The organism is Stenotrophomonas sp. TWI1149 (assembly GCF_039673155.1).
Lineage (GTDB): Bacteria > Pseudomonadota > Gammaproteobacteria > Xanthomonadales > Xanthomonadaceae > Stenotrophomonas > Stenotrophomonas maltophilia_AA.
The window spans coordinates 56767-114437 of the sequence record NZ_JBDJLB010000008.1; the positions used below are offsets into that span (position 1 = coordinate 56767).

The 57671-nt window shown below is 66.9% G+C and carries 47 protein-coding genes and 1 pseudogene (2 of these 48 only partly in view); 33 read left to right on the forward strand and 15 right to left on the reverse strand.

Translation table 11 applies throughout. The annotated features are described in order from the left end of the window. The 16 genes from dnaN to ABE424_RS10770 form a co-directional block, all read left to right on the forward strand. Window positions 1-173 carry the end of a DNA polymerase III subunit beta gene (gene dnaN / locus ABE424_RS10695; RefSeq protein ID WP_019184048.1) on the forward strand. It extends 928 nt beyond the left edge of the window, so 173 of the gene's 1101 nt are visible here — the last part of the coding sequence; its start codon lies beyond the left edge, outside the window; its stop codon occupies window positions 171-173. Between the two features lie 1133 nt (window positions 174-1306). Next, window positions 1307-2404 carry a DNA replication/repair protein RecF gene (recF, locus tag ABE424_RS10700; protein WP_346491416.1) on the forward strand — a complete coding sequence of 366 codons (1098 nt, stop codon included), beginning with the start codon at window positions 1307-1309 and terminating at the stop codon, window positions 2402-2404. Window positions 2405-2518: 114 nt separating this feature from the next. Beyond that, window positions 2519-4978, forward strand: coding sequence for a DNA topoisomerase (ATP-hydrolyzing) subunit B (gyrB, locus tag ABE424_RS10705; protein ID WP_346491417.1), 2460 nt, complete (start codon window positions 2519-2521; stop codon window positions 4976-4978). Between the two features lie 73 nt (window positions 4979-5051). Continuing rightward, entirely contained in the window at window positions 5052-5903 is an 852-nt protein-coding gene (locus ABE424_RS10710; protein WP_346491418.1) for a CPBP family intramembrane glutamic endopeptidase, read from the forward strand. Between the two features lie 71 nt (window positions 5904-5974). Next, entirely contained in the window at window positions 5975-6781 is an 807-nt protein-coding gene (locus ABE424_RS10715; RefSeq protein WP_346491419.1) for a M48 family metallopeptidase, read from the forward strand. A 142-nt stretch (window positions 6782-6923) separates the two neighbouring features. Next, window positions 6924-8120, forward strand: coding sequence for a tetratricopeptide repeat protein (locus ABE424_RS10720; RefSeq protein ID WP_319214325.1), 1197 nt, complete (start codon window positions 6924-6926; stop codon window positions 8118-8120). A gap of 257 nt (window positions 8121-8377) precedes the next feature. Beyond that, on the forward strand, window positions 8378-8935 hold the full coding sequence (locus ABE424_RS10725) for an energy transducer TonB (RefSeq protein WP_172407616.1): 558 nt from the start codon (window positions 8378-8380) through the stop codon (window positions 8933-8935). An 86-nt stretch (window positions 8936-9021) separates the two neighbouring features. Next, window positions 9022-9780 carry a TonB-system energizer ExbB gene (gene exbB / locus ABE424_RS10730; protein WP_176990752.1) on the forward strand — a complete coding sequence of 253 codons (759 nt, stop codon included), beginning with the start codon at window positions 9022-9024 and terminating at the stop codon, window positions 9778-9780. 57 nt (window positions 9781-9837) lie between these two features. Beyond that, window positions 9838-10263: a biopolymer transporter ExbD gene (locus ABE424_RS10735; protein ID WP_176990753.1), complete on the forward strand. Its 426-nt coding sequence runs from the start codon at window positions 9838-9840 to the stop codon at window positions 10261-10263. A gap of 3 nt (window positions 10264-10266) precedes the next feature. Continuing rightward, the gene (locus tag ABE424_RS10740; protein WP_176990754.1) at window positions 10267-10680 is read left to right on the forward strand and encodes a biopolymer transporter ExbD; all 414 of its coding nucleotides are present in this window, start codon (window positions 10267-10269) and stop codon (window positions 10678-10680) included. 115 nt (window positions 10681-10795) lie between these two features. Continuing rightward, complete coding sequence (gene cls / locus ABE424_RS10745) at window positions 10796-12256, forward strand: cardiolipin synthase (protein WP_176990755.1); 1461 nt, start codon at window positions 10796-10798, stop codon at window positions 12254-12256. Window positions 12257-12324: 68 nt separating this feature from the next. Then, window positions 12325-12585 carry a hypothetical protein gene (locus ABE424_RS10750; protein WP_019184059.1) on the forward strand — a complete coding sequence of 87 codons (261 nt, stop codon included), beginning with the start codon at window positions 12325-12327 and terminating at the stop codon, window positions 12583-12585. 4 nt (window positions 12586-12589) lie between these two features. After that, the gene (locus ABE424_RS10755; protein ID WP_346491420.1) at window positions 12590-13333 is read left to right on the forward strand and encodes a pyridoxine 5'-phosphate synthase; all 744 of its coding nucleotides are present in this window, start codon (window positions 12590-12592) and stop codon (window positions 13331-13333) included. Between the two features lie 286 nt (window positions 13334-13619). Next, on the forward strand, window positions 13620-14711 hold the full coding sequence (locus tag ABE424_RS10760; RefSeq protein WP_176990757.1) for a PA0069 family radical SAM protein: 1092 nt from the start codon (window positions 13620-13622) through the stop codon (window positions 14709-14711). 101 nt (window positions 14712-14812) lie between these two features. After that, a complete protein-coding gene (locus ABE424_RS10765) occupies window positions 14813-15175 on the forward strand; it encodes a hypothetical protein (protein ID WP_346491421.1) in 363 nt (120 codons plus the stop codon). A 363-nt stretch (window positions 15176-15538) separates the two neighbouring features. Beyond that, window positions 15539-15736 carry a hypothetical protein gene (locus ABE424_RS10770; protein WP_346491422.1) on the forward strand — a complete coding sequence of 66 codons (198 nt, stop codon included), beginning with the start codon at window positions 15539-15541 and terminating at the stop codon, window positions 15734-15736. Between the two features lie 32 nt (window positions 15737-15768). On the opposite strand, the gene ABE424_RS10775 is transcribed toward ABE424_RS10770, so the two are convergent. From ABE424_RS10775 to ABE424_RS10785, 3 genes are all read right to left on the reverse strand, one after another. Beyond that, window positions 15769-16479, reverse strand: a complete 711-nt coding sequence (locus tag ABE424_RS10775) for a 2OG-Fe(II) oxygenase (RefSeq protein ID WP_346491423.1) — start codon at window positions 16477-16479, stop codon at window positions 15769-15771. 109 nt (window positions 16480-16588) lie between these two features. After that, window positions 16589-17605, reverse strand: a complete 1017-nt coding sequence (locus ABE424_RS10780) for a class 1 fructose-bisphosphatase (RefSeq protein ID WP_346491424.1) — start codon at window positions 17603-17605, stop codon at window positions 16589-16591. 131 nt (window positions 17606-17736) lie between these two features. Beyond that, window positions 17737-18939: an amino acid aminotransferase gene (locus ABE424_RS10785; RefSeq protein ID WP_346478976.1), complete on the reverse strand. Its 1203-nt coding sequence runs from the start codon at window positions 18937-18939 to the stop codon at window positions 17737-17739. A gap of 176 nt (window positions 18940-19115) precedes the next feature. Here ABE424_RS10785 and ABE424_RS10790 point away from each other — a divergent pair, with 176 nt between their 5' ends. After that, a complete protein-coding gene (locus ABE424_RS10790) occupies window positions 19116-21242 on the forward strand; it encodes a TonB-dependent receptor (protein ID WP_346491425.1) in 2127 nt (708 codons plus the stop codon). Between the two features lies 1 nt (window position 21243). Here the strand turns inward: ABE424_RS10790 and ABE424_RS10795 are convergent, their stop codons facing one another. Further along, window positions 21244-21585 carry a hypothetical protein gene (locus tag ABE424_RS10795; protein WP_179460643.1) on the reverse strand — a complete coding sequence of 114 codons (342 nt, stop codon included), beginning with the start codon at window positions 21583-21585 and terminating at the stop codon, window positions 21244-21246. Window positions 21586-21729: 144 nt separating this feature from the next. On the opposite strand from ABE424_RS10795, the gene ABE424_RS10800 reads away from it, so the two are divergent. The 3 genes from ABE424_RS10800 (at window position 21730) to ligD (ending at window position 25730) form a co-directional block, all read left to right on the forward strand. Next, window positions 21730-22125 carry a hypothetical protein gene (locus tag ABE424_RS10800; RefSeq protein WP_176990764.1) on the forward strand — a complete coding sequence of 132 codons (396 nt, stop codon included), beginning with the start codon at window positions 21730-21732 and terminating at the stop codon, window positions 22123-22125. Between the two features lie 95 nt (window positions 22126-22220). Beyond that, complete coding sequence (locus tag ABE424_RS10805) at window positions 22221-23162, forward strand: Ku protein (protein WP_176990765.1); 942 nt, start codon at window positions 22221-22223, stop codon at window positions 23160-23162. 6 nt (window positions 23163-23168) lie between these two features. Then, a complete protein-coding gene (ligD, locus tag ABE424_RS10810; protein ID WP_346491426.1) occupies window positions 23169-25730 on the forward strand; it encodes a DNA ligase D in 2562 nt (853 codons plus the stop codon). Here ligD and ABE424_RS10815 read toward each other — a convergent pair whose 3' ends face one another. The 4 genes and pseudogenes from ABE424_RS10815 to adh form a co-directional block, all read right to left on the reverse strand. Continuing rightward, window positions 25731-26126, reverse strand: a complete 396-nt coding sequence (locus ABE424_RS10815) for a hypothetical protein (protein ID WP_346491427.1) — start codon at window positions 26124-26126, stop codon at window positions 25731-25733. A 56-nt stretch (window positions 26127-26182) separates the two neighbouring features. Beyond that, a complete protein-coding gene (locus ABE424_RS10820) occupies window positions 26183-26560 on the reverse strand; it encodes a DUF779 domain-containing protein (protein ID WP_176990768.1) in 378 nt (125 codons plus the stop codon). 112 nt (window positions 26561-26672) lie between these two features. After that, window positions 26673-27701 (reverse strand): alcohol dehydrogenase AdhP, encoded by a 1029-nt coding sequence (adhP, locus tag ABE424_RS10825; protein ID WP_176990769.1) that lies wholly within the window; start codon window positions 27699-27701, stop codon window positions 26673-26675. A gap of 82 nt (window positions 27702-27783) precedes the next feature. Then, window positions 27784-29312: pseudogene (adh, locus tag ABE424_RS10830) on the reverse strand (aldehyde dehydrogenase). Between the two features lie 239 nt (window positions 29313-29551). Here adh and ABE424_RS10835 point away from each other — a divergent pair. Then, the gene (locus ABE424_RS10835; protein WP_346491428.1) at window positions 29552-31435 is read left to right on the forward strand and encodes a sigma-54-dependent Fis family transcriptional regulator; all 1884 of its coding nucleotides are present in this window, start codon (window positions 29552-29554) and stop codon (window positions 31433-31435) included. 19 nt (window positions 31436-31454) lie between these two features. Here the strand turns inward: ABE424_RS10835 and eda are convergent, their stop codons facing one another. Both eda and ABE424_RS10845 read right to left on the reverse strand, forming a co-directional pair. Then, a complete protein-coding gene (gene eda / locus ABE424_RS10840; RefSeq protein WP_176990772.1) occupies window positions 31455-32093 on the reverse strand; it encodes a bifunctional 4-hydroxy-2-oxoglutarate aldolase/2-dehydro-3-deoxy-phosphogluconate aldolase in 639 nt (212 codons plus the stop codon). Further along, on the reverse strand, window positions 32080-33096 hold the full coding sequence (locus ABE424_RS10845; protein ID WP_346491429.1) for a sugar kinase: 1017 nt from the start codon (window positions 33094-33096) through the stop codon (window positions 32080-32082). The genes eda and ABE424_RS10845 overlap by 14 nt, the downstream gene beginning before the upstream one ends. A gap of 271 nt (window positions 33097-33367) precedes the next feature. Between ABE424_RS10845 and ABE424_RS10850 the strand changes: the two genes are divergently transcribed. The 3 genes from ABE424_RS10850 to ABE424_RS10860 all read left to right on the forward strand — a co-directional run bounded on the left by ABE424_RS10850 (window position 33368) and on the right by ABE424_RS10860 (window position 43541). Next, window positions 33368-36127 carry a TonB-dependent receptor gene (locus ABE424_RS10850; protein WP_176990774.1) on the forward strand — a complete coding sequence of 920 codons (2760 nt, stop codon included), beginning with the start codon at window positions 33368-33370 and terminating at the stop codon, window positions 36125-36127. A gap of 264 nt (window positions 36128-36391) precedes the next feature. Next, complete coding sequence (locus ABE424_RS10855; RefSeq protein WP_346491430.1) at window positions 36392-39571, forward strand: TonB-dependent receptor; 3180 nt, start codon at window positions 36392-36394, stop codon at window positions 39569-39571. Window positions 39572-39722: 151 nt separating this feature from the next. Then, the gene (locus ABE424_RS10860) at window positions 39723-43541 is read left to right on the forward strand and encodes a LamG-like jellyroll fold domain-containing protein (RefSeq protein WP_346491431.1); all 3819 of its coding nucleotides are present in this window, start codon (window positions 39723-39725) and stop codon (window positions 43539-43541) included. Between the two features lie 27 nt (window positions 43542-43568). Here the strand turns inward: ABE424_RS10860 and ABE424_RS10865 are convergent, their stop codons facing one another. From ABE424_RS10865 to ABE424_RS10885, 5 genes are all read right to left on the reverse strand, one after another. Further along, window positions 43569-44408 carry a PhzF family phenazine biosynthesis protein gene (locus tag ABE424_RS10865; RefSeq protein ID WP_346491432.1) on the reverse strand — a complete coding sequence of 280 codons (840 nt, stop codon included), beginning with the start codon at window positions 44406-44408 and terminating at the stop codon, window positions 43569-43571. A 68-nt stretch (window positions 44409-44476) separates the two neighbouring features. Beyond that, window positions 44477-45067 carry a cysteine dioxygenase family protein gene (locus ABE424_RS10870; RefSeq protein WP_176990778.1) on the reverse strand — a complete coding sequence of 197 codons (591 nt, stop codon included), beginning with the start codon at window positions 45065-45067 and terminating at the stop codon, window positions 44477-44479. A gap of 116 nt (window positions 45068-45183) precedes the next feature. Further along, window positions 45184-46047, reverse strand: coding sequence for a rhamnogalacturonan acetylesterase (locus ABE424_RS10875; RefSeq protein ID WP_346491433.1), 864 nt, complete (start codon window positions 46045-46047; stop codon window positions 45184-45186). After that, complete coding sequence (locus ABE424_RS10880; protein ID WP_346491434.1) at window positions 46047-47669, reverse strand: carboxylesterase/lipase family protein; 1623 nt, start codon at window positions 47667-47669, stop codon at window positions 46047-46049. Before ABE424_RS10880 ends, ABE424_RS10875 begins: the two co-directional genes overlap by 1 nt. After that, a complete protein-coding gene (locus tag ABE424_RS10885; protein ID WP_346491435.1) occupies window positions 47662-48654 on the reverse strand; it encodes an alpha/beta hydrolase in 993 nt (330 codons plus the stop codon). The genes ABE424_RS10880 and ABE424_RS10885 overlap by 8 nt, the downstream gene beginning before the upstream one ends. A 152-nt stretch (window positions 48655-48806) precedes the next feature. Between ABE424_RS10885 and ABE424_RS10890 the strand changes: the two genes are divergently transcribed. The 9 genes from ABE424_RS10890 to kduD all read left to right on the forward strand — a co-directional run. Then, window positions 48807-49628 (forward strand): 2-keto-4-pentenoate hydratase, encoded by an 822-nt coding sequence (locus tag ABE424_RS10890; protein ID WP_176990782.1) that lies wholly within the window; start codon window positions 48807-48809, stop codon window positions 49626-49628. Between the two features lie 37 nt (window positions 49629-49665). Then, a complete protein-coding gene (locus ABE424_RS10895; protein ID WP_176990783.1) occupies window positions 49666-50670 on the forward strand; it encodes a TRAP transporter substrate-binding protein in 1005 nt (334 codons plus the stop codon). A gap of 12 nt (window positions 50671-50682) precedes the next feature. After that, window positions 50683-51213 carry a TRAP transporter small permease gene (locus ABE424_RS10900; protein ID WP_313219814.1) on the forward strand — a complete coding sequence of 177 codons (531 nt, stop codon included), beginning with the start codon at window positions 50683-50685 and terminating at the stop codon, window positions 51211-51213. Between the two features lie 3 nt (window positions 51214-51216). Then, a complete protein-coding gene (locus ABE424_RS10905; RefSeq protein WP_121043820.1) occupies window positions 51217-52500 on the forward strand; it encodes a TRAP transporter large permease in 1284 nt (427 codons plus the stop codon). Then, window positions 52473-53630, forward strand: coding sequence for a pectate lyase (gene pelA / locus ABE424_RS10910; RefSeq protein WP_346491436.1), 1158 nt, complete (start codon window positions 52473-52475; stop codon window positions 53628-53630). Before ABE424_RS10905 ends, pelA begins: the two co-directional genes overlap by 28 nt. A 38-nt stretch (window positions 53631-53668) precedes the next feature. Next, window positions 53669-55249, forward strand: a complete 1581-nt coding sequence (locus tag ABE424_RS10915) for a family 43 glycosylhydrolase (protein ID WP_346491437.1) — start codon at window positions 53669-53671, stop codon at window positions 55247-55249. Between the two features lie 43 nt (window positions 55250-55292). Next, window positions 55293-56351 carry a LacI family DNA-binding transcriptional regulator gene (locus tag ABE424_RS10920; RefSeq protein WP_121044030.1) on the forward strand — a complete coding sequence of 353 codons (1059 nt, stop codon included), beginning with the start codon at window positions 55293-55295 and terminating at the stop codon, window positions 56349-56351. A gap of 251 nt (window positions 56352-56602) precedes the next feature. Beyond that, window positions 56603-57451, forward strand: coding sequence for a 5-dehydro-4-deoxy-D-glucuronate isomerase (gene kduI / locus ABE424_RS10925; RefSeq protein WP_179460622.1), 849 nt, complete (start codon window positions 56603-56605; stop codon window positions 57449-57451). 66 nt (window positions 57452-57517) lie between these two features. Beyond that, window positions 57518-57671 carry the 5' end (the start) of a 2-dehydro-3-deoxy-D-gluconate 5-dehydrogenase KduD gene (gene kduD, locus ABE424_RS10930; RefSeq protein WP_128095343.1) on the forward strand. The gene runs 602 nt beyond the window's last position, so the window shows 154 of its 756 coding nt (coding positions 1-154); its start codon is at window positions 57518-57520; its stop codon lies beyond the right edge, outside the window.

Consider the following 57671-nt stretch of genomic DNA (forward strand, 5'->3'; position numbering starts at 1 on the left):
CCACGGTCAGCGATCTGGCCATCGGCTTCAACGTGAACTACCTGCTGGACGCGCTGTCGGCACTGCGCGATGAGCACGTCGTGATCCAGCTGCGCGATTCGAACTCCTCCGCCCTGGTCCGTGAGGCCAGCAGCGAGAAGTCGCGTCATGTGGTGATGCCGCTGCGTCTGTGACCTGAGACGCACAGGTTCCACGTGGAACCGAGTGGTTCAGAGAAGCCCGGCCATGCCGGGTTTCTTTTTGGGCGGAAGAAACGATGTTCCACGTGGAGCATTCACGGAGGTGCGGATATCGATACCGGTCTGCCGCCCGGTTAAACCTTCGAACCTCCAGCCAACGCCTTGCCGGCAGTTCCATCGGTCGAGCGGTCATGGGCAGCAGTGCGTCACCTGGCGCGACGCTCACACGCCAGCCTCTATCCAGCGCTGGCCATCGACCTGGAGGCGATCATCCGATCCAACCGATTGCCCGCTCCCGCCGTGGTCGATTCCCGAAGATCCAGCGTCGTGAACGAGCTGGATTTTCCTCCTGCCTTGGAGCGCGGCGGCGGCCTGCTTTTGAACGTCTGAATCACAGCTCTAAGCTTTTAAAAACTGTATATAAATCTAAAGCTAGGTGGTGGTGGTAGGGCCAGATTTGGTTGAAAAGTAGGTTAAGTGTTTGGTTTGAAAGGGAAATATGGCCTCGAAACCCCCGGTAAAACAGGGTCTAAGCCTGGGGGTGATCCTGTGGATATCTTTCAAGCCCCTACTAGGGGTGCTTTTTATCCACAGATTGCCCATGGGTTGTGCATAAGTCATACATGGGGGGTGTGGACAGTCTCGTTTGGGTCTGCGTGGAACCCGTTCGATTCTGGACAACCGTATCCACCTCCGTCTCTGAGACTTCAAAGAAATGGGCTGTTGGCTGAGATCGAACCGTCCTGACGCGTGGAAATCAGCGCGAATTTCTTGAAATCTGCAGGGCCTCCCTGCTGCGCACGCCTCAGATTTGGAGAAATTCAGCGGGTTTACGCGTCGTGATCACGCTCATCCAGTGACATGTTCCACGTGGCGCACCGCATATGCCCAACTCGGCCTGGGCGGCGGTACCGCAGCGACCGGTCTCTCGTGGTGGCTCGCGCCCTCGGATGGATGCCTTTGGGGGCCGGATGCCTTTTAGGCCCAGACGTCCTGCACGAAGAGTCGACATCTCCACCGCGGTCCACTCTGCCGCGGAGCGGTGTCCCACGAGGAACCAGGGCAATGCAGTAAGCTGATCGATTCCCCCTACCCGTCTGCCGCCCCGTGCGGCGTTGATCGTCCGCATGCACATTCGCCGTCTGTCCCTGCACCAGGTCCGCCGCTTCGACACCGTCGAACTGGCGCCGAAACCGGGCATCAATCTGATCACCGGTGACAATGGCGCCGGCAAGACCAGTGTCCTGGAGGCGCTGCATGTCATGGCGTATGGCCGCAGTTTCCGCGGACGGGTGCGGGATGGCCTGGTACGTCAGGGGCGGGAGGCGCTGGATGTGTTCGTCGAATGGGACGAGCAGCGCGAAGGCGCCGATACACCGACCCGTCGAAAGGCGGGGCTTCGCCACAGCGGCCAGGAGTGGAAAGGGCGGCTGGACGGGGAAGACGTCGCCCAGCTGGGCACGCTGTGTGCAGCACTGGCCGTGGTGACCTTCGAACCTGGCAGCCACGCCCTGGTCAGTGGCGGCGGTGAGCCCCGCCGGCGGTTCCTCGATTGGGGCTTGTTCCACGTGGAACCAGACTTCATGTGGCTGTGGCGGCGGTACTCACGGGCCCTGAAGCAGCGCAATGCCCTGCTCAAGCAGGGCGGGCACCCGCATGCCCTGGATGCATGGGATCGGGAGCTGGCCGAAGCGGGCGAGCCACTGACGACCCGCCGCCAGCACTACCTGGAGCGGCTGCAGGAGCGGACCGTGGAACTGGCCTCCGTACTGGCGCCCAATCTGGGCATCCAGTCGTTGAACCTCAGCCCTGGCTGGCGCAAACAGGAGTTGTCCCTTTCTGACGCCCTGCTCCTGGCCCGCGAGCGCGACCGGATGGCCGGCTACACCTCGGTGGGTCCGCACCGGGCCGACTGGAGCGTCGTGTTCGAGACCATCCCCGGGCGGGATGCGCTTTCGCGCGGACAGGCCAAACTGACCGCCCTCACCTGCCTGCTGGCCCAGGCCGAGGACTACGCGGAACAGCGCGGGGAATGGCCGGTCATCGCGCTGGACGATCTTTCTTCCGAACTGGATCGCCACCACCAGGCGCGGGTGCTGGAGCGGTTGAAGGCGGGCCCGGCGCAGATCTTCATCACCGCCACCGAAGTCCCGGCGGCCCTGGTGGACGCACCGGATATCACCCGGTTCCACGTGGAACATGGACAGGTCCAGCCTGTGCCATAGTGGTCCCCCCAGGGGCCACGGTGCCCGGCTGGTATAATTGCTGTTGCAACCCCTTATTACCCGGCGCCCCGCCTCACCGCGGCGGCCCGACCTGCGGAGCCTACGGCAAGCGCAATGACTGAAGAACAGAACATCCCCGCAAACAGCGGCAACTACGACGCCAACAGCATCACCGCCCTGGAAGGCCTCGAGGCTGTCCGCAAGCGTCCTGGTATGTACATCGGCGACGTCCATGACGGCACCGGTCTGCACCACATGGTGTTCGAGGTTGTCGACAACTCCATCGACGAAGCCTTGGCCGGTCACGCGGACAATGTCTCGGTCATCATCCATGCCGATGGCTCGGTCTCGGTGTCGGACAACGGCCGTGGCATCCCGACCGGCAAGCACGAGCAGATGAGCAAGAAGCTCGACCGCGAAGTCTCCGCGGCCGAAGTCGTGATGACGGTCCTGCATGCCGGCGGCAAGTTCGACGACAACAGCTACAAGGTTTCAGGCGGCCTGCACGGCGTCGGCGTCAGCGTGGTCAACGCGCTGTCCCAGAGGCTGCTGCTCGATATCTACCAGGGCGGCTTCCACTACCAGCAGGAATTCGCGGACGGTGCAGCGGTCAACTCGCTGAAGCAGGTCGAAGCCAGCAGCAAGCGCGGCACCACCCTGCGCTTCTGGCCGTCGGTGAAGGCGTTCCACGACAACGTGGAGTTCCACTACGACATCCTGGCCCGCCGCCTGCGCGAACTGTCCTTCCTCAATTCCGGCGTCAAGATCGTGCTGGTCGACGAGCGCGGCGATGGCCGCCGTGACGACTTCCATTACGAAGGCGGCATCCGCAGCTTCGTGGAGCATCTGGCGCAGTTGAAGACGCCGCTGCACCCGAACGTGATCTCGGTGACGGGCGAGTCCAACGGCATCGTCGTGGACGTGGCGCTGCAGTGGACCGATTCCTACCAGGAAACGATGTACTGCTTCACCAACAACATTCCGCAGAAGGACGGCGGTACCCACCTGGCCGGCTTCCGCGGTGCGCTGACCCGCGTGCTCAACAACTACATCGAGCAGAACGGCATCGCCAAGCAGGCCAAGATCAACCTGACCGGCGATGACATGCGCGAAGGCATGATCGCGGTCCTGTCGGTGAAGGTGCCGGACCCGAGCTTCTCCAGCCAGACCAAGGAAAAGCTGGTCAGCTCGGACGTGCGCCCGGCCGTGGAAAGTGCCTTCGGCCAGCGCCTGGAAGAGTTCCTGCAGGAAAACCCGAACGAAGCCAAGGCGATCGCCGGCAAGATCGTGGACGCCGCGCGTGCCCGTGAAGCGGCGCGCAAAGCGCGCGATCTGACCCGCCGCAAGGGCGCGCTGGATATCGCCGGCCTGCCGGGCAAGCTGGCTGACTGCCAGGAAAAGGATCCGGCGCTGTCCGAACTGTTCATCGTCGAGGGTGACTCGGCAGGTGGCTCGGCCAAGCAGGGCCGCAACCGCAAGAACCAGGCGGTGCTGCCGCTGCGCGGCAAGATCCTCAACGTGGAACGCGCGCGCTTCGACCGCATGCTGGCCTCGGATCAGGTCGGTACGCTGATCACCGCGCTGGGCACCGGCATCGGCCGGGACGAATACAACCCGGACAAGCTGCGCTACCACCGCATCATCATCATGACCGACGCCGACGTCGACGGCGCGCACATCCGTACGCTGCTGTTGACGTTCTTCTACCGTCAGATGCCGGAGCTGATCGAGCGCGGCCACATCTACATCGGCCTGCCGCCGCTGTACAAGATCAAGCAGGGCAAGCAGGAGCTGTACCTGAAGGACGACCCGGCACTGGACGCGTACCTGGCCAGCAGCGCGGTGGAAAACGCCTCGCTGATTCCGGCCGAAAGCGAACCGGGCATCGAAGGCGTGGCCCTGGAGAAGCTGCTGCTCTCCTATGCCTCGGCCCAGGAAACCATTGCGCGCAACGGCCATCGCTATGACCGCCAGGTGCTCGAAGCGCTCATCGATTTCACCCCGATGGATCTGGAACACCTGCGCAGGGCCGGTGCCGACGAAGGCCTGGCCGCGCTGGCGACCCGCCTCAACCAGGGCAGCCTCGGCTCGCCGCGCTACACGCTGGAACTGCAGGAACCCACCGACGAGCGTCCGGCCGCTGTGCTGGTCACGCGTCGCCACATGGGCGAACAGATGATCCAGGTGTTGCCGCTGGCCGCGTTCGAAACCGGCGAACTGCGTGCCCTGCACCAGTCCTCGCTGCTGCTGCATGGCCTGGTCCGCACCGGAGCCAAGATCAGCCGCGGCGCCAAGTCGGCCGAGGTGGCCAGCTTCGCGGAAGCGCGCAACTGGCTGCTGGACGAGGCGAAGAAGGGCCGCCAGATCCAGCGATTCAAGGGTCTGGGTGAAATGAATCCCGAGCAGCTGTGGGACACCACGGTCAATCCCGATACCCGTCGCCTGCTCCAGGTGCGCATCGAGGATGCCGTGGCTGCCGACCAGATCTTCAGCACGCTGATGGGCGACGTGGTCGAACCGCGCCGCGACTTCATCGAAGACAATGCGCTGAAGGTCGCCAACCTGGATATCTGACACAATCGGGGACGGGCCGGCCGGGTGCGACCTGCACCCTGGCCGGCCATCGCTCCCCGATGCCAGGAATCCGATGTCCGCAACCACCCCGGCGTCCATGACGCCTCCGCTGCCCCCCGTCGTCCCCTCTTCACCGCGCGCGCCAGGTTCTCCGCTCGCGGGGTTCTTCATCGATCTGGGCATCGGCGCAGCGGTCCTGCTGTCGCTGAGCCTGATCGGCGGGCTGATCTGGGGGTTGTATCGCGGCGCGATCGTGGGTTACCAAGCCGCCCGCGACGGCGCGGATGCGTCCGCCGTGGCGGATCTGGCCCAACAGCTGGGCCAACCGGGTGCACTTGCCCAGATCCTGATGGCACTGGGCGCCACCGGTGGCGCGGCGCTGGTGCTGTACTTCTTCCGTCGCCGGGCCACGCCCGCCGAACGTGCACTGTCCTTCCAGGCCGCGCGTCGCCCCTCGACATGGGGTTGGACGTTGCTGGTCGCCACCGCTGTGATCATCGGCAGCAACCTGATCGCCTGGCTGGCCAAACAGGCCGGCATCGAGCCGGTGCCCACCAATCTTGCGCTGATGGAACAGGCGGTCACGCGCTTCCCGTGGTTCCTCGCTCTGTTTGCCGTCGTACTCGCGCCGGCTTACGAAGAGCTGCTGTTCCGCCGTGTCCTGTTCGGTCGCCTGTGGCAGGCCGGCCGCCCGGTGCTGGGCATCGTCCTGAGCAGCCTGGCCTTCGCCCTCGTGCATGAAATCCCCGGCACCAGTGCCAACGGCCCGTGGGAAATCGCCCAGCTGTGGCTCGTCTACGGCAGCATGGGCGCGGCCTTCGCCTGGTTGTACCAGCGCACCGGTACCCTCTGGGCCCCGATCGCCGCACATGGGTTGAACAACGGCATCGCGCTGGTGGCGCTGATGTTCCTGGGCATCCAATGATCGATGCGCGGCTTGACGAAAATTTACGTCGCCGCGTTCCACACTGCGCACATGAACACGGGGGATCGCATATGAAACCAGTGCTGTTGGGAATTGCCATCGCCATGCTGGTGAGCGCGTGCGCCACCACGACGTCGCCGACCGGCCGCCGCCAGATGGTCGGCGGGGTGTCGCAGGCCGAACTGGACCAGCTCGGCGCGCAGGCGTTCACCGAAACCAAGTCCAAAGGCACGCTCAGCAAGGATCCGAAGCAGACGGCCTACGTGCAGTGCGTGGTGAACGCGCTGGTCGCCCAGCTGCCCCAACAGTACCGTGGCGTACGGTGGGAAACAGCGCTGATGGTCGACAAGGAACCCAATGCATTCGCCCTGCCCGGCGGCAAGGTCGGGGTCAACACCGGCATCTTCACCGTCGCCAGGAACCAGGATCAGCTGGCCGCGGTGATCGGCCACGAGATCGGGCACGTCATCTCGCGCCACCACGAAGAACGCATCACCCGGCAGATGGGCGCGCAGACCGGCCTGTCGGTGCTCGGTGCGCTCGCGGGCGCGGCGTACGGTGAGGGAGCGGCCAGCACGGTCAACCAGCTCGGCGGCGCTGGTGCCCAGGCAGCCTTCCTGCTGCCGGGGTCGCGCACCCAGGAAAGCGAGGCCGATATCGTCGGCCAGCGGCTGATGGCCGAGGCCGGTTTCAACCCGGCGCAGGCGGTCGATCTGTGGCAGAACATGATGGCGGCCAGTGGCGGCCGGTCACCGCAGTGGCTGTCCACCCACCCCGATCCGGCCAACCGCATCCGCGAATTGCAGCGAGACGCGCCGTCCCTGAGTGGTGTATACCAACAGGCCCAGGCGGCCGGACGGCGGCCGAAGTGCGGTTGACGCTCCCTTATACGACCAAAAGATGCTGTATTGCAGCATCGGAAACGATTTCTCACGCCATCAGTTTCTGATACGTTTGGCGGCTCAGATTTTTCTGACAGTCCGTTTTGATGCCGCTGCGGCGGTTCGATCGAGGTGAAAGATGATTTTCAGCAACCACAAGCAAGCCGTCCTTTCCGTCCTCATCGCGACCGCTGTAAGTGGCGCCATGATCACCGATGCCTTTGCCCAGGCCCGCTCGTCCGAGCGCGGTGCCCGCGGTGGGAAGAAGCAGGCCAAGGCCGAAGTGCTCTACCCGAACGCAACCCGCCAGGAGCCGGAGCAGAAGTCCTCGGCCAAGGTCGGCCCGAAGCTGCAGAAGCTGATTGACAGCTACAACGATCAGAAGTTCCCGGAAACCCGCGCGCAGGCCGAAGAAATCCTGGCCAACCCGGCCGCGAACAACTACGACAAGTCGCTCGCCGCGCAGCTGGCCTCGCAGGCCGCCTACCAGCTCGACGACAGCGCCGCCGCCAAGAAGTACCTCGAGCAGGTGCTGCAGCTCGGTGGGCTGGACAACAACGGCCACTACCAGTCGATGCTGATGCTCGGCCAGCTGCAGCTGCAGGACGACCAGACCAACGAAGGCCTGGCCACGCTGGACAAGTATTTCGCCGAGACCAAGTCGAACAAGCCCGAAGAGCTGATCGCCAAGGGCCAGGCACTGTACCAGGCCGAGCGTTACGCCGAGGCCATCCCGGTGCTGCAGCAGGCCATCGCCGGCTCGCCGGAGCCGAAGGACAGCTGGAACCAGCTGCTGATGGCTGCCATGGCCGAAGGCGGCCAGACCGGTGAAGCGGTCAAGCAGGCCGAGGCCCTCGCCGCCAAGAACCCGAACGACAAGAAAGCCCAGCTGAACCTGGCCAGCATGTACATGCAGGCCGACCAGATGGACAAGGCCGGCGCCGTGATGGGCAAGCTCTACAGCGCCGGCCAGCTGACCGACGAGCGCGAGTACAAGCAGCTGTACTCGATCTACGCCAACAGCGAGAACAAAGAAAAGGAACTCATTGCCGTTATCAATGATGGCCTGCAGAAAAACATCCTGAAGCCGGATTATCAGGTATACCTGGCACTGGCCCAGGCGTACTACTACTCCGACCCGCAGCAGACGGACAAGGCGATCGAGGCGTGGCAGAAGGCTGCCCCGCTTTCCAAGGACGGCGAGACCTACCTGAATCTGGCACGCGTGCTGCATTCGGAAGGTCGCATTCCGGAGGCCAAGCAGGCCGCCCAGCAAGCGCTGGCGAAGGGTGTGAAGAACCAGGCGGATGCCAAGAAAATCATCAACCTGAAGTAAGTAGGAATAACGCCTGAATGCCTGCAGAAGTGATGCGCAGGCGCTCAGGATTGGTATAAGCTTGGAGGTTCCTGCGGTGTCATGCACCGCTGATCATGGGCTACCTGTCCCCGGGTATCCCGGCCCCACTAATGAGCTCTTGGCGCATGACGGAACAACTAGTCGTTCACAGGTACGAACAACGCGATGACACCGGCCTCTCCTGGCCGCGTATCGTGGGTATCGCTTTTGTAATCGCACTGCATCTCGCCGCCTTCATGATGCTTCTGATCCCGGCTGTGGCTCCCAAGGCCGTGGCGGAGAAAGAACGCAACATCATGGTGACCCTGGTCGACGCTCCGCCGCCGCCCCCACCGCCGCCGCCGCCGCCGCCGCCGGATGACACCCCGCCGCCGCCGGTCAAGAACCTGTCGCCGCCGAAGCCGTCCCCGGTTCCGCCGCCGCCGCAGGCTCCTGTGGTCGATATCCCGGACCCGCGTCCGACCGACATCGTCACGCCGCCTTCGCCGCCGTCGCCGCCGCAGCCCCCGAGCACCATCGAGGCAAGCGTCGACATCTCGTCGAAGAACATGAACCCCCCGCGTTACCCGCCGGCAGCGTTCCGTGCTGGTATCCAGGGTGAAGTCATCCTGATCATTGACGTCGATGCCAATGGCAACGTCACCAATGTGTCGGTCGAGAAGTCCAGCCGTAACCGTGACCTCGATCGCGCCGCCATGGACGCAGCTCGCAAGTGGAGCTTCCGTTCCGCGGAATCGGGCGGGAAGAAGGTCGCAGGTCGCGTTCGCGTCCCGGTCAACTTTGCGCTGAACTGATAGTGGCCGGTGGCCCGCCGGCCACCGCCTCTAGCGGTTATTTCTAGCAATACCCTTTATCACCACACACAACAAAGGTAAGCGTCATGCTGCAGGAACTTTTCATCGCCGCTGCTGCCGGGGGCAACTCCAACGCCCTGTCGCAGATGGGCTTCGAGCACCTGATCCACGAGATGACCACCCAGCCGGGTGACTTCGCTGTCTCCTGGGTCGTGCTGCTGACCCTCATCATCATGTCGGCCATGTCCTGGTACTGGACCGTCATCAACATCTTCCGCGCTGCCCGTCTGAAGGCCGCCGCTGACAAGGTCACCAGCCTGTTCTGGGATACCCCGAACGCGCAGGACGCCATCCGTGCGATGGAAGAACAGCCGGCTTCGGAGCCCTTCTCCAAGATCGCTCTGGACGCTGCACAGGCTGCTGCGCACCACCAGCGTTCGGAAGGCGGCACCTCGGGTGGCCTGGGTGAAAACCTGAGCCGTTCGGAGTTCGTCGATCGCGCCCTGCGTCAGGCCGTGACCCGCGAAAGCAACAACCTGCAGTCGGGCATGACCCTGCTGGCCACCGTCGGCGCAACCGCTCCGTTCGTGGGTCTGCTCGGTACCGTGTGGGGCATCTACGGCGCGCTGATCAAGATCGGTGCCACCGGTTCCGCCTCGATCGACGCCGTTGCCGGCCCGGTGGGTGAAGCACTGATCATGACCGCCATCGGTCTGTTCGTGGCTATCCCGGCCGTGTTCGCCTTCAACTTCTTCAGCAAGATCAACAGCGCCACGATCAGCAAGTTCGATACGTTCGCTCACGACCTGCACGACTTCTTCGCCACCGGTTCGCGCGTTCGCTAATAGCGACGCGCGTCACCCAGCGAGAACGTAGTCAACACGATCTAGACGGAGCCCGTTATGGCTTTCAGTAGTGGTAACAGCGGCGGCCCCATGGCCGACATCAACGTTACGCCCCTCGTGGACGTGATGCTGGTGCTGCTGATCATCTTCATCATCACGGCGCCCCTGATGTCCCACAAGGTCAAGGTGGATCTGCCTGAGGCCAACCTGGTGCAGAATCCGGAAGACGCTGAAAAGCGGGCGAGCCCGATCACCTTGGCAGTCAAGGAAGACGGCTCGATCTACTGGAACGACGAGGAAATCGACAAGCAGACGCTCGAGTCTCGCTTGGCGACCGCCGCCCAGCAGACCCCGCAGCCGCCCCTCAACCTGCGTGGTGACCGCACCACCAAGATGCGCGTCATCAACGAGATGACGAAGATCGCGCAGGAACAGGGCATGCTCGACGTGGGCTTCGTCGCCACCAAAGAGAAGGGGCAGTAAGCCATGGCATTCAGTACTGGTGGTAGCCGCGGCCCCATGGCCGACATCAACGTCACGCCCCTCGTGGACGTGATGCTGGTGCTGCTGATCATCTTCATCGTCACCGCGCCGATCATGACGTACCCGATCGCCGTTGACCTGCCGCAGCGCGTGCTCAACCCACCGCCGGTGACTGTCGAACCGCCGCCGCCGATCGAGCTGAAGGTGGACGCCAGCAACCAGGTGTCGTGGAACAACAGCCCCGTGGCTGTGGGCGAACTGCAGCAGCGCATGGAGCAGGAAGTCCAGCGTGATCCGACCAACCAGCCGGAACTGCGCATCGATGCCAGCCCGGACTCCGAGTACGACGTGATGGCCAAGGTGTTGGCTGCCGCGAAGAATGCTCAGATGAAGAAGATCGGCTTCGTGCAGCAGTAATACGCAAGACGCAGTCATGACGCGACTGGAAAACGCCCCTGGAAACAGGGGCGTTTTTTTTGTGCCGCCGACCGTGGATACGCGCCAGCGGCACGCCGCCCGCTATCATCCGGCCATGCTCGCAACCTTCGACGTCTTCGGGGACTGGCTCGACGCCATCCCCCACCTGCGCCCCCTGATGGTGGCGGCCTACATTCTCTATCTGCTGTGGCTGATCGGTTGGATCATGCTGCAGAAACGCGAGCCGGTCGCCACGCTGAGCTGGATCCTCTCGCTGGCCGCCCTGCCCTATCTGGGCCTCTTCATCTATTACCTGCTCGGCCCGCAGAAGGTGAAACGGCAGCGCCTGCGCCGTGGCCGTTCGCGCTCGGGCATGGAGCACTACAGCAGCGTCTGCCCCCCCGATGCGGACTGCACGGAGCTGGCCAAGATCGCCCAGGCCACCACCGGTCTGTCGCCGAGCTCGGCCACCGAAGTGGAGTGGCTGGTCGATGGTGCGGCCACCTACAGCGCGCTGCTCGCCGCAGTGGCCACGGCCAAGGACCATCTGCATCTGGAGTACTACATCTTCAACCCGGACCACGCCGGCACCGCGCTGCGCGATGCGCTGACCGAGCGTGCGGCGGCCGGCGTACGCGTGCGCCTGCTGCTGGATGCGGTCGGCTCGTCGTCCCTCCGCAAGCGCTTCCTGCAGCCGCTGCTGGATGCCGGTGCCGAAGTGGTCTGGTTCCATCCGCGCCAGCTGCTCAAGCCGTTCAAGCGGCCGTGGTTGAATCTGCGCACGCACCGCAAGCTGGTGATCATCGACGGCCTGCAGGCGTTCACCGGTGGCATCAACATCACCGATGAGGAAGACGAGAGCGTCCGCGCGGATGCGTATCGCGACCTGCACATGCGGCTGCGGGGCCACGTGGTGCGCAGCCTGCAGCTGGTCTTCATCGAGGACTGGATCTACGCCACCGGCCAGGAGCCGGCGCGCTTCAACATCGCCCAGCTGTGGCCGGAGACGATGCCCAGCCGCAGCGAGGGCAGCATCAATGCGCAGGTGCTGGTGTCCGGTCCGGATTCGTCGTGGGAGACCATCCATCGCCTGCATGTCGCGGCGATCCACGAAGCGAAGGAGCGGGTCTGGCTGGTGACGCCCTACTTCGTCCCGGGCGAAGCCGCACGCATGGCACTGACCTCGGCCGCGCTCGGTGGGTTGGACGTGCGTCTGCTGGTGCCCAAGATGAGCGACTCCTGGTTCGTCACCCAGGCCGCGCGTTCCTACTTCGACGAGCTGCTGCAGGCAGGCGTCAAGATCTACGAGTATGGCCCGCGCATGCTGCACACGAAGGCGTTCATCGCCGATGACGACGTCTGCATCGTCGGCAGTGCCAACTTCGATCACCGCAGTTTCCGGCTCAACTTCGAGCTCTCGATGATGATCAGCGATACCGGCCGGGTAGCCGCGCTGGCCGAGATCCTGCTTGCCGAGTACAGCAGCGCGTCGCCGGTGCGCAACGACCGCCAGCGCTCGCTGTGGCGGCACCGCGTCCCGGAGGCGTTCGCGCGGCTGGCCTCGCCGCTGCTGTAGCCGCTGCTCCCCGTGGAACCGCACCGGGCGCCAGCGCTACACTGGCCCGGTCAATCGGGGAGAACGACATGTACTGGCTCTTTCTGCTGTTCGCGCTGGCCTGTTTCGGCATGGCGCTCAAGACCCCCCACATGGGGCTGATGGCGCTGTCGCTGCTGGGCACCCTGGTGTTCCTGCTGGCGTGGGTCCGCGGCCTCTACGTGGCCCGCTTCGGTGATGTGCAGCCCACCCGTGCGGCCATCACCGATCCCAACGAACTCCGTCGGCTGCGGGAGCTCGCCCTCCAGGCGCGCACCCCGACCGCTCAGGGTGAATCCGACCCCTCGTAGTGCCATGACCCAACTCAGCGTCAACGTGAACAAGATCGCCGTCCTGCGCAACTCGCGCGGCGGTGCGGACCCGGACGTGCTGCAGGCCGCCCGTGCCTGCCTGGACGCCGGCGCGCACGGCATCACCGTGCACCCGCGTCCGGACCGTCGCCACATCCACGCCGAGGACGTGCTGGCGCTGTCCGCGTTGACGACCGAGCGCGGCGTGGAGTTCAACATCGAGGGCAACCCGTTCGCGCCCCCGCGTGAGGGCTATCCCGGGCTGCTGCCGCTGTGCGCGCAGACCCGCCCCGCCCAGGCCACTCTGGTGCCCGATGGCGACGGCCAGCTCACTTCCGACCACGGCGTCGATTTCGGCCGTGATGCGCAGCGCCTGCGCCCGCTGATTGCCGAGTTGAAGACGTACGGCTGCCGGGTCAGCCTGTTCGTGGACGCCGGCAATCCCGACATCGCCCAGGCCGCGGTGATCGGTGCCGACCGCGTGGAGCTCTACACCGGCCCCTACGCCGAGGCGCATGCCGCCGGCGACGCCACGGCCATGCTGGCGCTGTTCGCGGATGCGGCCCGCCGCGCGCAGGCGGTCGGCCTGGGCGTCAACGCCGGGCACGACCTGTCGCAGGACAACCTGGCGGCGTTCCTGCAGGCGGTGCCCGACGTGCTGGAGGTCTCCATTGGCCACGCCCTGATCAGCGAAGCCCTGTACGCCGGGCTGGATGCCACGGTGAAGGGATATCTGCGGCTGCTCTGATGCGGCGCGCATCGCCGCCGCGTAAGGCGCCCCGCATCCGGTAGGAGCCGACCGTTGGTCGGCTCAGCCGCCTGGTGACATGGCACGCCAGCCACCCGCCCTGCCCCTGTGGATAATTTTGGGGATCAAATCGGTCCCCACCCCCGGCGACCCTTGCACGGCGCGGGTTTCACTTCCAATTGCCTCTGTGGTTAGTAATACTACTAACCATGGAAATCTCCTGTCTCCGCCGTTCCGACGCCACGACGTCTCATTCCCTGAGACCTCGCGGCGATAGCCTTTGACCATGGGTATTGCGATCAAAGGCCGGGGCTCCAGCACGCATCTGGCGGGCCGTTTCGAGGTCACCGTCAGCGAAGCGATGGACGACGGCTGGGCGCCGGACGAGAGCGAGGAGTTCGCCGCGCCGCGCCTGCGCACCGAAGTGCGCGCCGAAACCGCGCGCAGCATCATCAGCCGCAACAAGTCGCCGGATGTCGGCTTCAGCCAGTCGGTCAATCCCTATCGAGGCTGCGAGCATGGCTGTTCGTACTGCTTCGCCCGGCCCTCGCACGCCTATCTCAATCTGTCGCCCGGGCTGGACTTCGAGACCAAGCTGTTCGCCAAGACCAACGCGCCGCAGCTGCTGCGCAAGGAGTTCTCACGGCCCGGGTACGTGCCGCAGCCGATCGCGCTGGGCATCAATACCGATGCCTACCAGCCGATCGAGCGCAAGCTCAAACTGACCCGCCAGCTGATCGAGGTGATGCTGGAGACCCAGCACCCGTTCTCGCTGATCACCAAGAACGCGCTGGTCGAGCGTGACATCGACCTGCTCGCACCGCTGGCGGAAAAGCAGTTGGTCAGCGTGCATTTCTCGGTGACCTCGCTGGATCCGCACCTGTCCGCCCGGCTGGAACCGCGTGCGTCGGCCCCGCATGCACGGCTGCGCGCGATGCGTCGCCTGAGCGATGCCGGCATCCCGGTCGGGGTGATGGTCGCGCCGGTGATCCCGTGGATCAACGATGCCGAACTGGAAGCCGTGCTCGAGGCTGCCCGCGACGCCGGTGCGTCCACGGCCGGCTACGTGCTGCTGCGCCTGCCGCTGGAAGTGGCACCGTTGTTCCGCGATTGGCTCGACACCCACCATCCGGACCGCGCCACGCACGTGATGAGCACCATCAACCAGCTGCGCGGCGGCAAGGACTACAACAGCCAGTTCGGCACGCGCATGCGCGGTGAAGGCGTGTACGCGGATCTGCTGTCCAACCGCTTCAAGCTGGCCCGCAAGCGCCTGGGCTTCGACGCGCAGAACAGCCACTGGCCGAAACTGGACTGCACCCGCTTCCTGCGGCCGCTGCCGCCGCGGGTGGACTCACCCCAAGGCTCGCTGTTCTGACCCGCGCCCCGATGGACTTTGGGACGCGTCCGCCCAACAATCGGGCCAGGCACCGCGCCGCGGTGGTCTGACGTCCACATCGGACATTCAGGGGGAACCACATGTCATCGGCAGCCACCTCGGCCGCGTCCAACGCGGCCAGCATCGCGATCAATGCCGCCATCACCGCAGCGGTGCAGCAGCAGCGCGACGCGTTGATCGCACACTTCACCGGCCATCAGGCACTGTCTCCACAGAGCGCGATCGCGGCGGACAGCATCGACCATGCACTCCATGCGCCACTGAAGTACTACCGCGACAATGGCGTCATCCGCGACGCGGGCGCTGATCGTCTCTATCTGGATCTGGACGTGCTGGCCGGGTTGAAGGCGAAAGCGAAGCGCACCGGGCGCAATGTGCTGATCACGGTGATGGTATTGGCCGTGCTGGTTGCAGCCGTAGTGGTGGTGCTGGCGACGTGGTAGCGCATGGGTCGCCCGTGTCACGCGGTGCCTGTGACTGCAAGGAGATCGCGTCGGGATGAAATGGATTCATCGACTTGGGATCGCCTTCCTGTGGATGCTCCCAGTGAACTTCGTGGTACTTACGGGGCTGAAAATTGCCTACCGTGTTCCTCTAGGCGAACAGGAGCTGGTCGGGTTGTCGTTGGCGATCCTTGGAACCGTGGGAGCGACGGTTTCGACTCGCCGAGGCCGCGTGAGTCGTTCCGATACGGCCGCTGATCGATGACACGGGATAGAGCGAAACTTTGCTCAATCGGCAAGCATTTGAACGGATAGAGTGGAGGCGTTGATCGACACGTTGAACTCAAGCCAAGGAGGAGGCACATGCTGGACCATCACCGGAGGATGGTGAATCTCGTGGTATTCGTCCTGATCACGATTGGGACGGGAGTGAATGCTTTCTGCAGGATTGCAGACGGAAAATTTACCGGCGTGCACCAGTACGCGCTGGCTTTCTTTGGCGTGTTCACTCTATTCCTGAGTGTCGTCACCGTCATGACGATGCTGCGTAAAGATGATTGAACGCGGCAAGAGGCGAGCACCAGCCAGGGCGCTCAATTCCCGCCAAACAATTTCTGCGCACTCTGGAAAAGAATCCAGCTCGTCGCAATGAACTTGTCCCCACCCTGCGGCCGGTTGCCCCGATGCGTATGGGTGAACGCGGTCGGTGCGATCAACAGGCTGCCCGTGCGCGGCGCGACCTTGCGGCCCTGGAACAGGAACTCGGTTTCGCCGGCGTCGAAATCGTCGTTGAGGTAGAGCGTCCACAACAGGTGGCGGTGCAGCGTTTCGCCGGCCGGATCGCGCGGATACAGCTCGCAGTGCCAGTACGGATAGCCGCCCTCGCCCGCTGCATACCATTGCAGATTGATGGTACCCGGGCGCAGGCAGGTGCGGGCCAGATCGGACAACGCGGCGTCGTCCATGTCGGGGAAATCCTCGGCCGCCAACCGGCGCGGCTGGCCCTGGCTGTCCTGGATCTGCAACATCAACGGCGAGATCAGGGCCTGTGGATAACGGCGTAGATAAGTCAGCAAACCCTTGAAAACCGCCTGCTGCAGCACCGCTTCGGCCTGCCGCCATTCGGGGCGCCCGCTGATGCGAAGATCCTTGCTGTGCTTGAGTTCCGGGAACACGCCGCTGCCCACTTCGCCCGGCTGCAACTGCGCACTGGATCGCATCTGGGCCCGCAGGGCCGCGCAGACCTCGTTGGGGACGGCGTTGTGGATTACTTCGATGAAATCGAGCGGCGCGTCGGCAGTCATGGGGTCGTCCGTGGGCACGAGTGGCCGATGGTGACCGCTGCCGTGGCCGATGTCACGCCGTTCCCACGTAACAACAAGGCTGACCGATCGGCCAGCCCTGTGTAGGAAATCAACCCGCCGCGCTGTCGTGTTCGCGGTGGTAACGGGTGGCTTCTTCCACCTCGTTGCGCGAGCCGAGGAACACCGGCACGCGCTGGTGCAACTGGTCGGGCTGGATGTCGAGGATGCGCTCGCGGCCGGTGGTGGCGGCGCCGCCGGCCTGCTCGACCAGCAGGCCCATCGGGTTGGCTTCGTACATCAGGCGCAGCTTGCCGGCCTTGGATGGATCCTTCGTGTCCCACGGATAGATGAAGATGCCGCCGCGGGTCAGGATGCGGTGCACGTCGGCCACCATGCTGGCGATCCAGCGCATGTTGAAGTTCTTGCCGCGCGCGCCTTCCTTGCCGGCCAGCAGGTCCTGCACGTAGCCCTGCATCGGGGTTTCCCAATGCCGCTGGTTGGACATGTTGATCGCGAATTCCTGGGTGTCCGCCGGGATCTGCATGTCCGGCGTGGTCAGCACGAACTCGCCTTTCTCGCGGTCCAGGGTGAATGCATGCGTGCCGTGGCCGACGGTGAGCACCATCTGCGTGCTCGGCCCATAGATGCAGTAGCCAGCCGCGACCTGCGCGGTGCCCGGCTGCAGGAAGCTGGCATCGTCGGGCTGCTCGGTGCCCGGCGGGCAGCGCAGCACCGAGAAGATGGTGCCGACCGAGACGTTGACGTCGATGTTGGAGCTGCCATCGAGGGGATCGAACAGCAGCAGGAAGTCACCGCGCGGGTAGGTGTCGGGCACCGGCTGGCAGTGATCCATCTCTTCCGAGGCGCAGGCGGCCAGGTGGCCGCCCCAGGCGTTGGCTTCCAGCAGGATCTCGTTGCTGATCACGTCCAGCTTCTTCTGCGCCTCGCCCTGCACGTTGCCGGTACCGGCTTCGCCGAGCACACCGCCCAGCGCGCCCTTGCTGACCGCGATGGAGATGCTGGTGCAGGCGCGGGCGACGACAGCGATCAGCTGGCGCAGATCGGCGTTGATGCGGCCGGCATGTTGCTCTTCGATCAGATAGCGGGTCAGCGACGTCTGGGACATGGAATCATGCGGCCTTCAGAGGAGAAGCGCCTATTGTCGCCCTTCGCCGGAGCCATTACGAGGCGCGCGCGGCGCCACATGGCAGAACGGCCGCGCAGGGCGGCCGTTCTGCTTCACAGGGGCGATACTGCTCAGCCCTTGCTGACGGTCGCCACGGCCTTGGCCACGTACTCCAGGTTGCCCTGGTTGAGTGCGGCCACGCAGATGCGGCCGGTGCCGACGGCGTAGATCGCGAACTCGTCGCGCAGGCGATCCACCTGGGCGCGGCTCAGGCCCGAGTACGAGAACATGCCGGCCTGGTCGTTGATGAAGGCGTACTCCGGCGCGCCGGCGGCGACCAGGTTCTCCACCAGGCCATGGCGCAGGGCGTGGATGCGCTCACGCATCTCGGTCAGTTCCGCTTCCCACACCTGGCGCAGCTCGACGCTGTTGAGCACGCCGGACACCAGTGCCGCACCGTGGTTGGACGGGCTGGAGTAGATCGTGCGGATGATGCGCTTGACCTGCGACTGCACGGCCTTGGCCGCGTTCGCGTCCGGGGCGACCACCGACAGTGCGCCAATGCGCTCGCCATACAGCGAGAACGACTTGGAGTACGAGTTGGCGACCACGAAGCTGTCGATGCCGGCCTCGGCGATGATGCGCACGGCGGCGCCGTCTTCGCTGATGCCCTTGTCGAAGCCCTGGTAGGCCATGTCGATGAACGGGAACAGCTGGCGGTCCTTCAACAGCTCGGCCACCTGCTTCCACTGCGCGACGGTGAGGTCGGCACCGGTCGGGTTGTGGCAGCACGCGTGCAGCAGCACCACGGTGCCCGGCTGCAGCTTGCCGAGGTCGGCGAGCATGCCGTCGAAGTCCACGCCATGCGTGGCGGCATCGAAGTAGGTGTAATCGACCACGTCGAAGCCGGCCGCGCCGAACACCGCGCGATGGTTTTCCCAGCTCGGGTTGCTGATCGCGATGGTGGCGTGCGGCAGCAGCTTGTGCAGCAGGTCCGCGCCGACGCGCAGCGCACCGCTGCCGCCGATGGTCTGCGAGGTGGCCACGCGGCCGGCGGCCAGCAGCGGCGAATCCTTGCCGAAGACCAGCTCACGGGTGGCCTGGTTGTAGGCCGGCAGGCCGTCGATCGGCAGGTAGCCGCGCGGTTTGGCGTCATTGGCCAGCTGCTGTTCGATCGTGTTCACGGCGCGGAGCAGCGGGATGCGGCCGCTCTCGTCGTAATAGATGCCCACGCCCAGGTTGACCTTGATCGGGCGGCTGTCGGCGTTGTAAGCCTCGGTCAGGCCCAGGATCGGGTCGCCTGGGACCAGTTCCACATTTGCAAAGAAGGACACGGCGGTACTCATTCGGATGACGGAAGGGGGAGGGTGGCGCGACGCGGATTTGGCGGCAGAATCAGCCAAAACCGACCCATCGTAACAAAGCCCCGCCGAGGGCGCCGAGGCCGTCGTCACGTCCGCTTCCGTACCATGGCGTGCGGCACGCCCATTCACCGAGGATCCCGCCCCGCATGCTCCGTCTTACCCCGCTGGCCCGCCACTGTGCGCTGGCCTCGGCCGTGTTGCTGCCATCGCTGGCGCAGGCCCAGAACACCCCCGCCCCGCCCGCGCCGGTCGAGCGGCTGCCCACCGTGCAGGTCCAGGCCGCGCGCGTGGCACAGGTGGCCGATATAGACCTGCCGGCCTCGCTGACTACGGTCTGGGTGGACGAGGACCGTACCGGGCCGCTGGCCCAGCTCTCCGAGGCGCTCAACGGCATTCCCGGGGTGGTTGCCCGCGATCGTCAGAACTACGCGCAGGACACCCAGCTCTCGATCCGCGGCTTCGGCGCGCGCTCGACCTTCGGCGTGCGCGGCGTGCGGGTGCTGGTGGACGGTGTACCGGCCACCATGCCCGACGGCCAGGGCCAGCTCTCCCACGCCAGCCTGCTCTCGGCGCAGCGCGTGGAAGTGCTGCGCGGTCCGTTCTCGGCGCTGTACGGCAACTCCTCCGGCGGCGTGGTCCAGGTCTGGAGCGCGGACGGCGCCGAAGGCGACCCATGGCGCCTGCGGGTGGATACCGGCAGCGACAACACCGTGAGCGCCGGCGCCCAGCTGCGCGGCGTGCAGGGGCCGATCCGCTACAACGTGGCCGCCAACCACTTCCGCACCGATGGCTGGCGCGATCACAGCCAGGCCCGGCGCGAGTCGGTCAACGCCCGGCTCGGCACGGATGTCGGTGGCGGCCAGCTGGATCTGGTGCTGAACTACTTCGATGCGCCCGACGCGCAGGATCCGCTCGGCCTGACCCGCGCCCAGGTGCGCGAGAACCCGCGCCAGGCCACCGCGGTGGCCACCCAGTACAACACCCGCAAATCCGTGCGCCAGGCCCAGGCCGGGCTGGTGTTCACCCGAACGGAAGGCGCGCAGACGTTGCGTGCGATGGGCTATGCCGGTCAGCGCAGCGTGGAGCAATACCTGGCGATCCCGCCGGGGCCGCAGGCCAACCCGCTGCATGCCGGCGGGGTGATCGACCTGGACGGGGCCTACGGCGGTGTCGACGCGCGCTGGGCCTGGCGCGGCGACTGGGTCGGGCGCCCGCTGGACGTGGTGATCGGCGCCAATGCCGACCGTCAGCAGCAGGATCGCAACGGTTACGAGAACTTCGTGGGCGACCAGGTGGGCATCAAGGGCCGCCTGCGCCGTGACCAGAGCGACCGGGTCGAGAACGTGGACCAGTTCGCGCAGGCGTGGTGGCAGTGGGCGCCACGCTGGTCGTTGCTGCTCGGTGTGCGCCACAGCACGGTCCGCTTCCGTTCCAACGACCACTACATCACCGCCGGAAATCCGGACGACAGCGGCTCACGGCGTTACGAGGCGACCACACCGGTGGCCGGGGTAGTGTTCCGCGCCAGCGATGCGTGGCGGCTGTACGCCTCGGCAGGGCGTGGCTTCGAGACCCCCACCTTCAACGAGCTGGGTTATCGCGCCGATGGCCAGGCCGGGCTGGCGCTGGATCTCTCGGCGGCCCGCAGCCGCAACCTGGAAGTCGGCAGCAAATGGCATGGGCAGCGTGGCGCGCAGGTCGAGGCCGCGCTGTTCCGCGCCGATACCGATGACGAGCTGGCCGTGGCCAGCAACAGCGGCGGCCGCAGCACGTACCGCAACATCGGCCGCACCCGCCGCCAGGGCGCGGAGGCCAGTGTCGTGCAGCCGCTCGGCGCGCAGGCGGATCTGTCGCTGGCCTACACCTGGATCGAGGCCACCGTACGCGACCCGTATGCGCTGTGCGCGGCCACGGGCTGCAACACGGTGACGGCCGGCTCACGCCTGCCGGGCGTGCCCAGGCAGCAGTGGAACGCGCGGGTGCAGTACCGGCCGGGCCCGTGGCAGTGGGCGGCCGAGGTCGTGGCCTCCAGCGACACCGTGGTCAACGACCTGGCCACCGACAGCGCACCGGGCTACGCGCTGCTGAATCTGGAACTGTCGCGGCGCTGGACCACCGCGCAGGGCACGCTGCGGGCCTTCGCGCGGATCGACAATGCGCTGGACCAGCGTTACATCGGCTCGGTGATCGTCAACGACGGCAACCAGCGCTTCTTCGAACCGGGCCCGGACCGCCGCTACAACGTGGGGCTGCAGTGGCAGTGGGCGCCGTGACCTAACGGGGCGGCTTGGCCGGCACGAACGGTGAGGTCGGGTCGCTCGCCGGGAAGGTCTCTTCCAGCGCCTCGTCCTGGTTGTCGCTGGCGTGTTCCTTGCGCTGGCGGCGCTGGTATTCATCTTCGCGGCGGTGATGACCGGCCGGGCCCTTCTCACCGGCGGCCGAATCCTTGCGGTCGCGCGGGACGGGGTCCGGGGTGACCGCCACCGGCAGGTGATCGGGTGTGTCGTCGGGCACGGACATGCCGGCGCCGCGGTCTTCGGCGTCCTGGTTGTCATGTTTGGCGCGCTGCTCGCCGGGGACCGGGGCGGTGGCGTCGCGCAGGGGATCGCGTGGCATGGGAGTTCTCCAGTAACGGTGCGCTCCACTACAGCGCGCGGCGGGTGAAGTCGCCGCGAATCCCGTCGCAGCAACGAATCTGTCACGGCTGGATAACGGCGGCGGGTCTATTCCTGCCTGCCCCACCGCTGTCGGAGTCGTGTCATGCCCCGCCTGGACCGCCGTGCCGCACCCGCGTTGTTCAACGCCTACCTGCAGCCGGAACGGAGCGGGCGCCGTGCGCGCCGCGACCGCGCCGAGGACGCGCAGGCGATCGCACAGGACTACCTGCAGTACATGCGCAGCGACTACGAGCAGCGCCGCAGCCATGGCCGGCGTAGCTGGCGCGACCTCTACCCGGCCTATGCCTTCGCGCTGACCACGCATTACGCCGATTGGCCGCGCGGCGCCGACGACACCGATGGCGAGTTGGCCGAGCACTGGGAGCAGATGCGCGGCCAATCCCGGCTGGGCTGGCCGCAGGCGCGGGCGGTGGTCGAGGATGCCTGGCTGGCGCTGGACCACATGCCGGCGGCGGCGGTGCACGGCCTGCTGCAGTAGCAGTGCCGTGCAGCCGGCCTGCACAGGCCGGACACGGGCGTTTCACGTGCCGCGCGGTACAGCTGCCCTCCCTGTAGTGTTGGAGTGGCGCCACCATGGCCCGACCGATCTGGACCGGCACGCTGTCATTCGGGCTGCTCAATGTCCCGGTGTCGCTGATGTCCGGCGAACGCAACGTCGATCTGCACTTCCGGATGCTCGATTCGCGCGACCGCAAACCGATCCGCTTCGAGCGCGTCAACGCCGACACCGGCGAGGAAGTGCCGTGGAAGGACATCGTCAAAGCCTACGAGTACGACAAGGGCAGCTACGTCGTGCTGGAAGAAGACGATATCCGCTCGGCCGCGCCGGAAAGCCATGAGGCGGTCGAGGTGGAGACCTTCGTCGATGCCGGCACGATCGATCCGCGCTACTACGAGAAGCCCTACCTGCTGGTGCCCGCCAAGAAAGCCGAGAAAGGCTACGTGCTGCTGCGTGAGACGCTGCGCAGTACCGGCAAGGTCGGCATCGCGCGGGTGGTGGTGCGTACGCGCGAGTATCTGTGCGCGGTGATGCCGCACGGCGATGCGCTGGTGCTGATGATCCTGCGCTATCCGCAGGAACTGGTGGACCCGGAAGACTACAAGCTGCCCAGTGGGAGCCTGTCCGAGTACCGCATCAACAGCAAGGAAACCGCCATGGCCGAGCAGCTGATCGAGTCGATGTCCGGCGAATGGAAGCCGGACGAGTACCACGATGAGTTCCGCGAGCGCCTGCACACGCTGCTGAAGAAGCGGATCAAGGCCAAGGGCGGCACCACCAAGGTCGAAGAAGAGCCGGTTCCGCGCGAGGATGATGCGACCAACGTGGTCGACTTCATGTCGCTGCTGCAGAAGAGCCTGGATGCCAAGAAGCGCACGCCGGCGGCCAGGAAGACGCCGGCGAAGAAGGCCACGGCCAAGGTCGCCAAACCCACTGCCGCGAAGAAGGCGACCAAGACAGCGGGCAAGGCAGCCAAAAAGACAACCAAGCGCGCGCCCGCGCGCAAAGCCGGGTAAGCGCGCATGTCCCTGCAGGAGTACCGCCGCAAACGCCGCTTCGACGGCACCCCCGAGCCGGACGCCGAGCGTCGCGGTGCACCGGCGCGGCGACCGATCTTCGTCGTGCAGCTGCACCATGCCAGCTCGCGCCATTACGACTTCCGGCTGGAAGCCGACGGCGTGCTGAAGAGCTGGGCGGTGCCGAAGGGCCCCTCGCTGCGCGTGGGCGAGAAGCGGCTCGCGGTGGAGGTGGAGGACCATCCGCTGTCGTATGCGACGTTCGCCGGCGATATCCCCAGCGGTCACTATGGCGCTGGCCATGTGGACGTCTATGACCACGGCACCTGGGCCTGCGATGGCGATCCGCTGGAGGCGATCGCGGCCGGGAAGGTGGACTTCGTGCTGCACGGCGAGCGGCTGAAAGGCGGCTGGAAGCTGGTGCGCACCGCGATGAAGGGCAAGCAGCACCAGTGGCTGCTGATCAAACGCGATGACGATGAGGCGAGGGATATGGAGGCCGATGATCTGCTGGAGGCGCCGCCGACAGCGGCCAAGCGCGCGGGCACCAAGAAGGCTGCCGCGGCCAACACGAAGAAGGCGACCCCGGCAAAGAAGACCGCACCCGCCAAGCCAGTGAGGAACGGCGCCGCACGCAAGGCCGACGCGCGCTGGTCCAAACGCGCGCTCGCGCTTGAAAGCGCACGCGAGAGGCCCTACCCGCACGATTTCAAGCCGCAGCTGACCGACCACCGTGCCACCGCGCCGGATGGCGAGCAGTGGCTGCACGAGATCAAATGGGACGGCTACCGCCTGCTGGCCGACGTGCGCGAGGGCGTGGTTGCGCTGCGCTCGCGCGGCGGGTTGAACTGGACCGACGATTTTCCCGAGGTGGTGCAGGCGATCGAGCGGCTGCCGGTGCGCGATCTGCGCCTGGACGGTGAGCTGGTGGTCCTGGATGCGCAGGGCCGCAGTGATTTCACCGCGTTGCAGAAGGTCATCGACGGCACCGCGAAGCAGCCGCTGCGCTACGTGGTGTTCGACATGCCCGGCATCGCCGGGGTGGATGTCAGCCGCGTCCCCCTGCTGGAGCGCAAGGCGCTGCTCAAGGACCTGCTGGGCAGCAAGCCGGACACCCTGGCCTACAGCGACCATGTGCGCGACCACGGCCCGGCGGTGTTCGCCGCCAGTGGCGAAGCCGGCTTCGAAGGCATCATCAGCAAGCGGATCGACGCGCCCTACGTCAACGCGCGCTCGCGCGACTGGATCAAGATCAAGCACGAGAACACCGATGAGTTCCTCATTGTCGGCTACACCGAGCCCAAGGGATCGCGCAGTGGCTTCGGCTCGCTGCTGATGGCCACGCCGGACAAGGGCGGGCTGCGCTATGTCGGCCGCGTCGGCACGGGTTTCGATGATGCGGCGCTGCGCGCGCTGACGAAGCAACTGACGCCGCTGACCGTGAAGGACGCGGTGGTCGAACTGCCCTCGCACGTGCCGTTCACCGCGCGCAGCGTGCACTGGGTGAAGCCGGTGCTGGTCGCGGAAGTCGCCTTCCGAGGCTGGGCGAAGGAAGGCCTGCTGCGCCAGGCCAGCTTCAAGCGCCTGCGCGAAGACAAACAGCCGAAGGATCTGGGCGCGGCAGCCAACGTCACGACCGCCGCTGCGTCCGCCTCCGCCCCGGCGGCGAAAACCAGCGGCCGGAAGCAGGCCGCAGTTGCGAAGGAAGAGAGCACCGTGACGATCAGCCACCCCGAACGCGTGGTGTTCGCCAAGGCGAAGATCACCAAGGGCGAGGTGGCCGACTACTACCGCCGCATGGCGCGCTGGATCCTGCCCGAGGTCGCGCATCGTCCGCTGTCGGTGCTGCGCTGCCCGGACGGCGTGGACAAGCCCTGCTTCTTCCAGAAACACCATGGCACCGGCCTGGGCGGTGCGGTCAAGGCGATCCCGCTGGAACAGAAAAGCGGGCGGGAGGATTACCTCTACATCGAGGATGTGGAGGGGCTGCTGCAGCTGGTGCAGATGAACACCCTGGAGCTGCATCCCTGGGGCGCCACCGTCGATGACCCCGAACATCCGGACCGGCTGGTGTTCGATCTGGATCCGGGTGAAGGCGTGAACTGGGCCCAGATCAAGGCCGCCGCACGCGACGTGCGCGCGCGCCTGCAGGAAGCCGGGCTGGAGAGCTTCGTCCGGCTCTCCGGCGGCAAGGGCGTGCACGTGGTGGTGCCGCTGCAGCCCAAGGCCGACTGGGCGCAGGCCAAGGACTTCTGCGAGGCCTTCGCGCAGGCCATGGCCACGCAGGCACCGGACCGCTATGTGGCGACGATGAGCAAGGCCAAGCGCGACGGGGTGATCTTCATCGACTGGCTGCGCAATGCGCGCGGCGCCACCAGTGTGAGCTCGTGGTCGCTGCGGGCGCGGCCGGGTGCCGGCGTGGCGGTGCCGCTGCGCTGGGAAGAGCTGGGCCGCATCGCGGCGCCGGACGCCTTCCCGCTGGCGAAGGCGCTGCAGCGCGCGGAGCGGTTGAAGCAGGATCCGTGGGAGGGCATCGAGCAGGTGAAGCAGGTACTGCCCGGCAGCTGATCAGGCGCGCCCTGGCCGGAACCGCGTGCCCAGCCACAGGCCCACGAATGCCTGCACCGGCAGCGAAACCAGCAGGATCACCACGAACCAGAACGGGAAATCGCTGCCGAAATCCCACGCGGTGTAGATCGATGCGGCCGCGATCACCGCCCACACCACGCCGCCGTGCACACGCGGCCAATTGGGCGCATAACGGCTGGCGAAGGCGATCGCAGCGATGCCGCTGAGGATCGTCCAGGCCAGGTCCCAGGCCAGCTGGGTTTCTCCGCCGGGCGGAATGCGCAGCAACGGCACCAGCCAGGAACCGACGCTGTTGACCAGCACCATCACCGCGAACGCGAACACGACGGCGAGCACGGACAGCAACGGGTTCTTCAGGGCGGACCACACAGGCATGGCGGCGACATCACGGCGGGAGAGGCACCATTATGGACGGGTTGCCGCGGCGAGTTTCAGACCCGGCCGGCCGCCTTGAGCTGGGCGAACTCGTCATCACTGAACAGCCGCGAGCGGACCAGGAAGCGCACGCCCTCGCCGTTCTCCAGCGAGAACATGCCGCCGCGGCCCGGCACCACGTCGATGATCAGCTGGGTGTGCTTCCAGTACTCGAACTGCGAAGGGCTGATGTAGAACGGTGCCCCGCCGATTTCGCCCATGCGCACGTCACGGTCGCCGACGATGAAATCGCCCTGGGCGAAACACATCGGCGAGGAGCCGTCGCAGCAGCCACCGGACTGGTGGAACAGCAGATCGCCGTGGCGGGCCTGCAGTGTCTCGATCAGCTGCAGGGCCGGGAGCGTGGCCATTACCTGGAGCGGAAGGTCGGTCATGATCGGGGCACCCTGGGTGCCGGCGAGTGGCCGGCAGGACGGAAGAACCGGCGCTGCCGTCCTGCTGCCACCGGGAGAGGGGAAGCGGCGCAGGACGGCAACGCGGCGCCGTTTACGCGCTCATGTCCAGCACCACGCGGCCTTCGATCTTGCCGGCCTGCATGCGCGCGAAGATGTCGTTGATGTTCTCCAGCGAATCGCTGGTGACCGTGGCGGCCACCTTGCCCTGCTCGGCGAACTCCAGTGATTCCTGCAGGTCCAGGCGGGTACCCACGATCGAGCCGCGCACGGTGATGCCGTTGAGCACCATGCCGAAGATGTCCAGCGGGAAGTTGCCCGGCGGCAGGCCGTTCAACGAGACCGTGCCACCGCGGCGGACCATGCCCAGTGCCTGCTCGAAGGCCTTCGGCGAGACGGCCGTGACCAGTGCGCCATGTGCCCCGCCGATCTCCTTCTTCAGGAACGCGGCCGGATCGGTGTTGCGCGCGTTGACGGTGATCGTCGCACCCAGCCGCTCGGCCAGGGCGAGCTTGCCGTCGTCGATATCCACCGCGGCCACGTTCAGCCCCATCGCCTTGGCGTACTGCACGGCCATGTGGCCCAGCCCGCCGATGCCGGAAATCACCACCCACTGGCCCGGCTTCGTATCGGTGACCTTCAGGCCCTTGTAGACAGTGACGCCGGCGCACAGGATCGGCGCGACCTCGATGAAGCCCACGCTCTTGGGCAGCAGCCCGACATACGCCGCGTTGGCCAACGCGTACTCGGCGAAACCACCGTTCACCGAGTAGCCGGTGTTCTGCTGCGCCTCGCAAAGGGTCTCCCAGCCGCCCAGGCAGTGCTCGCAATAGCCACAGGCCGAGTACAGCCACGGGATGCCGACGCGGTCGCCTTCGCGGATGTGGCTCACACCCGCACCCACCGCAACCACGTGGCCGACCCCTTCATGGCCGGGAATGAACGGCGGGTTGGGCTTGACCGGCCAGTCTCCGTCGACCGCATGCAGGTCGGTGTGGCACACGCCACAGGCTTCGATCTTCACCAGGATGTCGCCCGGGCCGGGACGCGGCACCTCGACTTCCTCGATGCGCAACGGCTTTCCGAATTCGCGGACAACAGCGGCCTTCATGGTCTTGTTCATGCGTGGATCTCCGTGGATTGCCAATGACTGCACTGTGGCGCCGGCCGCATGCCGGCGCCTTGATCGGGATCAAGCCCGGGGCTCAGAAGAAGCCCAGCTTTTTGGGCGAGTAGCTGACCAGCAGGTTCTTGGTCTGCTGGTAGTGGTCGAGCATCATCTTGTGGTTCTCGCGGCCGATGCCCGACTGCTTGTAGCCACCAAATGCGGCATGGGCCGGATAGGCGTGGTAGCAGTTGGTCCACACGCGCCCGGCCTGGATGCCACGGCCCATGCGGTACAGGCGCGAGGCATCCCGGCTCCACACGCCGGCACCGAGGCCGTACAGCGTGTCGTTGGCGAGCTCCAGGGCTTCTTCCTCGGTCTTGAACGTGGTCACCGAGACCACCGGCCCGAAGATCTCTTCCTGGAACACGCGCATCCTGTTGTGGCCCTTGAACACGGTCGGCTTCACGTAGAAGCCGCCAGCCAGGTCGCCCTCGAGCATGGCCTGCTCGCCGCCGATCAGTACCTCGGCGCCTTCCTGCCGGCCGATGTCGAAGTAGGAGAGGATCTTTTCCAGCTGCTCGGAGGAGGCCTGCGCACCGACCATGGTGTTGGGATCGAGCGGATTGCCCTGCTTGATCGCGGCCACGCGCTTGAGCGCACGTTCCATGAATTCATCGTAGATCGATTCCTGGATCAGCGCGCGCGAGGGGCAGGTACACACCTCGCCCTGGTTGAAGGCAAACAGCACGAAACCTTCCACGGCCTTGTCGAGAAAATCATCGTCCTCGGCCATCACGTCGGCGAAGAAGATGTTCGGCGATTTGCCGCCGAGTTCCAGCGTTACCGGAATCAGGTTCTGGCTGGCGTACTGCATGATCAGGCGGCCGGTGGTGGTCTCGCCGGTGAAGGCGATCTTGGCGATGCGCGGGTTGGACGCCAGCGGCTTGCCGGCCTCCACGCCGAAGCCGTTGACCACGTTGAGCACGCCCTTGGGCAGCAGGTCGCCGATCACTTCCATGAGCACCAGGATCGAGGCCGGTGTCTGCTCGGCCGGCTTGAGCACCACGCAGTTGCCGGCGGCCAGCGCGGGCGCCAGCTTCCACGCCGCCATCAGCATCGGGAAATTCCACGGGATGATCTGCCCGACCACCCCGAGCGGTTCGTGGAAATGGTAGGCGATGGTGTCCTTGTCGATCTCCGACAGGCTGCCTTCCTGCGCGCGTACCGCGCCGGCGAAGTAGCGGAAGTGATCGGCCATCAGCGGCACGTCGGCGTTCAGCGTTTCGCGGATCGGCTTGCCGTTGTCCCAGGTTTCGGCATGGGCGAGCAGCTCGAGGTTCTCCTCGATGCGGTCGGCGATCTTGTTGAGGATGTTGGCGCGCTCGGTGGTCGAGGTCTGGCCCCAGGCGGTCTTGGCCGCGTGGGCAGCGTCCAGCGCCGCTTCGATGTCCTCGGCGTTGGAGCGGGCGACCTCGGTGAACACCTTGCCGGTCACCGGGTGGTGTTCTCGAAGTACTGGCCGCTGCGCGGCGCCACCCATTCCCCGCCGATGTAGTTGCCGTAGCGCGGCTTGAAGATGGACTGCGGGTCGGTGGCGTGCGGCTTGGCGGACGTGACGGCATTCATGGGTGCATCTCCGGATGGCGGTGGACAGGCCCGGTAAGGGTCTGTCCCCTGCCGCAAGGACGATGCCAGGTTCGGTGTGGTGCAGTGCGGCAAGGCCTGAGCCAGCGCGCCGATTGGAGAGGGGGGCGGAAACTGATGCGGTGCACCACGGCAGGTCATTGCGCGGTAACGCCGGGTGTGGTGTTTATCGGAACAGGCCCCGCTACAACTGTCGCAGATTGCGACACTGGAGAATCCAGGTGTCCCAGCGTCCGCTCCAGCACCGTGTCGGCACTGCACGACGCTCGTTCTTCGAGCGCGGCGCGGCGCCGGTCGGGATCGTGCCCGACACCATCCTGCAGTCCTGGCAGCGCTGCCAGCGCGGCGGGCTGTCGGTGGATGCGCAGCCGGAGGTCGAGCCGCTGCCGGACGCACGCCTGCGCGAGCTGCGGCAGCGCCAGGAAACGCTGTGGCGGCTGGCGCGGCCGGAGCTGGACGGGCTGGCGGCCGACATCGCGGCGACCGGCAGCATCGCGCTGCTGACCGACGAGGCCGGCTGGATCCTGGATGCCGAGGGCAACCCGGGATTTCTCGACAAGGCCGGGCGCGTGGCGCTGATGCCGGGGGTGCGCTGGGATGAAACCACGGTGGGTACCAATGCGATCGGTACCGCCATCGTCGAAGGCCGCTCGGTGGAGGTCCGGGGCGGCGAGCACTACTTCGCCCCGCACGCGATCCTGACCTGCTCGGCGACGCCGATCTTCGATCCCTACGGGCAGCGCGTCGGCGTGCTCGACATCTCCGGCGACGCGCGCCAGCAGCACCTGCATGCACGCGTGCTGGCGCGGCAGGCGGTGGCGCATATCGAGCACCGCTATTTCGAGGCGGGGCTGGGCGATTGCGAGGTCGTGCGCCTGCATCATGACGCCGGCCTGCTCGGCACCGCGCGCGAAGGCGTGCTGGGCTTCCGCAATGGCCGCCTGGTGGCCGCCAACCGCGCCGGGCTGGCCCTGTTCGGTCTGGACCACGGCGACATCGGCAGGGCCCCTTACGAGGCGCTGTTCGATGGTCCGCTGTCGCGGCTGCACGATGACGGTGCGCTGGTCGATCGCCAGGGGCGCGCGCTGTACGGGCACCTGGGGCCGGCGGGCGGCACCCGCGTGCGTTCGGCGCTGCCTGCCCGCCCGACACCGGCGGCCCCTGCCCGTGCCGCCGCCGCCGCCGTGCGTGCCGATGCCACGCCCCTGTTCGACGCGGCCCAGCAGCAGGTGCTCGACCGCGCCTGCCGCGTGCTGGACGCACAGCTGCCCGTGCTGCTGCAGGGTGAGACCGGCACCGGCAAGGAGGTCTTCGCGCGTGAGCTGCACCGGCGCAGTGCACGCGCCGACAAGCCGTTCGTCGCGGTGAACTGCGCGGCGCTGCCCGAAGGCCTGATCGAAGCCGAACTGTTCGGTTACGAGGAAGGTGCCTTCACCGGTGCGCGCAAGAGCGGCAACACCGGCCTGCTGCGGCAGGCGCAGGGTGGCGTGCTGTTCCTGGATGAAATCGGCGACATGCCGCTGGCGCTGCAGCCGCGCCTGCTACGGGTGCTGCAGGAGCGCACGCTGTCACCGCTGGGCGGCGGCAAACCGGTACAGCTGGATTTCGCCCTGATCTGCGCCACCCACCGCGATCTCGACCAGGCCATGGGCGCCGGTGAATTCCGCAGCGACCTGTACTACCGCATCGCCGACCACAGCGTGCGTCTACCTGCCGTGCGCGAGCACGCCGACCGTGCGGCACTGGTGCGTGGTCTGTGGGACAGGCTCGGCCAGGGCCGGCAGCTGGAGGCCGCCGCGCTCGACGCGCTGGCGGGTTACACGTGGCCGGGCAATGTGCGGCAGCTGTGTTCCTGCCTGCGCACCCTGGTGGCGCTGAGTGACCCAGGTGAGCAGATCCGGCACGGGATGCTGCCCGCCTATCTGCAGACCGTGCGCGCGCCGGTCCTGCCGTCCACGGCCGAGGGCCTGGAGGCGATGACGGAAACCGCGATGCGCGACGCGCTGCGGGCCAGCCATGGGAATGTCGCCCAGGCGGCCCGCGCGCTGGGCATCAGCCGCAGCACCCTGTATCGCCGCGTCGGCGCGACCGCCCGCCGCCACTGAGGCGGCAGGCGATGCGGGCTCAGCCGACCAGCGCGGCCGAATCGCGCGCGAGCTGCTCGATGCCGGCCCAGTCCCGGGCCTGCAGCAGTGCACGCGTGGTCAGCCAGGAACCGCCCACGCACAGCACGTTGGGCAGGTGCAGGAAATCGCGCGCGGTCTGCGCGCTGATGCCGCCGGTCGGGCAGAACCGCACATCGCCGAACGGGCCGTTCCAGGCCGACAGCATGGCCGCGCCGCCGGCCTGCACCGCCGGGAAGAACTTGAACGTATCCAGGCCGTGCTCCAGGCCGAGCATCAGCTCCGAGGAGGTCGCCACGCCCGGCAGGAACGGCAGGTCGGTATCGCGTGCGGCCGCGTACAACCGCGGCGTCGCGCCGGGCGACACCGCGAAGCGGCCGCCCACCTGCTTGACCTTCTCCATCTGCGCGGCGGTCAGCACGGTGCCGGCGCCGACCACGGCATCGGGCACGGCCTCGACCATCGCCTGGATCGCGTCCATCGCCATCGGCGTGCGCAGCGTCACTTCGATCACCGGCAGGCCGCCGTTGAACAGTGCACGCGCGACCTCGACGGCATCCTCGACGCTTTCCGGGGTGAACACCGGAATCACCGGGGCCAGTTTCAGGACTGCGCGTACGCGCGGATCAGCGCCGGACATCGAATCGCTCCTCGCCCGTGAGGGCCATGATGTCAGCCTCGCTGACAGGGTTGAAGTCGCCGGGGATCGAGTGCTTCAGGCAGCCTGCGGCCAGGCCGAAGCGCACGATCATGTCCGGCGCGAAGCCGCGCATCATGCCATGCAGGATGCCGGCGGCGAAGGCATCGCCCCCCCCGATGCGGTCCACGATGCCGATCATCTCGCGGGTCGGCGCCACGGCGCGGGTGCCATCGCGGCCGACCAGCATCGCCCCGAGTGCATGGTTGTCCACGCTGTGCGGGGTGCGCTGGGTGCAGGCCATCCACTGCAGGCGCGGGAACGCGGCGAAGGCCTGTGCGGCGGCCGCATCGACACGCTCACGCACATCGGCCTGCTCGAAGCTGCCGCCGAGCACCACGCCGATGTCGCGGTAATCGGCGAACAGCAGATCGGCGCAGGCGAACAGCTCGCGCAGGATGCCGGGCGCATCGCCCTGCCAGCGCGCCCACAGCGACGGCCGGAAGTTGCCGTCGAAGGACACCTTCACGCCCCGCGCGCAGGCGGCACGCGCCGCCGCCAGCGTGGCCTGGGCCATGGCCGGGTTGAGCGCCGGGCTGACCCCGGACAGGTGCAGCCAGTCGGCGCCGGCCAGCAGCGTGTCCCAGTCGTAGTCGGCGGCGCTGCTGTTGGCGAAGGCCGAGTCGGCGCGGTCGTAGACCACTTCGCTCGCGCGCTGGACCGCACCGGTGGTCAGGAAATAGAGCCCCATGCGGCCGTCGGTGCGGCGCACCGCGGTGGTGTCCACGCCATGCCGGCGCAGTTCGCCCAGTGCGTACTCGCCCAGCGGGTTGGCCGGCACCGTGCTGACCGCCGATACCGCATGCCCGAGGTGGGCCAGCGAGACACCGACGTTGGCTTCCGCGCCACCGGCGTGGACCATCAACTGCGGGTGCTGCAGCAGCAGCTCACGGCCGGGGGCGCTCATGCGCAGCAACAACTCTCCGAAACAGACAACACGACTCATGGTCCTGGATCCTTGTGAGGGCCGCGGACGCCGCGGGGACGTCCAGCAGCAATGGCTAGCGGTGTCATTCTAGCGATGGACGTCGCCCCGTCCACCTGTCCCGAATGTCGGAACCACTGTCCTGCAAGCGTCTGCGGGACATTGAAAGTCTGCTGCGGTGCAAGATGCCGGATCAGTAACGGGCTGTTAACGTCCGCCCTGACCAGCGGTGTCATTGCACTGACATGTCGTTGGATAGCTGTTTCATGTAGCACCTTGGGAGAGGGAAAACATGCAAGTCCAGAACACGCAGAAAAAGACACCGGTTACCTTGCTCGCATTGTCGATCGGCCTGGCGCTGAGTGGTACCGCGCTGGCCCAGGATGCGGGCACCACCAACCCCACCGAGCTGGATACCGTCACCGTCACCGGCTACCGCGCCAGTGTCGAGAAGGCGCTGGACATCAAGCGTGGCGAAGCCGGCGTGGTCGACGCCATCGTCGCCGAGGATATCGGCAAGTTCCCGGATCTGAACCTGGCCGAGTCGCTGCAGCGCATCCCCGGCGTGGTCATTACCCGCGAAGCCGGCGAAGGCCGCAACATCTCGGTGCGCGGCCTGGGCCCGGATTTCACCCGCGTGCGCATCAACGGCATGGAAGCGCTGACCACCGTCGGCGCCGGCGACCAGAGCGGCGGCACCAACCGTGGCCGTGGCTTCGACTTCAACGTGTTCGCCTCGGACCTGTTCTCGCAGCTGATGGTGCGCAAGACCGCCTCGGCGGACGTCGAGGAAGGCTCGCTGGGTGCCACGGTCGACCTGCGCACCGCGCGCCCGTTCGACTATGACGGCTTCACCTTTGCCGCCAGCGGCCAGGCCGGCTACAACGCGATGGCCGAGAAGGCCGACCCGCGCATGGCCGCACTGATCTCCAATACCTTTGCAGACGGCACCTTCGGTGCGTTGCTGTCGGTCGCCTATTCCGAGCGCCAGGCGCTGGAAGAAGGCTCCAACACCGGCCGCTGGGCCAACGGCCCGAGCAACGGCAACTTCAACGCCGCCTCGCCGTTCGCCGCCGCGCGCTCGGCCGACGTCTACCACCCGCGCTTCCCGCGCTATGTGCAGATGGAGCATGAGCAGAAGCGCCTGGGCGTGACCGGCACCCTGCAGTGGAAGCCGAGCGACGCCACCGAGATCTCGCTGGACGCGCTGTACTCGAAGATCGACGCCACCCGCGACGAGCACTACATCGAGGCGATCTCCTTCAGCCGTGGCACCAGCACCACGCCGCGCCTGGTCGGCAAGCCGGCGATGATCGTCAAGAACGGCGTGATCGAGAACAACGCACTGGTCTACGGCGAGTTCGACAACGTCGATATCCGCACCGAAAACCGCCATGACGAGTGGAGCACCGAGTTCAAGCAGCTCAGCCTGAACGGCCAGCACCGCTTCGGTGATGATTTCACCTTGTCCGGCAAGGTCGGCATCTCGCGCTCCAAGCACGAGAACCCGGTGCAGACCACGATCATCATGGACAAGTACGACGTCGACAATTACAGCTACGACTACCGGGGCAACAGCCGGTTCCCGACGCTGAACTACGGCATCGACCCGACCAACCCCGCGGGCTGGGAACTGGCGGAAATCCGCCTGCGTCCGCAGTACGTGGACAATGACTTCGATACCGGCCAGATCGACTTCAACTGGAACATCAGCCCCGGCTTCCGCCTGAAGGGCGGCGTGCTCGCCAAGGACTACACCTTCAAGACCACCGAACTGCGCCGCGCCAGCGAACTGGCCGTGCCCAACTTCGCCGACGGCACCAAGATCGTGCCGGTGGACATGACCGAGCAGGCCGGCCTGAAAGGCATCAACGGCAGCCCGTCCAACTGGGTGGTGCCGGATCTGAACGCGATCGCCGATCAGTTCGACATCTACAGCAACAGCGGCATCTTCGCCGTCGCCCCGCGCGCCAACAACGTGCGCAGCGTCGAAGAAAAGGACCGCGGCGCCTACCTGATGGGCGAGTTCTCCACCGAGATCGGCGCGCTGCCGCTGTCGGGCAACGTGGGCGTGCGCTACGTGCGCACCAAGCAGAGCTCCACCGGCCTGTCCACGCTGGCCACCGGGACGGTCTCCACCACGGAGAACCGCACCTACAACGACACCCTGCCCTCGTTCAACCTGGTGGCGGAAGTCACCCCGGACTTCCTGATCCGCCTCGGCGCGGCCAAGGTGATGAGCCGCCCGGGCCTGGGCAGCCTGACGCCTGGCGCCACGGTGGCCGTGGCCGGTGGTGCACGCACCATCTCCAGCGGCAACCCGGACCTGGAACCGATCCGTGCGACCAACGTCGACCTCGGCTTCGAGTGGTACTTCGCCGAAGGCGCGATGGCCGGCATCGGCCTGTTCTACAAGGACATCGAGAGCTTCGTGCAGACCACCCGCGAAGTGCGTCCGTACTCCGACAGCGGCCTGCCCGCCTCGCTGCTGATCGGCACCGGTGCCTCGCCGGCCGATGACTTCACCTACAGCCGTCCGGTCAACACCCCCGGTGGCGAACTGCACGGCGTGGAAGCCAACTACACCCAGCCCTTCACCTTCCTGCCCGGCAAGTGGTCCAACCTGGGCGTACAGTTGAACTACACCTGGGTGGAATCGCAGATCCAGTACCTCAACGCCGCCGGCCAGCCGGTGATGAAGACCGACCTGACCGGTCTGTCCAAGTCGTCCTGGAACGCCACCCTGTTCTACGAAGGGAAGGTCTTCTCCGGCCGCGTCTCGGCGACCAACCGCGATGACTACCTGACCCAGGCACCGGGTACCGAAACCGGCTTCAACATCGATGGCTACCACGGCATGACCGGCACCACGGTCCTGGATGCGTCGATCCGCTACACGATCAGCGATCAGCTCGAGCTGAGCCTGGAAGGCATCAACCTGACCAACGAAGCCTCCGACGAGTGGGTCTACTCGCCGGCGACCGGTCAGCTGCCGCTGCAGTACACCGAAACCGGCCGCCAGTTCCTGCTCGGCGTGCGCTACAAGTTCTGATTCAACGGCAGTACCCACCGGCGGCGTGAGCGATCACGCCGCCGGCTGCGCGCGCGCCGCCATCGTTGCCATCCCCGACCCTCGCCAACACACGCACACGCTGCTGCGGCGCAAGATGCCGCCGCGTGAAGGGTTTGTTACGTTTCGGATGACCAGCGGTGTCACCGCGGCCACGCGCGATGGACGCTCCGGAGGAGGCCGGACGTCATGACTCATCAACATCACGGTCGCATGGCGGCGAACCCTGGGAGGGGCTTACACACGATGGAACGACAGGACACCCGCAGGACGACACCGGTTACCTTACTTGCGGTTTCGATCGCCTTCGCGCTGCAGGGCGCGGTCGGCAGCGCCGCCGCCCAGCAGACACCCGAACAGGCTGCCGCGCTCAACGCGGTGGATCTGGACAAGGTCGAAGTCAAAGCGACCTACCGCGAAAGCCTGCAGCAGTCGCTGGATGAAAAGCGCTACAGCGTCGAGCAGGTCGATGCGATCTACGCCGAGGACATCGGCAAGTTCCCTGATCTGAACCTGGCCGAGTCGATGCAGCGCATCGCCGGCGTCTCGATCGACCGCGAAGGCGGCGAAGGCCAGCAGATCTCGGTACGCGGCCTGGGCTCGGACTTCACCCGCGTGCGCATCAACGGTCTGGAAGCGCTGTCCACGGCAGGCAGCGGCACCACCGGGGTCAACCGCAGCCGCGGCTTCGACTTCAATACCTTCGCCTCGGAGCTGTTCAGCCGGGTCAAGATCAACAAGACCCAGTCGGCGCAGACCGACGAGGGTTCGCTGGGCGCCACGGTCGATCTGCGCGGTTCGCGCCCGTTCGATTTCGAGGGCTTCCAGGCCTCGCTCGGCGGCCAGTACGGCTACAACGAACTGTCCAGGAACAAGGACCCGCGCATCTCCGGCCTGATCAGCAACACCTGGGCCGATGGGCGGGTCGGCGCGCTGATGTCGGTGGCCTACAGCAAGCGCACCATCTTCGAAGAAGGCTACAACCCGGTCCGCTGGGAGCACGGCAATTACCGCAACTCCAACCAGAGCACCGCGGCAAACAACGGCACCTACGGCTTCTGCAGCCCGGCCGGCTACGACCCGCAGACCCCGCGTAATCCGCTGGCCAATGAAACCGCTGCCGGTGTCGGCAGCGCCGCCAACCAGGCGCGCAGCAACGGCTGGGGCAGCTATGGCATCGATGCGACCCACTGCGGCCCCGGCCTGGATCGCCCCGCGGCGACCGCCGGGAACATCGCCGCCTACGAGACCGCGACCAACGCGTGGATTCCGCGCTACCCGCGCTACATCCGCACCGAACACGAGATCGAGCGGCTGGGCGTCACCGGCGCGCTGCAGTTCAAGGTCAGCGACGACACGCAGTTGAACCTGGACATGCTGTATTCCAAGCTCGACAAGAACGTGCGCGAAGACTCGATCGGCGCCAACCTGCACCGCACCGCGCAGTACGGCGGCAAGACCCAGATCGTGGTCCGCGAGGCGCAGGCCGATGAGCAGAACCGCCTCACCTACGGTGTGTTCGACAACGTCGACTTCCGCACCGAATCCACCGCGATCGAAGAGAGCACCGAGTTCAAGCAGTTCAGCCTGAACCTGGAACACCGCTTCAACGATGCGGTGCGCCTGGATGCGGTGGTCGGCCATTCCGAGTCCAACTACGCTCGGCCGGTCTTCTCGATGGTCAGCTTCGACAACAGCAACCTGGATGGCTTCGTGCTGGACATGCGCAACGGCAAGGTGCCGGCGATGTCCTTCCCGTTCGATCTCAATGCGGTCGACAACTGGAAGTGGCTGGGCTACGGCAGCACCCCGGTCAATGCCAACGGCACCGCGCGCGGCGGCAACATCAGCGAAGTGCGCTTGAACCCGCAGTACGTCGACAACGCCTTCGACACGGCCAAGGTCGACCTGACCTTCGACATCAATCCCACCTTCACCCTGCGCGGCGGTCTGGCCTACAAGGACTACGACATGAGCACGCAGGAGTACCGCAACATCAGTTACGGGCGCCTGTCGCAGGCACTGCCGGGCGGTGTGACCGTGGGGGACCTGAGCGATACGCTGAGCGGCTTCGGCAAAGGCATGGACGGCAACCTGCCCAACGCCTGGCTGGTGCCGGACTTCAACCAGATCGCCAAGCTGCTGGACATCTACTGCAACTGCGACACCGGTGCGCTGGGCGGCGACTACCGCCTGGCCAGCGTCGGCCATTTCGGTGCGTCCAACAACAACTTCGACGTCAACGAGAAGAGCTACGGCAGCTACCTGCAGCTGGACTTCAACACCGACCTGCTGGGCCGCGCGTTCCGCGGCAACCTGGGCGTGCGCTACGTGCAGACCCGCATCACCGCCGATGGCTATGCGCCGTGTACCGCCACCAACGCGAACGATCTGTCCTCGGCCTGCGAACCGTTCTTCGGGGTGGCCAGCGCCACCGCCGATCCCGGCGAGCGCCTGCAGGTCGGCACCCGGGTCGGCCACAAGTACGACGACTGGCTGCCCTCGTTGAACCTGGCCTGGGACCTGAGCGATACCTTCGTGCTGCGCTTCGGCGCGGCCAAGACCATGGCCCGCCCGACCCTGTCCAACCTGTCGCCCAGCGTCAGCGGTGGTCCCACCGCGTATTTCGAAGACGACCGCAGCTACTCGATCAACCTGGGCAACCCCAAGCTGGACCCGTTCCGCTCGACCAACTACGACCTGAGCGCGGAGTGGTACTTCGACGAAGGCGCGCTGCTGTCGGCAGCGCTGTTCTACAAGGACATCGAGAGCTACGTCCAGCGTACCCGCCTGCTCACCACCTGGGCGGACATGGGGTATTCGCTGGACCTGCTGCCGACCGGCTTCAGCCCGGACACCGTGTTCAACGTGCAGAGCTACTTCAACACCCCGGGCGGCCCGCTCAAGGGCTACGAAGTGTCCTACCAGCAGCCTTTCAGCTTCCTCCCCGGCTTCTGGCGCAACTTCGGCGTGCAGCTCAACTACACACACGTCGAGTCCAAGATCAAATACATGTTCAGCTCCGGCACCGGCAGCACGATCGTCACCACGTACACCGAGAACGACCTGCTGAACCTCTCGCCGAACTCGTACAACGCCACGCTGTACTACGACGATGGCCGCTTCAGCGCCCGTGTCTCCACCAGCTACCGCGACGCATACATCAGCACCATCCTCTCGCAGGAGAACGTGTGGGACCTGGACGGCAACCCGCTCGCCACCGCCGATGTGCAGGGCAAGTACAGCGTGGAGAACGTGGACTTCAACATGTCCTACAAGGTCAACAAGAATCTCTCGCTGACCTTCGAGGCGATCAACCTGCTCGACACCGCCGATGAGCGCTATGTCGATTCGGCGTTGTCGCTGCCGGACCGCTACACCCACACCGGCCGCCAGTACTACCTCGGCCTGCGCTACAAGTTCTGACCGTGCTGCGTCTTCCGCCACCGCCATCGGGCCCGTCCCCGTCCTTCTCTCCGGGATGGCGGGCGCGGTGCCGGGGCGGAAGGCCACCGTGAGCGGCTGACCCCCGCTGCTGGTTCCGCTGTACTGTTTCTGCTGTCGAAAGGAAGGTCTCATGCATCGCGTTGTCGCCGCCTCGATCCGCCCCTCCCGCCTGTCCGCCAGCCTGCTGGCGCTGCTGCTCGCGGGCAGTGGCACCGCCTGGGCGCAGACCGCGCCGCAGCTGCTGTTCCACGTGTCGGCCGACCAGGGCCTGCAGGCCGACACTGCCGCGGGCGACCCGGTCCCGAACTTCGTGGACAAGGTGAAACGGGTGCCGAACGGGGCACATGGCAGCGCCATCGAATGGGCCGACGACGGCGTGCTGTCGTGGAATGCACCGGGCAACATCCAGGCACAACGCGGCACGCTCGGCTTCTTCTGGCGCGCGCGCTACGCGGTGGGTGAAGCGCCGTTTGTGATCTTCCGGGTCGGCTACGCCGACCACAGCAGCTGGGACATGGCCTGGCTGCGCATCGACTGGAACGGCCACGGCTTTGATGCCTTCGTCACCGATGCCAACCTGGCGCGCACGCGCGTGTCGTTCAAACTCGATAAGAACCCCTCGCCGCAGCAGTGGCAGCACATCGCCTTCGGCTGGGACGAAAACCACGGCGTGCGCCTCTACGTGGACGGCAGGGAGGTCGCCCGCCAGGAGACCACGGCCGACTACGACGCCGCGCTCGACCAGCTCGGCCTGGCCGCGCGCGTGATGGCGCCCTACCAGGTGCAGAGCCGCTACAACTTCCTGCGCGGCAGCGATTTCGACGAGATCCGCGTCTACGACCGCCTGCTCGATCCGGCCGGCATGGCCGCACTGGCCCGCAATGCCGCCCCCACCACCGCCGTGGCCGGGCCGGACCCGATGCGCGCCTGGCGCCATCGCCACGGCTGGGACGCTGCCCCGCCGCCGGCGTTGAGCGCACCGATCACCACGATCCGCAAGGTCGAGTTCGCCGATACCAAGGACCACAAGCAGTGGATGTGGAAGGCCACCGACGGCATCGCCGAAACGACCTGGCCGGGCGTCTACAACCGCTCGCGCCTGCCAGGGCGCAATGATTATTTCCAGCTGCCGGACTGGAACACCTATGTCGACGGCGGCCAGCAGCTCGACCTGACCCTGCCGGCCGGTGAGACCGTCAACCGCATCGAAGTGCGCGGCGCCGCCTTCGGCGGGCTCAGCCACAGCGTGGATGGCCAGCCGGCGCAGACGCTGTTCGAGCGTCCGCAGGGCGTCGTCCGCAGCGTCAACCCGATTCCCGCGCAGGCGGGCGGCGTGCTGCACTTCCGCAACACGGCGCAGGAAACCCCGATCCAGGAAATCTGGGCCTACCAGGTCAGCGATGCGGCCGAGCCGGAAGGCACGGTCAAGCAGCGCTACCTGATCGACAGCCAGGCCCTGCCGGACTACACCAACATCGCGGCACTGCGCGCGTACATCGAGGGTCGCTACCCGGCGGCCGAACGCAGCACGGTGATGGCGCTGCCCAAGGGCGCCGGCTCACGCAAGCGCACGGCCGATACGCTGCCCGCGCAGCCGCTGCCGATCGTGCACGTGCTGATTCCTTCCGGCGTGAGCGACGCACCGGCCGCGCAGCCGCTGATCCGCAGCTGGGCGCACAGCTGGGAGAACATGCATGACGGCCTGGATGGCGTGGCGATCGATCTGCCCGCGCTCGATCTGCCCGCCACGCAGGACGGCCTGATTCCGCTCAACATCCGCATCAAGGATCCGATCTGGCCGGCGCGCGACATGATCGACGTGTCGGTCTCGGTCAAGCCGGGCCAGAAGCGCACCCTGTGGCTGGACCTGCGCGACCGCATCCTCACCGCCGACAGCCTGTGGATCTCCATCGCCTCGGCCGCCCCCGGCTTCAACGCCACCTCGCTGGACGGTGCCGAGATCCGCATGGTCTACAAGGATCGCGAGGAGGCGAAGAAAGAGCATCTGGCCGATCGCTTCAACCAGGTCCGCGACAACTGGGGCTTCCTGGTCGAAGAGCACACCACGTCCAAGCGCCAGCGCCTCTACGCGCGCGTGTACGCCGATCTCAGCGACCTGCTGCGGGTGGATCCGGACCACGAACTCGGCCGCCTGTATTGGAACTACATCAGCTACAACAGCCAGGGCAAACCGCCGTTCACCCAGCCCGAGGCGCCCAAAGGCGTGCCGCAGTGGGCGTTCGCGCAGACCGAAGACCTCAAGTACGTGCGCCGCTTCATCGACTGGTGGATCGACAACCGCCAGATCGCCTATGGCGACTTCGGTGGCGGCATCTCCGACGACTCCGACCTGACCCAGCAGTGGCCGGGCCTGGCCCTGATGGGCGTGCAGCCGGACAAGCTCAATGCCTCGTTGACCGCGCTGTCCGATGCGGTCTACCGCAATGGCATGTTCAGCAACGGCCTGAGCACCATCGAAACCGATGAGCTGCATTCCTACGAGGAGGGCATCAACACCAACAGCGCGATGCTCTACCTCAACTGGGGCGATCCGCTCACCGTCGAGCGCCTGATGGAAACGGTGAAGGCCTTCGACGAACGCATCATCCTGCCCAACCCGCAGGGGCATCTGCTGTTCTCCAGCAACTGGTTCGGCGGCAACAAGGTCTACCGCGAACCGAACTGGCAGTGGCAGAAGCCGTACTCGTTCCCGGTGCTGCACCCGGCGTTCCTGATCGGCCAGTACAACGCCGATCCGACCGGCCGCAAGCTGGTCACCGGGCTGGCCGATGGCTACCTCGCCCATGCCTACACCGACGACAAGGGCCGCTGGGCGCTGCCCAACGAGATCCACTGGGCGACCGGCAAGACCCGCGGCGGTGAGCTCAACAACGGCTCGGGCAGCGGCGACATCATGCATACCTTCTGGGCGGCATGGCGCTGGACCGGCGATGACAAGTACCTCAAGGCATTGGATTACCGCGTCGAGCGCGGTGGGCCGGGGGCGCTGTCCAACCTGGGCGAGAACTATGTCGAGGCGCTCGGCCGCGGTGCCGAGTGGAACCCGCGTTTCATCCGTGATGCCGACGGTGGCAGCACCGGCTTCGCCAGCCTGATGGCGTGGCAGGCCACCGGCGACAAGAAATACCTGGAAGCCCTGCACGCCGATGGCATCCAGGCCAAGGCGCAGCGCGAGTACATGAACACCGAAGGCCACTGGTGGTCCGACCGTGTCGAAGCGCCCAGCGAATTCCTGCAGCGTGCGCGGCTGGGCGGCATCGCGCTGAAACGCAACCAGAGCTGGCCGGGCCACACCGTGAGCTGGCGCTTCGCCCAGCCGGACGCAGCCGAGCAGGTGGCGCTGCTGGTGCATGCGCCCTCGCCGGACCGCTTCAAGGTGATCGCCTACAACATGGGCAAGCACGCGGTGGACGCGGAGATGAGCACCTGGAATGTCACCGCCGGGCAGTGGCGGATGACCAGCGGCGTGGACCGCGACGGCGATGACACCATCGACGGCAAGGCCACCACGCGTGATCTCACCCTGGAACGCAGTGCCTCGACCACGCTGCGCTTCGCGCCGGGCCAGAGCCAGGTGTTCGAGTTCGAGCTGGTGCAGGCCGGGACACCGGTCGAACAGCGTGCCGACCTCGGCATCGGGCGCGGCGATGTGCGCGTGGAGGACGGCCAGGTGCAGGTGACCGTGCACAGCCTGGGCCATGTCGCCACCGGTGTGGGCGTGGCGGTGCTGGAAGATGCCAAGGGCCGTGAGCTGGCCCGGGTGGAGATTCCGGGCCTGGCCGCGCCGAGCGATCTGGTGCCGAAGACCGCCACCGTGCGCCTGCCGTTGCCGGCCGGTAACCGCAACGGCTGGCAGGTGCGCGTCATGCAGGCCGACGGCGCAGCCGAGGTGACCCAGCGCAACAACGTGGTGACGCTGGACCGGTAGCGCCATGCCAGGCATGGCCGCCTTGGCTCACAGCGTGACCTGCCCCTCGATGCAGGTCACGCAGTCCCCGCCGATCCACAGCGCATCGCCTACGCGCTCCACCCGCAACCGCCCGGCGCGGCCGATCGCCGTGCCCTGGCTGATCACATAGCGGTCCGGCGCTTCGCCGGTGGCCAGCAGCCAGCGCGCGATGCCCGCATTGAGGCTGCCCGTCGCCGGGTCCTCCGGCGCGCCGTCGCCCGCGATGAAGGCGCGGCTCTCGTACTGGGCCTCCTCGCCATCGCTGCGCTGCCACGGTCCGAACACGCCGACCTTCAGGCCTTCCAGCTGCGCATAGTCCGGCTGGACCGCCAGCACCGCCGCGCGATCACGCAGCCGCAGCGCGAGCCAACCGGTGCCGTTGTCCGCCCAGCGCGCATCCACGACGTCCTCCGTCGCCACGCCCAGGCCGCGCCGGACGCGCTCGCGCAGGTCCGGCGTCAACGCCTCGCCCCGCAGCAGCGGCGGCGCCAGGAAGGCCAGGCCCGTCTCGCTGCGCCGGATGCGTACCAGGCCGATCCCGCACTCCTGCACGATGTCCTCGTCCTTCGGCACGCCGCCATGCGACAGCCAGGCATGGCAGCTGCCCAGGGTGGGATGCCCGGCGAACGGCAGCTCTTCCAGCGTGGTGAAGATGCGCACGCGGTAGTCCGCCCGGGGATCGGTCGGCGGCAGCAGGAAGGTGGTTTCGCTCAGGTTGGTCCAGCGTGCGAATGCGGCCATCCGCGTGTCGTCGATGCCTTCGGCCTCCAGCACCACGGCCAGCGGATTGCCGCGCAGTGGATCCTGGCTGAAGACATTGACCTGTTGGAACGGCAGCGTGGGCATGGCGGAACATCGGGAACGGGTGGAACGCGCATGATGCGCGCCACGCCGCCGCCCGGTCGAGCGGAGTGCTAGGCCGCGTCGGTTTCCATCACCTGCACGCGGCGCTGGTACCAGCCGTCGGCCTCGGGCTCGAAGATCGCGCTGCGGGTCATCTCGCCCTGGTAGACGTGCACCGAGATCGCCAGGTCGTCATCGCTGGTATTGCGGAGGGTGTGGTACTCATGCGGCGGGATCAGGCTGCCGGCACTGCCGCAGTCGCCCAGCACGGGCGGCTCCGGGCGGAAACGGAAGCGCTCGCCGTCGCGCTCCAGCAGCTGGTACTGGGTGATCTCCAGCTGGCCCAGCCAGACCCCCTCCACGCACCACAACCCGCTGTGGTCATGCAGCGGCGTGCCCTGGCCCGGTCCCCAGCTCATCGCGACGATGCTGTAGCCGTGCACCGGGCTGCGGTACAGCTCGCGGCGGGCGTAGTGATCCTCGATCGGGTGGTGCACGCAGGCCGGCAGCTGGATGCGGCTGTCGGCGATTGCTTCGCGCAACGCCGCCCGCAGCGTGGCGGCGATCTGGTGCGCGTGCTCGTGCTGGACGGCATGGTCGACCGCAGCGATCAATCGATCACGACCATGGAACGGCGGAAACGGGTTGCATTGGTCTTGCATGCCTCGAGTCTAGGCGATTCTGGTGAACAGCGTGTTTGACCTGAATCACATCCAATCGACCCACGATCGCCGATGTAGCAATCCATTCGAAAGAACTCTTCGCATTTGCCTATCGATCAGGGAATGAGCAGCGGCCGCAACGACGGGACCTGCCGGGCCAGTTCCTCGGTCACCAGCGTGGCGAACAGCGCCGCGCCGTCGGGGCCGAGGTGGGTGTAATCGAAGGCGAGCTTGGCCTGCCCCATCGGCTCGGCGACGGCGTTGTTCTGTGCGACGGGTGCGCCCGCCACCGGCGCCGCCCCCACGGTGGTGCCGCCCAGCGCCGCGCTGACCTGCGCCGGTGTGCCGGCCGCCTGTGCCAGCGGCATGGCGGCGATTGGCCCCAGCGCCTGCACCACCGCACGGCTGCGCGCGTGCAGATCGACCAGCGGCACCTCCATCTCGCGCGCCACCGTCCGCACCGCCTCGGCCCACGGCGCCAGGTCATCGATCAGCACGCCATCGGTGAACTGGCGGCGGGTCAACGGGGTCAGCAGGACCGGTTGCGCACCGGCGGCACGGATCTCGCGCACGTAGCGGCGCAGGTTGTCCGGGAACTCGCGCTGCAGGTCGGTGGAGCGGCCCGGCTTGCCGGGCTGGTCGTTGTGGCCGAACTGGACCAGCACCCAGGTGGTGGCATAGCCGGGCGTGCGCATCTCCGCCCCGGCCAACGCCCACGATCCTTCGGCACGGTAGTTGTAGGTGCTGCGGCCGCCGCGGGCCAGGTTGGTGCAGGTCAGGAACGAGGTCACGTGCCGCGCGCAGAACGCCGGGCCCCAGCCGCCCTGCACGGCGGTGGTGGAATCGCCGACCAGCACGATCTTGCTGGCCCGGATCGGCGTCGGTGCGGGTCGATCCAGTACCGCCGGGTCGACCGCGGCCTGCGCCGCACTGATCAGGCCGAACAGCGCGCTGCCCAGCAGCCAGGAAGTACACCGCATCAGAACGTGCCTCGTTGAATGAAGGGGGCCTGCTGATAGAGACGGCGCTCGCCACCGCGCGGGTCGTCGGCCTGCTGCGAGGTGGCATCGAACACCATCGTTTCGCGGCGGGCGAGCGAATAGGTCTGCCAGCGTGGCAGTGCGCCATGATTCGGATCGCCATGGCGGGCAAAGGCGATCAACGCCTCGCTCATCGTGGCCGCCACGCGCGTGGCCTCTTCACCGTCACCGGTGCGCGAACCGGGGCGGTCGGTGTTGTCGAACACCAGCGGGATATCCAGCGTGTGGAAGGCTCCGAACCTGCCGCCGTCCAGCGGCGAGCCCCAATCGAGTTGATAGGCCCAGGTCGGTGCGCCTTGGCGCGCACGCGCCTCCAGTTCCTCCACCGCGCCCCGCCAGGAGCGGCCCGCGGTGGTGGCCGCGAAGAACACCTCCGACGGCGTGTAGTGCGGATACAGGCGGCGGTACTCGGCGATCACCACCGACGGCAGCAGGTCCACGTACTGTTCCTTCTCCAGTTTGGCCGGCAGCGTCTCCCAGGTGAGGGCGAAGTTGGCCGGGTCGTTGCCGAGGAAGGCGCGGGTTTCATCGTGGGTGTTGCCGATCACCATCGGAATCCCGGCGGACTGCGCGGGCGCCTCCGGCCAGAACGGATGCACCGGCAGCGAACGCCCGTCGAGCACCGGCCCGACGTAGAGGCTGCTGTTCTCCACGCGCGACGGGTCGCGCGCACGGGTGGCGGCCAGCAGTGCGTCCATCGGCATCGTGCGCAGCGCCTCCGCATTGGCCGCGCCGACCGCCTGCATCGCTATCTGCGCGCGCTGGGTGGCCGCACGCGGGCCGGCAGCGGTGACCTGCTGCCCGCTCATGGTCCACGCGCGCTGGAACAGGCCGCGTGCGGCGGGCATGGCCATCAGCGTGGCGATCTTCGCGCCGCCGCCGGATTGCCCCACCACGGTGATGTTGCCCGCATCGCCGCCGAACTCGTGTGCATGCTGACGGACCCACTGCAGCGCCTGGACCAGATCGAGCTGGCCGACGTTGCCGGAATCGGCGAACCGCGCATCGCCCAGCTGCGCCAGGTACAGATAGCCGAACACGTTGAGGCGATGGTTGACCGTGACCACGACCACGTCGCCGCGCCGGCACAACGCGCTGCCGTCGTACAGCGGGTCGCTGCCCGAGCCGTTGTTGTAGGCACCGCCATGGATGTAGAACACGATCGGGCGCTTGCCGCCATCGCGCAGCGCCGGGGTCCACACATTGAGGTAGAGGCAGTCTTCGCTGCCCGGCCCTTCGCTGCCGCCCTGCGGCGCGGCATGGCCGTACGCCAGCGCATCACGCACGCCCCGCCAGGCCGATTCCTGCACGGCCGGCTGGAAGCGCCGGGGGGCGGTATCGGCGCCGTAGGGAATGCCACGGAACACGTGGATGCCCTGCTCAAGCTGCCCGCGCACGCGGCCACTGCGCACGCGTGCCAGCGGCGCGGCATCGTGGCGCGGGCCGGGCACGCCGGCGAAGGCGGGCAGCAGCGGCAGGCTGGTCGCACCCAGCATCACGGCATAGCGCGCGCTGTCACGCAGGAAACGACGCCGTTGCAGATCGGCGGGGAAATCAGTCATGGCGCGCAGGCTCCGTATGGCGCGAAGGAATCCAGCGCAGGGCCAGCCCGGGCCACTGCGCGACGGTCAGACCGGCCGGGATGCGCACGCCGAAGCCATGGCCGCCGGAGGGGAACAGATGCATTTCGGCGGAGACGCCGGCGCGCAGCAGCGCCTGGTAATAGACCAGGCTGTTGTGCACCGGGACCACGTTGTCGTCCTGCGCATGCACCAGGAAGGTCGGTGGCGTATCGGTGCGGACCTGACCCTGCATCGAAAACTGCTGCTGCAGCGCCACATCCGCATGCGGCCCGAGCAGGCGCGCACGCGAGCCGGTATGCGCATGCGTGCCCATGTCGATCACCGGGTAGATCAGCAGGGCGACATCCGGGCGTGCGCTGAGTGCATCGATGGCATCGCGGTGGGGATAGACCGGGGCATCGAAGCCGTTGCTCAGCCGCGCGGCGACGTGTCCGCCGGCCGAGAAGCCCATGACCCCGACGCGTGCCGGATCGATCTGCCAGCGGGCGGAATCGGCGCGGATCACCCGCATCGCGCGCTGCGCATCGGCCAGCGCGGCCTGGCGATCGCTGCGGCCTGCAGGCAGCCGGTAACGCAGTACGAACAGGGTCACGCCGCCCTGCTCCACGAAGGCCGGCACCAGGGCGGTGCCTTCCTTGTCCAGCACGATGCGCTGGTAGCCGCCACCGGGCACCACCAGCAGGGCGCTGCCATTCGGGCGTGCCGGCCGGTACACGACGAGGTAAGGCGCACTGACGTTGTCGATGTAGCGGTCGGGCAGTGCGGGATCGGCGCTGCGCTCGATCACGTGGGGGACCGTGGCCGGGCCGGATTCGCCCGGCACCTGGCCCTCCGGCCACAGTGCAATGCGGTCCGGTGCGCCGGCGGCGGGTTCGGTCTCCGGGACGGCGCGCTCGGCCGCAGGCGCCAGGCCGCTGGCCAGCAGCAGGAGGATCAACGAAGGCAACACAAGGCAACGGCGCATCCGGGGACGTCCTTCCGGTAGAGGAAACAGGCATCGTGCCTGACCGGCAGCGCTTCTGATGCGCTGCACATTGCCAATGACACCGGTTTACCATATACAGCTCATCCAACCGCTGTCGATTGGCAGTGCAACAATTTTTCCGGGAGACCCGCTTGAGCAACGACCACGGCAAACAGGACCTGCCCGACCAGGGGTTGGGCGAGATCGCCCGGCACTTCGTCAGCGCCCGCCAACACGGCCAATCCCTGCCGGATTTCCCGGGAACCATCCCGGAAGACCTCGTCACCGCCTATCAGGTACAGGACCAGGCCATCGCGCTGTGGGACGACCAGGTGGTCGGCTGGAAGGTCGGCTACATCGCTGCCGAACGCCGCGACGGGTCGGGCGATGACCGCCTGCTGGGCCCGATCTTCGCGCGCCAGCTCTGGAATGCTACCGGTGGAACAGTCGAGATTCCGGTGTTCGTTGGTGGCTTCGGCGCGGTTGAAGCCGAGTATGTGATCCAGCTGCAGGAAGACGCTCCGGCGGACAAGCTGCACTGGACGCCGGAAGAAGCCGAGGCACTGCCCGCCAGGCTCTTCATCGGCGTCGAGGTCGCGAGCAGCCCGCTGGCGACGATCAACAAACTCGGCCCGCGCGTGGTGGTATCGGATTTCGGCAACAACAACGGCCTGGTGCTGGGTACCGAAATCGCGGACTGGACCCGCCTGGACGACGCCGACCTGCGTGCAGAGACCCGCATCGAAGGCCAGGTGGTCGGTACCGGTGGCGCCACCCTGCTGCCCGGCGGCCTGCGCACTGCCTACGCGTTCGCGTTGGCCCGTTCGGCGCAGCGTGGCCGACCGCTGAAGGCGGGTGATCTGATCGCCAGTGGCAACGCCACCGGCATCCATGACATCGCTGTGGGCCAGGAAGCATTGATCCGTTTCGTCGGTTACGGCGACATTACCTGCAAGGCCATCGCCGCCGGTTGACCGCGCGGACATGGCGAGCACGCTTGGGAGGGCGCAGATGTTCACTCGCAGAAGTTTCCTGGCTACCAGTCTGGGCGCGCTTGCCGCGCCCGCGCTGACGGCCTGTTCGCGGTCGTCCAACGCCGCACCGGCCGGTGCGCAGCTGTTGACCGCCACCGACGTCCACGTCGCCGATTACCCCACCGTCACCGCGGTGAAATGGATCGGGCAGACGCTGGAAGAAAAAACCGGCGGCCGGCTGCGGCTGCGCCAGTACCACTCCGGCCAGCTCGGCCGTGAGTCCGAGGCGATCGACATGGCCCGCTTCGGCGCCATCGACATCACCCGCGTCTACTCCGGCGCGCTCAACAACGCGTTTCCGCTGACCCAGGGCCTGTGCCTGCCGTACGTGTTCGAGTCGGTGGCGCATATGCGCCGCGCACTCGATGGCGGCGTCGCCGATACGGTCCTGCAGGGCTTTGAAACCCGTGATCTGGTCGGTCTGGCGATCTACGATTCCGGCGCGCGCTGCTTCTACAACACCAAGCACCCGATCGTGGAGCCCAAGGACCTGCACGGCCTCAAGCTGCGCGTGGCGTCTTCGGACATCTTCATCCAGCTGATGCGGCTGCTCGGTGCCAACCCGACCCCGATGTCGCTGGGCGATACCTTCTCGGGCATGGAAACGCACATGATCGATGGTGCGGAAAACAACATGCGCAGCTTCCATTCCAGCCGTCATTTCGAGGCCGCGCACTACTGGTCGCAGAGTGATCACTCCTACGCGCCGGACGTGCTGCTGATGTCGCGGCAGAGCTTCGATGCGCTGAGCCCGGCCGACCGCACCCTGGTGATCGAGACCGCGCGTGAATCGGTGCAGGTGATGCGCGAGCAGTGGGATGCCTCGGAAAGCACCGCGCGCCAGGCCGTCGCCGACTTCGGCATCACGTTCAACGAGGTCGACATGCCGGCCTTCCGCAAGGCCGCCGACCCGCTCCTGCAGCGTTACCTGCAGCAGCCGGAGCTGGCCGCCCTCACCCGTCGCATCCGCGACTTCGCCTGAGGCCCCGACGCGATGTCCGACTCGACTTCCGAAACCGTCATCACCCCCACCGCGCCGCAGCGCCTGCTCAATGTCATCGCCGATGTGGCGATCTACATTGCCGTCATCGCCCTGCTGGGCCTGGTGGTGGTGCAGGGCTGGCAGGTGTTCGCCCGCTACGTGATCAATGACTCGCCCAGCTGGACCGAGCCGGTCACGCTGCTGCTGCTCGCCACCGCGATGAGCCTGGGCGCGGCCACCGGCGTGCATACCCGCCGCCACTTCGGCTTCTTCCTGCTGGCCGCGCACATGGGGCCGGGCCTGCGCCGCGCGGTCGATGTGTTCGCCGCGCTGGTGGTGGCCGTGCTGGGCGTGGTCATCGCCTGGTGGGCAGCGGTGCTGCTCATGGACGGCCTGGACATCAAGGCCGCCGGCGCCCACCTGCCGCAGAGCATCAACTACCTGCCCCTGTCGATCGGTGGCGCGCTGATGGCGATCTTCGCCGTGAACCAGATGGCGCTGGCCGTACGCCCGGCCGATGCCGTTGCCGAGGGAGATCGCTGAGTCATGGGTATTACGATTCTTTTCACCGTGTTCGCGGTGCTGTTGCTGCTCGGCGTGCCGGTCGCGTTCGCGCTCGCCGCCGCCGCCCTGGCCACCCTGTGGTACCTCGATCTGCCGACGCTGGTGCTGGTCCAGCAGATTTCCGCCGGCACCGGTTCGGCCTCGCTGATCGCCATTCCATTGTTCATCTTCGCCGGCGAAATCATGATGCGCGGCGGCATCTCAGAACGCCTGATCTCACTGGCGTCCTCGCTGGTCGGGCGCATGCGCGGTGGCCTGGGCCAGGTCTCGATCCTGTCCTCGCTGTTCTTCGGCGGTGTGTCCGGTTCGGCCATCGCCGACGTCTCGGCGGTCGGCGGCACGATGATCCCGCAGATGGTCAAGCGCGGTTACGACCGTGACTTCGCGGTCAACGTCAGCATCACCGCCGCGCTGGTCGCGCTGCTGGTGCCGCCGTCGCACAACCTGATCCTGTTCTCGGCCGCGGCCGGTGGTGGCCTGTCGATCGCCGATCTGTTCGCGGCCGGTATCGTGCCCGCGCTGCTGATGACGGTCGTCCTGATGATCACCGGTTATCTCGTGGCACGCCGCCGCGGTTACGGCGTGGAGATCTTCCCGGGCTGGCGCGCGGTGCTGCTGCGGCTGGTCTCGGCCCTGCCCGGCCTGGGCCTGGTGGCGCTGATCTTCATCGGTATCCGTGCGGGCATCTTCACCGCGGTAGAGAGTGCGGCGATCGCCGTGGTCTACGCGCTGCTGGTGACCACCGTGCTGTACCGCCAGCTCGACTGGCGCGAGTTCCTCGGCACGGTCACCCATGCCGCGCGCAGCACCGGTGTGATCCTGTTCGTGATCGCTACGGCGGCCGTGTTCGGCTGGCTGCTGGCGTATCTGGAAGTGCCGTCGGCCGCGGTCAACTTCCTGCAGTCGTTCGCGCACAGCCAGTTCATGGTGCTGCTGATGATCGTGGTGATGCTGTTGCTGCTGGGCACCTTCATGGACCTGGCGCCGATGATCCTGATCTGCACGCCGATCTTCCTGCCCGTGGCCAAGGCCTACGGCATCGATCCGATCCACTTCGGCCTGGTGCTGGTGCTGACCGGTGGCCTGGGCCTGGTGACACCGCCGGTGGGCTCGGTGCTGTTCATCGGTACCGCGATCGGCAAGATCAGCGTCGGTGAGAGCATGCGCTCGATCTGGCCGTTCTGGTTCGCCGCGCTGGGCGTGCTGTTGATCGTCACCTTCTTCCCGGAAATGTCGCTGTGGCTGCCCGCCCTGCTGCGCGCGTAAGCGTGCGGCGGCTGGCAGCCCTGCTGTGGATCGCCCTGCCCTGCGCCGTCATGGCGCAGGGCCAGGACATCCCGCTGCGGGGCTTCCAGGACGGCATCAACCATTGGCAGAGCGGGCACGGCACGGACTACCCGCGGTGGTCCCCCGATCAGTACCGGCAGATCGCCGACAACCTGGTCGCCCTGCAACGCCATGGCGGCGGCTGGGCGGTCAACCAGGATCCGCAGCGGGTCCTCGACGATGCCGCCAAGGCACAGGTGCTGGCCGACCAGGCCACGCCCGGCGGCAGCTTCGACAACCGCAACGTCTACACCCAGGTCGGCTACCTGGCCGAGGCCTTCGCACGCAGCGGCGATGCGCGCTACCGCGACGCAGCGGTACGTGGCCTGGATTTCATCCTTGCCGAGCAGATCCCGACCTGTGGCGGCTGGCCGCATTCGGTGCCGTCGCGCACCTCGTACCACGGCCACATCACGTTCGCTGACGACGTCACCCGTGGCGTGCTGACAACGCTGCGACGCATCCAGCGCGAGCCGGTATTCGGGTTCATCACTGCCGATCAGCGGGCCCGCGTGGACGCCGCCGTCACCGCCGGCGATACCTGCCTGCTGCGGCTGCAGGTGCGCCAGGACGGCGTGCCGACGATCTGGGCCGGCCAGTACGACCGCAGCACGTTGCTGCCCGCGCAGGGTCGGAGGTTCGAACTTCCGGCGCTGGTCACCGACGAGAGTGTCGGCGTGGTCCGCTACCTGATGTCGATCCCGGATCCTTCGCCGGCGGTGGTCGCCTCTGTCAACGCTGCCATGGCGTGGTTCCAGGCGCATGCGTTGACCGGGTGGCGGCTGGAGACCTTCGAAACGACCCCGGCGCAGTTCGCGTTCCACCGCACCACGGTCGACCGCCGCCTGGTCGCCGACGCCGGCGCCCCGCTGCTGTGGGGTCGCTTCCACGACCTGCACGACAGCGCCGTGCTGCTGGCCAACCGCGAGGGTGAGCGCGTGGCCACGTTCGACGAGATTCCGCGTGAGCGCCGCACCGGCTACCACTGGTACGGCACCTGGCCGCAGGCCCTGATCACCACCGAGTACCCACGCTGGCAACAGCGTCTTGCCGGGACCGGGGCGCGCTGAGCGCGCCTGGCCCACGATACGTTCAAGGGAGAGAGACGATGCACCTGAGGAAGACCCTGGCGAGCTTCGCCACCGCCTGCCTGCTGCTGGCCGGCACCGGCCACGCCGCCGAGCCGGCCACCAACTGGACGCGCGGGCTCGAGAACCAGCGCCAGGCCGATCTGGGCAACGGCACTTTCCTCAATCCGGTGTTCGCCGGTGATCGCCCGGACCCTTCGGTGCTCAAGGATGGCGAGGACTACTACCTCACCCTGTCCTCGTTCGATGCCTACCCCGGCCTGCCGATATGGCACTCGCGCGACCTGGTCAACTGGCAGCCGCTGGGCCATGCCATCACCAGGAATGTCGGTGCGATCTGGGCCCCGGACATCGTCAAGCACGGCAGCCGCTACTACATCTACTTCCCCGCCCGTACCGGCGAGACCCGCAGCAACTTCGTGGTCTGGGCCGACAGCATCAAGGGCCCGTGGAGCGAGCCGATCGACATCGGCCTGGGCGGCTATATCGACCCGGGCCACGCGGTGGGTGAAGACGGCAAGCGTTATCTGTTCCTCAGTGGCGGCGACTACGTGCAGCTGGCCGATGACGGCCTGAGCGTGGTCGGCACGCCCAGGCACGTCTACGACGGCTGGAAATACCCGGAAAGCTGGGATGTGGAGGCCTATGCGCAGGAAGGCCCGAAGATCAACTTCCGCGATGGCTGGTACTACATGACCACCGCCGTGGGTGGCACCGCCGGCCCGCCGACCGGGCACATGGTGATCACCGCGCGCTCGCGCTCGATCCACGGCCCGTGGGTGAATGCGCCGAACAACCCGATCATGCGCACCCGGTCGGCCGCCGAGCCGTGGTGGTCGCGCGGCCATGCCACGGTGATCGAAGGCACCGACGGGCGCTGGTGGATGATGTACCACGGCTACGAGAACGGGTACTGGACGCTGGGCCGCCAGGCGCTGCTGGAGCCGATCGAATGGACCGCCGATGGCTGGTTCGTGGCCAAGGGCGGCGACCTCGGCCAGCCGCTCGCCAAGCCCTCGGGTACCTCGGTGGGCCAGCACGGCATGGCGTTGTCCGATGACTTCCGCGGCAAGACCCTCGGCGCGCAGTGGTCGTTCTTCAACCCGGCGCAGGACGAGTACAAGCGCCTGGCCTTCACCGGCAAGGGCATGGAGCTGCAGGGCAAGGGCAGCACCCCCCGCGACAGCTCGCCGCTGACCGCCATCGCCGGCGACAAGGCCTACCAGTTCGAGGTCGAGATGGAGATCGCCCCGGGCGCGGTGGGCGGTGCCCTGCTCTACTACAGCGACCGCCTGTACGTGGGCGTGGGCAGCAACGGCGAGAAGTTCATCATGCACCGCTACGGCGAGGAGCGCCCCACCCGGTTGGCCCCCAGCGCCACCGGCGGCAAGTTGTGGCTGCGGGTCACCAACAACCGCCATATCGTCACCATCCACTCCAGCACCGATGGCAGAACCTGGCAGAAGTACCCGGTTCAGATGGAAGTCTCCGGCTACCATCACAATGTGGCGGGCAAGTTCCTGGCCCTGAAGCCGGCGCTCTATGCTGCCGGTGACGGCAAGGTCCAGTTCCGGAATTTCCGCTACCGCGCCCTCGATTGAGCTCCCCGCTAGAATCCCTTGACTCATCCCCGGTTTGAACGACATGTCATTGCGCAGCAAAACCGATCCGTCGCCGCACGGATTGACCAAAGGCAAGGCCGCCACGATCAACGACATCGCGCGTCTGTCCGGGGTATCCAAGAAGACCGTCTCGCGCATCATCAACAACTCGCCGCTGGTGCGTAAGGACACGCGCGAGAAGGTCGAAGCACTGATGCGCGAGGTCGGCTACACGCCGGACCCGCTGGCCCGCGGCCTGGCGTTCCGGCGCTCGTTCCTGATCGGGATGGTGTACGACAACCCGACCGCGCAGTACATCGTGGACATGCAGTACGGTGCGCTGGATGCGTTGCGCGGCTCCAGTTTCGAGCTGGTCGTGCATCCCTGCGATTCGCGCAGCCCCGGCTACATCGACGGCGTGCGCCGCTTCGTGCAGCAGCAGAAGCTGCACGGTGTGATCCTGGTGCCGCGTGCTTCCGAAGACCAGGCACTGGTCGACATGCTCGATGAAATCGGCTGCCGCTTCACCCGCATCGCCTCGCTGCCGCTGGACGATACCTCGCAGATGGTGGTCACCCACGACCGCGACGGTGCTGCCGAAGCAGCCGATTACCTGCTCTCGCTGGGCCACCGCGACATCGCCCTGGTGACCGGCCCGAGCGCGTACCGCTCGGCGCACGAGCGGACGGCCGGCTTCATCGATGCGCTCGCCAAGCGCGGCATCGAGCTGCCGCCGGCACGCATCGTCGAGGCCGGTTACACCTTCGAATCCGGTGTGGCCGCGGCCGAGAAGCTGCTGCTGGGCAAGCAGCGGCCGACCGCCATCTTCACCGGCAACGATGAAATGGCCGCCGGTATCTACAAGGTCGCGCTGCGCGCGGGCATCAACATCCCGCGCCAGCTCTCGATCATCGGCTACGACGACAGCCCGCTGGCCTCGCGCCTGTGGCCGTCGCTGACCTCGGTGCGCCGGCATACCCGCGACACCGGCCGCACCGCCGCCGCGATGCTGATCCAGCCCGATGGCCAGGCCGTGATGCAGCACGCCAGCGTGCGCCCGCACCTGATCGTGCGCGATTCCTGCCAGCCGCCCGAGGATTGACGCCCCGGGCGTCAATCCCCGGTAGGTCACGACCGTTGGTCGTGACGCTTCTTCGGTCGTGACGCTTCTTCTGCCGTCACCCTTGCTGTGGTGTCGCCTCCCCCGGTCGTATCGCCTCCCGTCCCGACTCCCGTCCGCGGGCCACCCGGCCTATCGTGCGCTGCAAAATGACACCGGTTTACCAACTGGCTACAATCACCTGAAATCGTGCCGGGGCCGACGCATCGCCCCACCCCTGCTCTGGAGACGCCATGTACTGCAAGACCCATTACGCCACCCATCCCGACGCCATCAAGGGCGCCAGCAATGACGACCTGCGCGATCTGTATCTGCTCGATGGTCTGTTCAACGCCGATGCGGTGACCCTGAAGTACACCCACTACGAGCGCTTCGTGCTCGGCGGTGCGGCCCCGGTCAACGGCCCGGTCTCGCTGCCCAGGCAGACTGAACCCGCCTCGGCCGCCGGCCATGCCTTCCTGGAGCGCCGCGAGCTGGGCGTGATCAACGTCGGCGCCGGCAGCGGCACCGTCACCGTGGACGGCACCGTGTTCAAGCTCGGGCCGAAGGATGGTCTGTACGTGGCCATGGGCAGCGAAGACGTCGTGTTCGCGTCCGATGACGCCGCCACCCCGGCGCAGTTCTACCTGGCCTCGACCCCGGCGCACGCGCGCTTCGAGACCAAGGCGCTGTCGATCAAGGACGCCGTGGCCCTGGACCGTGGCGCGCTGGAAACCAGCAACGAGCGCACCATCTACCAGTACATCGTGCCGGCGACCTGCCAGTCCTCGCAGCTGCTGCTGGGCCTGACCGTGCTCAAGCCGGGCAGCGTCTGGAACACCATGCCGCCGCACCTGCACGACCGCCGCAGCGAAGTCTATTTCTACTTCGACCTGGGCCAGAACGACCGCGTGTACCACTTCATGGGCGAGCCGGACGCGCAGCGCCACATCGTCATCCAGAACAACGAAGCCGTCGTGTCGCCGCCGTGGTCCATCCACATGGGCGCCGGCACCAGCAACTACGCCTTCATCTGGGCGATGGGCGGCGAGAACCTGGATTACACCGACATGCACGTGCTGGACATCTGCCAGCTCAAGTGACCCCGACGCGCCGCCGGCATCGCGCCGGCGGCGTCTGTTACGCATTGGACAAGGACTACATACGCAATGGCTAATCCGTTCAGTCTGGAAGGCAAGGTCGCCCTCGTCACCGGTGGCAACACCGGCCTGGGCCAGGGCATCGCGGTCGCATTGGCGCAGGCCGGTGCCGACGTCGCCGTGGCCGGCATCCAGCCGCCCACCGAGACCATCGCGGCCATCA

Coding starts and splice junctions, on each gene's coding strand:
- ABE424_RS10850 (WP_176990774.1), top strand. CDS start 33,368: ATGCAAGTCCAGAACACGCAGAAAAAGACACCGGTTACCTTGCTCGCA.
- ABE424_RS10800 (WP_176990764.1), top strand. CDS start 21,730: ATGCCCCGCCTGGACCGCCGTGCCGCACCCGCGTTGTTCAACGCCTAC.
- gyrB (WP_346491417.1), top strand. CDS start 2,519: ATGACTGAAGAACAGAACATCCCCGCAAACAGCGGCAACTACGACGCC.
- ABE424_RS10855 (WP_346491430.1), top strand. CDS start 36,392: ATGGAACGACAGGACACCCGCAGGACGACACCGGTTACCTTACTTGCG.
- ABE424_RS10880 (WP_346491434.1), bottom strand. CDS start 47,669: ATGACTGATTTCCCCGCCGATCTGCAACGGCGTCGTTTCCTGCGTGAC.
- ABE424_RS10735 (WP_176990753.1), top strand. CDS start 9,838: ATGGCTTTCAGTAGTGGTAACAGCGGCGGCCCCATGGCCGACATCAAC.
- ABE424_RS10750 (WP_019184059.1), top strand. CDS start 12,325: ATGTACTGGCTCTTTCTGCTGTTCGCGCTGGCCTGTTTCGGCATGGCG.
- ABE424_RS10760 (WP_176990757.1), top strand. CDS start 13,620: ATGGGTATTGCGATCAAAGGCCGGGGCTCCAGCACGCATCTGGCGGGC.
- ABE424_RS10895 (WP_176990783.1), top strand. CDS start 49,666: ATGTTCACTCGCAGAAGTTTCCTGGCTACCAGTCTGGGCGCGCTTGCC.
- kduI (WP_179460622.1), top strand. CDS start 56,603: ATGTACTGCAAGACCCATTACGCCACCCATCCCGACGCCATCAAGGGC.
- recF (WP_346491416.1), top strand. CDS start 1,307: ATGCACATTCGCCGTCTGTCCCTGCACCAGGTCCGCCGCTTCGACACC.
- ABE424_RS10920 (WP_121044030.1), top strand. CDS start 55,293: ATGTCATTGCGCAGCAAAACCGATCCGTCGCCGCACGGATTGACCAAA.
- adhP (WP_176990769.1), bottom strand. CDS start 27,701: ATGAACAAGACCATGAAGGCCGCTGTTGTCCGCGAATTCGGAAAGCCG.
- ABE424_RS10765 (WP_346491421.1), top strand. CDS start 14,813: ATGTCATCGGCAGCCACCTCGGCCGCGTCCAACGCGGCCAGCATCGCG.
- ABE424_RS10790 (WP_346491425.1), top strand. CDS start 19,116: ATGCTCCGTCTTACCCCGCTGGCCCGCCACTGTGCGCTGGCCTCGGCC.
- ABE424_RS10780 (WP_346491424.1), bottom strand. CDS start 17,605: ATGTCCCAGACGTCGCTGACCCGCTATCTGATCGAAGAGCAACATGCC.
- ABE424_RS10820 (WP_176990768.1), bottom strand. CDS start 26,560: ATGACCGACCTTCCGCTCCAGGTAATGGCCACGCTCCCGGCCCTGCAG.
- ABE424_RS10915 (WP_346491437.1), top strand. CDS start 53,669: ATGCACCTGAGGAAGACCCTGGCGAGCTTCGCCACCGCCTGCCTGCTG.
- ABE424_RS10815 (WP_346491427.1), bottom strand. CDS start 26,126: ATGCCTGTGTGGTCCGCCCTGAAGAACCCGTTGCTGTCCGTGCTCGCC.
- ABE424_RS10770 (WP_346491422.1), top strand. CDS start 15,539: ATGCTGGACCATCACCGGAGGATGGTGAATCTCGTGGTATTCGTCCTG.
- ABE424_RS10775 (WP_346491423.1), bottom strand. CDS start 16,479: ATGACTGCCGACGCGCCGCTCGATTTCATCGAAGTAATCCACAACGCC.
- ABE424_RS10710 (WP_346491418.1), top strand. CDS start 5,052: ATGTCCGCAACCACCCCGGCGTCCATGACGCCTCCGCTGCCCCCCGTC.
- ABE424_RS10905 (WP_121043820.1), top strand. CDS start 51,217: ATGGGTATTACGATTCTTTTCACCGTGTTCGCGGTGCTGTTGCTGCTC.
- ABE424_RS10755 (WP_346491420.1), top strand. CDS start 12,590: ATGACCCAACTCAGCGTCAACGTGAACAAGATCGCCGTCCTGCGCAAC.
- ABE424_RS10900 (WP_313219814.1), top strand. CDS start 50,683: ATGTCCGACTCGACTTCCGAAACCGTCATCACCCCCACCGCGCCGCAG.
- ABE424_RS10865 (WP_346491432.1), bottom strand. CDS start 44,408: ATGCCCACGCTGCCGTTCCAACAGGTCAATGTCTTCAGCCAGGATCCA.
- ABE424_RS10725 (WP_172407616.1), top strand. CDS start 8,378: ATGATGCTTCTGATCCCGGCTGTGGCTCCCAAGGCCGTGGCGGAGAAA.
- ABE424_RS10805 (WP_176990765.1), top strand. CDS start 22,221: ATGGCCCGACCGATCTGGACCGGCACGCTGTCATTCGGGCTGCTCAAT.
- ABE424_RS10860 (WP_346491431.1), top strand. CDS start 39,723: ATGCATCGCGTTGTCGCCGCCTCGATCCGCCCCTCCCGCCTGTCCGCC.
- ABE424_RS10870 (WP_176990778.1), bottom strand. CDS start 45,067: ATGCAAGACCAATGCAACCCGTTTCCGCCGTTCCATGGTCGTGATCGA.
- ABE424_RS10740 (WP_176990754.1), top strand. CDS start 10,267: ATGGCATTCAGTACTGGTGGTAGCCGCGGCCCCATGGCCGACATCAAC.
- ligD (WP_346491426.1), top strand. CDS start 23,169: ATGTCCCTGCAGGAGTACCGCCGCAAACGCCGCTTCGACGGCACCCCC.
- ABE424_RS10885 (WP_346491435.1), bottom strand. CDS start 48,654: ATGCGCCGTTGCCTTGTGTTGCCTTCGTTGATCCTCCTGCTGCTGGCC.
- ABE424_RS10720 (WP_319214325.1), top strand. CDS start 6,924: ATGATTTTCAGCAACCACAAGCAAGCCGTCCTTTCCGTCCTCATCGCG.
- ABE424_RS10845 (WP_346491429.1), bottom strand. CDS start 33,096: ATGAGTCGTGTTGTCTGTTTCGGAGAGTTGTTGCTGCGCATGAGCGCC.
- ABE424_RS10795 (WP_179460643.1), bottom strand. CDS start 21,585: ATGCCACGCGATCCCCTGCGCGACGCCACCGCCCCGGTCCCCGGCGAG.
- ABE424_RS10875 (WP_346491433.1), bottom strand. CDS start 46,047: ATGCGGTGTACTTCCTGGCTGCTGGGCAGCGCGCTGTTCGGCCTGATC.
- cls (WP_176990755.1), top strand. CDS start 10,796: ATGCTCGCAACCTTCGACGTCTTCGGGGACTGGCTCGACGCCATCCCC.
- exbB (WP_176990752.1), top strand. CDS start 9,022: ATGCTGCAGGAACTTTTCATCGCCGCTGCTGCCGGGGGCAACTCCAAC.
- ABE424_RS10715 (WP_346491419.1), top strand. CDS start 5,975: ATGAAACCAGTGCTGTTGGGAATTGCCATCGCCATGCTGGTGAGCGCG.
- eda (WP_176990772.1), bottom strand. CDS start 32,093: ATGTCCGGCGCTGATCCGCGCGTACGCGCAGTCCTGAAACTGGCCCCG.